Annotated in this window: 58 protein-coding genes and 1 riboswitch (1 of these 59 only partly in view); of the genes, 18 read left to right on the forward strand and 40 right to left on the reverse strand. The window is 72.6% G+C overall.

The features are described from left to right. Positions 1–217: 217 nt before the first annotated feature. Positions 218–2338: a HelD family protein gene (locus ACIRYZ_RS16530; RefSeq protein ID WP_402944493.1), complete on the forward strand. Its 2121-nt coding sequence runs from the start codon at positions 218–220 to the stop codon at positions 2336–2338. Between the two features lie 87 nt (positions 2339–2425). Here ACIRYZ_RS16530 and ACIRYZ_RS16535 read toward each other — a convergent pair whose 3' ends face one another. From ACIRYZ_RS16535 to ACIRYZ_RS16545, 3 genes are all read right to left on the reverse strand, one after another. Beyond that, on the reverse strand, positions 2426–3112 hold the full coding sequence (locus tag ACIRYZ_RS16535) for a copper homeostasis protein CutC (protein WP_402944496.1): 687 nt from the start codon (positions 3110–3112) through the stop codon (positions 2426–2428). A 64-nt stretch (positions 3113–3176) separates the two neighbouring features. Continuing rightward, positions 3177–4124, reverse strand: a complete 948-nt coding sequence (locus ACIRYZ_RS16540) for a hypothetical protein (protein ID WP_402944498.1) — start codon at positions 4122–4124, stop codon at positions 3177–3179. Then, positions 4121–4474 carry a PadR family transcriptional regulator gene (locus ACIRYZ_RS16545; protein ID WP_402944499.1) on the reverse strand — a complete coding sequence of 118 codons (354 nt, stop codon included), beginning with the start codon at positions 4472–4474 and terminating at the stop codon, positions 4121–4123. The genes ACIRYZ_RS16540 and ACIRYZ_RS16545 overlap by 4 nt, the downstream gene beginning before the upstream one ends. Positions 4475–4538: 64 nt before the next feature. Between ACIRYZ_RS16545 and ACIRYZ_RS16550 the strand changes: the two genes are divergently transcribed. Beyond that, positions 4539–5177, forward strand: coding sequence for a hypothetical protein (locus tag ACIRYZ_RS16550; protein WP_402944502.1), 639 nt, complete (start codon positions 4539–4541; stop codon positions 5175–5177). Here ACIRYZ_RS16550 and ACIRYZ_RS16555 read toward each other — a convergent pair. The 5 genes from ACIRYZ_RS16555 to thrC all read right to left on the reverse strand — a co-directional run bounded on the left by ACIRYZ_RS16555 (position 5174) and on the right by thrC (position 9967). Next, the gene (locus ACIRYZ_RS16555) at positions 5174–5524 is read right to left on the reverse strand and encodes a hypothetical protein (RefSeq protein ID WP_402944504.1); all 351 of its coding nucleotides are present in this window, start codon (positions 5522–5524) and stop codon (positions 5174–5176) included. The two genes, ACIRYZ_RS16550 and ACIRYZ_RS16555, sit on opposite strands and share 4 nt — an antisense overlap. Positions 5525–5628: 104 nt before the next feature. Next, entirely contained in the window at positions 5629–7251 is a 1623-nt protein-coding gene (groL, locus tag ACIRYZ_RS16560) for a chaperonin GroEL (RefSeq protein ID WP_045692318.1), read from the reverse strand. Positions 7252–7599: 348 nt separating this feature from the next. Then, positions 7600–7803, reverse strand: a complete 204-nt coding sequence (locus ACIRYZ_RS16565; RefSeq protein ID WP_030289665.1) for a cold-shock protein — start codon at positions 7801–7803, stop codon at positions 7600–7602. Between the two features lie 550 nt (positions 7804–8353). Next, entirely contained in the window at positions 8354–8632 is a 279-nt protein-coding gene (locus ACIRYZ_RS16570) for a MoaD/ThiS family protein (protein WP_387617690.1), read from the reverse strand. A 27-nt stretch (positions 8633–8659) separates the two neighbouring features. Then, entirely contained in the window at positions 8660–9967 is a 1308-nt protein-coding gene (gene thrC / locus ACIRYZ_RS16575) for a threonine synthase (protein WP_402944508.1), read from the reverse strand. A 17-nt stretch (positions 9968–9984) separates the two neighbouring features. Continuing rightward, a riboswitch (SAM riboswitch) is annotated at positions 9985–10117 on the reverse strand. Between the two features lie 144 nt (positions 10118–10261). On the opposite strand from thrC, the gene ACIRYZ_RS16580 reads away from it, so the two are divergent. Continuing rightward, positions 10262–11266 carry a glucosyl-3-phosphoglycerate synthase gene (locus tag ACIRYZ_RS16580; RefSeq protein WP_402944511.1) on the forward strand — a complete coding sequence of 335 codons (1005 nt, stop codon included), beginning with the start codon at positions 10262–10264 and terminating at the stop codon, positions 11264–11266. A gap of 38 nt (positions 11267–11304) precedes the next feature. Continuing rightward, on the forward strand, positions 11305–12771 hold the full coding sequence (locus tag ACIRYZ_RS16585) for a trehalose-6-phosphate synthase (RefSeq protein WP_402944513.1): 1467 nt from the start codon (positions 11305–11307) through the stop codon (positions 12769–12771). Here ACIRYZ_RS16585 and otsB read toward each other — a convergent pair. Then, complete coding sequence (otsB, locus tag ACIRYZ_RS16590) at positions 12758–13582, reverse strand: trehalose-phosphatase (protein WP_402944645.1); 825 nt, start codon at positions 13580–13582, stop codon at positions 12758–12760. The genes ACIRYZ_RS16585 and otsB overlap by 14 nt on opposite strands. Before the next feature lie 86 nt (positions 13583–13668). Then, positions 13669–13896 (reverse strand): DUF3263 domain-containing protein, encoded by a 228-nt coding sequence (locus ACIRYZ_RS16595; protein ID WP_387617682.1) that lies wholly within the window; start codon positions 13894–13896, stop codon positions 13669–13671. Between the two features lie 102 nt (positions 13897–13998). Here ACIRYZ_RS16595 and ACIRYZ_RS16600 point away from each other — a divergent pair, with 102 nt between their 5' ends. Then, positions 13999–14346, forward strand: a complete 348-nt coding sequence (locus ACIRYZ_RS16600) for a cupin domain-containing protein (protein ID WP_393031818.1) — start codon at positions 13999–14001, stop codon at positions 14344–14346. A gap of 19 nt (positions 14347–14365) precedes the next feature. Here ACIRYZ_RS16600 and ACIRYZ_RS16605 read toward each other — a convergent pair whose 3' ends face one another. After that, entirely contained in the window at positions 14366–15604 is a 1239-nt protein-coding gene (locus ACIRYZ_RS16605; RefSeq protein ID WP_402944516.1) for an extracellular solute-binding protein, read from the reverse strand. Between the two features lie 380 nt (positions 15605–15984). Here ACIRYZ_RS16605 and ACIRYZ_RS16610 point away from each other — a divergent pair, with 380 nt between their 5' ends. Both ACIRYZ_RS16610 and nagA read left to right on the forward strand, forming a co-directional pair. Next, entirely contained in the window at positions 15985–16932 is a 948-nt protein-coding gene (locus ACIRYZ_RS16610) for an ROK family protein (RefSeq protein WP_402944518.1), read from the forward strand. Beyond that, positions 16929–18110: an N-acetylglucosamine-6-phosphate deacetylase gene (nagA, locus tag ACIRYZ_RS16615; RefSeq protein WP_402944521.1), complete on the forward strand. Its 1182-nt coding sequence runs from the start codon at positions 16929–16931 to the stop codon at positions 18108–18110. Before ACIRYZ_RS16610 ends, nagA begins: the two co-directional genes overlap by 4 nt. Positions 18111–18173: 63 nt before the next feature. Here the strand turns inward: nagA and ACIRYZ_RS16620 are convergent, their stop codons facing one another. Both ACIRYZ_RS16620 and ACIRYZ_RS16625 read right to left on the reverse strand, forming a co-directional pair. Next, a complete protein-coding gene (locus ACIRYZ_RS16620) occupies positions 18174–19181 on the reverse strand; it encodes a carbohydrate-binding protein (protein WP_402944524.1) in 1008 nt (335 codons plus the stop codon). A 201-nt stretch (positions 19182–19382) separates the two neighbouring features. Next, positions 19383–21176 (reverse strand): diguanylate cyclase domain-containing protein, encoded by a 1794-nt coding sequence (locus tag ACIRYZ_RS16625; protein WP_402944527.1) that lies wholly within the window; start codon positions 21174–21176, stop codon positions 19383–19385. Positions 21177–21533: 357 nt separating this feature from the next. Between ACIRYZ_RS16625 and ACIRYZ_RS16630 the strand changes: the two genes are divergently transcribed. Next, complete coding sequence (locus ACIRYZ_RS16630; protein WP_402944529.1) at positions 21534–22070, forward strand: flavin reductase family protein; 537 nt, start codon at positions 21534–21536, stop codon at positions 22068–22070. A 16-nt stretch (positions 22071–22086) separates the two neighbouring features. Here ACIRYZ_RS16630 and arfB read toward each other — a convergent pair whose 3' ends face one another. Then, entirely contained in the window at positions 22087–22518 is a 432-nt protein-coding gene (gene arfB / locus ACIRYZ_RS16635) for an alternative ribosome rescue aminoacyl-tRNA hydrolase ArfB (RefSeq protein ID WP_393031798.1), read from the reverse strand. Between the two features lie 67 nt (positions 22519–22585). On the opposite strand from arfB, the gene ACIRYZ_RS16640 reads away from it, so the two are divergent. Then, positions 22586–23083, forward strand: a complete 498-nt coding sequence (locus ACIRYZ_RS16640) for a hypothetical protein (protein WP_380613215.1) — start codon at positions 22586–22588, stop codon at positions 23081–23083. 151 nt (positions 23084–23234) lie between these two features. Continuing rightward, complete coding sequence (locus tag ACIRYZ_RS16645; RefSeq protein ID WP_387632125.1) at positions 23235–23810, forward strand: TerD family protein; 576 nt, start codon at positions 23235–23237, stop codon at positions 23808–23810. A gap of 97 nt (positions 23811–23907) precedes the next feature. Here ACIRYZ_RS16645 and ACIRYZ_RS16650 read toward each other — a convergent pair whose 3' ends face one another. The 7 genes from ACIRYZ_RS16650 to ACIRYZ_RS16680 form a co-directional block, all read right to left on the reverse strand. Then, complete coding sequence (locus ACIRYZ_RS16650) at positions 23908–25131, reverse strand: hypothetical protein (protein WP_402944533.1); 1224 nt, start codon at positions 25129–25131, stop codon at positions 23908–23910. A gap of 200 nt (positions 25132–25331) precedes the next feature. Further along, on the reverse strand, positions 25332–25820 hold the full coding sequence (locus tag ACIRYZ_RS16655; RefSeq protein WP_387624792.1) for a DUF3180 domain-containing protein: 489 nt from the start codon (positions 25818–25820) through the stop codon (positions 25332–25334). A gap of 176 nt (positions 25821–25996) precedes the next feature. Further along, positions 25997–26596 (reverse strand): 2-amino-4-hydroxy-6-hydroxymethyldihydropteridine diphosphokinase, encoded by a 600-nt coding sequence (folK, locus tag ACIRYZ_RS16660; protein WP_380613211.1) that lies wholly within the window; start codon positions 26594–26596, stop codon positions 25997–25999. Between the two features lie 43 nt (positions 26597–26639). Further along, positions 26640–26999, reverse strand: a complete 360-nt coding sequence (gene folB / locus ACIRYZ_RS16665) for a dihydroneopterin aldolase (protein ID WP_030288941.1) — start codon at positions 26997–26999, stop codon at positions 26640–26642. A gap of 247 nt (positions 27000–27246) precedes the next feature. Beyond that, positions 27247–27744 (reverse strand): nuclear transport factor 2 family protein, encoded by a 498-nt coding sequence (locus ACIRYZ_RS16670; protein ID WP_387624798.1) that lies wholly within the window; start codon positions 27742–27744, stop codon positions 27247–27249. Positions 27745–27754: 10 nt separating this feature from the next. Next, positions 27755–28636, reverse strand: a complete 882-nt coding sequence (folP, locus tag ACIRYZ_RS16675) for a dihydropteroate synthase (RefSeq protein ID WP_393031788.1) — start codon at positions 28634–28636, stop codon at positions 27755–27757. A gap of 75 nt (positions 28637–28711) precedes the next feature. After that, complete coding sequence (locus ACIRYZ_RS16680; protein ID WP_402944536.1) at positions 28712–30556, reverse strand: phosphatidylglycerol lysyltransferase domain-containing protein; 1845 nt, start codon at positions 30554–30556, stop codon at positions 28712–28714. A 368-nt stretch (positions 30557–30924) separates the two neighbouring features. Here ACIRYZ_RS16680 and ACIRYZ_RS16685 point away from each other — a divergent pair, with 368 nt between their 5' ends. Further along, positions 30925–32079, forward strand: coding sequence for an alpha/beta hydrolase (locus ACIRYZ_RS16685; protein ID WP_402944539.1), 1155 nt, complete (start codon positions 30925–30927; stop codon positions 32077–32079). A gap of 126 nt (positions 32080–32205) precedes the next feature. Then, positions 32206–32370 (forward strand): hypothetical protein, encoded by a 165-nt coding sequence (locus ACIRYZ_RS16690; RefSeq protein WP_402944540.1) that lies wholly within the window; start codon positions 32206–32208, stop codon positions 32368–32370. Positions 32371–32405: 35 nt separating this feature from the next. On the opposite strand, the gene folE is transcribed toward ACIRYZ_RS16690, so the two are convergent. The 6 genes from folE to dacB form a co-directional block, all read right to left on the reverse strand. Continuing rightward, positions 32406–33011: a GTP cyclohydrolase I FolE gene (gene folE / locus ACIRYZ_RS16695; protein WP_329883966.1), complete on the reverse strand. Its 606-nt coding sequence runs from the start codon at positions 33009–33011 to the stop codon at positions 32406–32408. Between the two features lie 107 nt (positions 33012–33118). Beyond that, entirely contained in the window at positions 33119–35176 is a 2058-nt protein-coding gene (ftsH, locus tag ACIRYZ_RS16700; RefSeq protein ID WP_402944543.1) for an ATP-dependent zinc metalloprotease FtsH, read from the reverse strand. A gap of 226 nt (positions 35177–35402) precedes the next feature. Then, positions 35403–35957 carry a hypoxanthine phosphoribosyltransferase gene (hpt, locus tag ACIRYZ_RS16705; RefSeq protein WP_393031772.1) on the reverse strand — a complete coding sequence of 185 codons (555 nt, stop codon included), beginning with the start codon at positions 35955–35957 and terminating at the stop codon, positions 35403–35405. 70 nt (positions 35958–36027) lie between these two features. After that, positions 36028–37155, reverse strand: a complete 1128-nt coding sequence (gene tilS / locus ACIRYZ_RS16710) for a tRNA lysidine(34) synthetase TilS (protein ID WP_402944546.1) — start codon at positions 37153–37155, stop codon at positions 36028–36030. A gap of 336 nt (positions 37156–37491) precedes the next feature. Beyond that, positions 37492–38676 (reverse strand): zinc-dependent metalloprotease, encoded by a 1185-nt coding sequence (locus ACIRYZ_RS16715; RefSeq protein WP_393031766.1) that lies wholly within the window; start codon positions 38674–38676, stop codon positions 37492–37494. Between the two features lie 269 nt (positions 38677–38945). Then, the gene (gene dacB / locus ACIRYZ_RS16720; RefSeq protein WP_402944549.1) at positions 38946–40523 is read right to left on the reverse strand and encodes a D-alanyl-D-alanine carboxypeptidase/D-alanyl-D-alanine-endopeptidase; all 1578 of its coding nucleotides are present in this window, start codon (positions 40521–40523) and stop codon (positions 38946–38948) included. Positions 40524–40650: 127 nt separating this feature from the next. On the opposite strand from dacB, the gene ACIRYZ_RS16725 reads away from it, so the two are divergent. Continuing rightward, positions 40651–41142: an inorganic diphosphatase gene (locus ACIRYZ_RS16725; RefSeq protein ID WP_030244505.1), complete on the forward strand. Its 492-nt coding sequence runs from the start codon at positions 40651–40653 to the stop codon at positions 41140–41142. Between the two features lie 142 nt (positions 41143–41284). On the opposite strand, the gene ACIRYZ_RS16730 is transcribed toward ACIRYZ_RS16725, so the two are convergent. The 3 genes from ACIRYZ_RS16730 to ACIRYZ_RS16740 all read right to left on the reverse strand — a co-directional run bounded on the left by ACIRYZ_RS16730 (position 41285) and on the right by ACIRYZ_RS16740 (position 43280). Beyond that, positions 41285–41494 carry a dodecin gene (locus ACIRYZ_RS16730; RefSeq protein ID WP_030288965.1) on the reverse strand — a complete coding sequence of 70 codons (210 nt, stop codon included), beginning with the start codon at positions 41492–41494 and terminating at the stop codon, positions 41285–41287. A 109-nt stretch (positions 41495–41603) separates the two neighbouring features. Next, a complete protein-coding gene (locus ACIRYZ_RS16735) occupies positions 41604–42563 on the reverse strand; it encodes an asparaginase (RefSeq protein ID WP_402944551.1) in 960 nt (319 codons plus the stop codon). Between the two features lie 72 nt (positions 42564–42635). Then, on the reverse strand, positions 42636–43280 hold the full coding sequence (locus ACIRYZ_RS16740) for an ABC transporter substrate-binding protein (protein ID WP_402944553.1): 645 nt from the start codon (positions 43278–43280) through the stop codon (positions 42636–42638). A 474-nt stretch (positions 43281–43754) separates the two neighbouring features. On the opposite strand from ACIRYZ_RS16740, the gene ACIRYZ_RS16745 reads away from it, so the two are divergent. Continuing rightward, positions 43755–44321: a D-aminoacyl-tRNA deacylase gene (locus ACIRYZ_RS16745; protein ID WP_402944555.1), complete on the forward strand. Its 567-nt coding sequence runs from the start codon at positions 43755–43757 to the stop codon at positions 44319–44321. 12 nt (positions 44322–44333) lie between these two features. Here ACIRYZ_RS16745 and ACIRYZ_RS16750 read toward each other — a convergent pair whose 3' ends face one another. The 3 genes from ACIRYZ_RS16750 to ACIRYZ_RS16760 all read right to left on the reverse strand — a co-directional run bounded on the left by ACIRYZ_RS16750 (position 44334) and on the right by ACIRYZ_RS16760 (position 46495). Beyond that, on the reverse strand, positions 44334–45305 hold the full coding sequence (locus ACIRYZ_RS16750; RefSeq protein WP_393031751.1) for a YgfZ/GcvT domain-containing protein: 972 nt from the start codon (positions 45303–45305) through the stop codon (positions 44334–44336). A gap of 10 nt (positions 45306–45315) precedes the next feature. Then, positions 45316–45780: a Fur family transcriptional regulator gene (locus tag ACIRYZ_RS16755; protein WP_402944557.1), complete on the reverse strand. Its 465-nt coding sequence runs from the start codon at positions 45778–45780 to the stop codon at positions 45316–45318. Positions 45781–45892: 112 nt separating this feature from the next. After that, positions 45893–46495: an FABP family protein gene (locus tag ACIRYZ_RS16760; protein WP_355671367.1), complete on the reverse strand. Its 603-nt coding sequence runs from the start codon at positions 46493–46495 to the stop codon at positions 45893–45895. Positions 46496–46864: 369 nt separating this feature from the next. On the opposite strand from ACIRYZ_RS16760, the gene ACIRYZ_RS16765 reads away from it, so the two are divergent. Beyond that, positions 46865–47227: a DsrE family protein gene (locus ACIRYZ_RS16765; protein WP_380613195.1), complete on the forward strand. Its 363-nt coding sequence runs from the start codon at positions 46865–46867 to the stop codon at positions 47225–47227. Between the two features lie 37 nt (positions 47228–47264). Here ACIRYZ_RS16765 and ACIRYZ_RS16770 read toward each other — a convergent pair whose 3' ends face one another. The 7 genes from ACIRYZ_RS16770 to ACIRYZ_RS16800 form a co-directional block, all read right to left on the reverse strand. Then, complete coding sequence (locus ACIRYZ_RS16770; protein WP_402944648.1) at positions 47265–47519, reverse strand: hypothetical protein; 255 nt, start codon at positions 47517–47519, stop codon at positions 47265–47267. A gap of 99 nt (positions 47520–47618) precedes the next feature. Then, positions 47619–47909, reverse strand: a complete 291-nt coding sequence (locus ACIRYZ_RS16775) for a DUF1416 domain-containing protein (protein WP_030059605.1) — start codon at positions 47907–47909, stop codon at positions 47619–47621. A gap of 39 nt (positions 47910–47948) precedes the next feature. Then, positions 47949–48785 (reverse strand): sulfurtransferase, encoded by an 837-nt coding sequence (locus ACIRYZ_RS16780; protein ID WP_402944560.1) that lies wholly within the window; start codon positions 48783–48785, stop codon positions 47949–47951. A 235-nt stretch (positions 48786–49020) separates the two neighbouring features. Further along, positions 49021–49101: an Ms5788A family Cys-rich leader peptide gene (locus ACIRYZ_RS16785; RefSeq protein WP_350517234.1), complete on the reverse strand. Its 81-nt coding sequence runs from the start codon at positions 49099–49101 to the stop codon at positions 49021–49023. A 237-nt stretch (positions 49102–49338) separates the two neighbouring features. Beyond that, positions 49339–50061, reverse strand: a complete 723-nt coding sequence (locus ACIRYZ_RS16790) for a DUF2993 domain-containing protein (RefSeq protein ID WP_393031733.1) — start codon at positions 50059–50061, stop codon at positions 49339–49341. Positions 50062–50214: 153 nt separating this feature from the next. Continuing rightward, on the reverse strand, positions 50215–51534 hold the full coding sequence (locus ACIRYZ_RS16795) for a hypothetical protein (RefSeq protein WP_402944564.1): 1320 nt from the start codon (positions 51532–51534) through the stop codon (positions 50215–50217). 5 nt (positions 51535–51539) lie between these two features. After that, positions 51540–51833: a MoaD/ThiS family protein gene (locus ACIRYZ_RS16800; RefSeq protein WP_393031727.1), complete on the reverse strand. Its 294-nt coding sequence runs from the start codon at positions 51831–51833 to the stop codon at positions 51540–51542. Between the two features lie 736 nt (positions 51834–52569). On the opposite strand from ACIRYZ_RS16800, the gene ACIRYZ_RS16805 reads away from it, so the two are divergent. The 3 genes from ACIRYZ_RS16805 to ACIRYZ_RS16815 all read left to right on the forward strand — a co-directional run. Beyond that, a complete protein-coding gene (locus ACIRYZ_RS16805) occupies positions 52570–53301 on the forward strand; it encodes a response regulator transcription factor (protein ID WP_402944566.1) in 732 nt (243 codons plus the stop codon). Between the two features lie 115 nt (positions 53302–53416). Continuing rightward, complete coding sequence (locus ACIRYZ_RS16810) at positions 53417–54475, forward strand: LacI family DNA-binding transcriptional regulator (protein ID WP_402944569.1); 1059 nt, start codon at positions 53417–53419, stop codon at positions 54473–54475. A 115-nt stretch (positions 54476–54590) separates the two neighbouring features. Then, positions 54591–55275: the 5' portion of a S1C family serine protease gene (locus ACIRYZ_RS16815; protein WP_402944572.1), read on the forward strand. 476 nt of this gene lie beyond the right edge of the window; only the first 685 of its 1161 coding nucleotides appear in the window; the start codon lies at positions 54591–54593; its stop codon lies off the right edge, out of view.

A 55275-nucleotide genomic window follows, 5' to 3' on the forward strand; every position in this document is an offset into this window, starting at 1 on the left:
CTCCCGGTGTACGGCACCCCCTGAGACCTGCGGGGCTGGAACCCTGAGACGGACGGGTCTAAGATCGTCCGCCTGCCCCCTCCCGAACCGTGGTACCTGGCGGTGTCCCGCAGGCAGCCGGGGGAGGTGCCGACCGCACGGCAACCGGTCGGCTGTACTCACCGTGAGCTCCATCGATCCGCTGCGCCCGCGACCGGGGCAGCCGGGAAGGTTCGCTGTGCCCGCCACCCCCACCACCGACCCCCTCCAGCGCGAACGCGACCACCTCGCCGCGTCCCGGGCCGCGCTGCGAGCGATGCGCGAGGACGTCCAGTCGCTCGACCTGCGCAACGTGACCGGCACCTGGGTGTCCGCCGTCATCCTCCAGAACCAGATCGAGGCCAGGATCGCCGCCCTGGCCGACCTCGCCGACACCCCACTGTTCTTCGGCCGCCTCGACTACCTCCACGCGATCAGCGAGGAGCTGAGCGAGGGAGGCACAAGAGGTGCCGCGCGAAGCGCGTCGAGCAAGGGTGGTGGTGGGCGACGGGTGGGAGAGAACTTCTACATCGGCCGCCGCCACGTCCACGACGCCGACGGCGACCCGATGGTGATCGACTGGCGCGCGCCGGTCTCCCAGCCGTTCTACCGGGCCAGCCGCACCGAGCCGATGGACGTCGAACGCCGCCGCCGCTTCGGCTACACCGGCGGCGAGCTCACCGCCTACGAGGACGAGCACCTCACCGACCCGGCCACAGAGACATTTACCGGCTCCGCCGGGGGCTCCACCACCTCCGCGCTGCTCGCCGCCGAGATCGAGAAGCCCCGCGTCGGCCCGATGCGCGACATCGTCGCCACCATCCAGCCCGAGCAGGACGAGATCGTCCGCTCCGACGTCACGGGCACCATCTGCGTCCAGGGGGCGCCCGGCACCGGGAAGACCGCCGTCGGCCTGCACCGTGTCGCCTACCTGCTGTACGCGCACCGCGAACGGCTGGCCCGGACCGGCACCCTGGTGATCGGCCCGAACACCGCCTTCCTCTCCTACATCGAGCAGGTGCTCCCGGCCCTCGGCGAGCTGGACGTCGCCCAGGCCACCGTGCAGCAGCTGGTCGCGCACGTCGAGGTGAAGGGCGAGGACGACCCGGAGGCGGCCCGGCTGAAGGGCGACGCCCGGATGGCGGAGGTGCTGCGCCGGGCGGTGCGGGCGGGCATCACACTGCCCACCGAGCCCTGCGTGGTGGTCCGCGGCTCCCGCCGCTGGCGCGTCCCGGCGTACGAACTGGTCGAGATCATCGAGGAGTTGAAGGCCCGCGAGGTCCGTTACGGCGCTGCCCGGGACGCCCTGCCGCAGCGTATCGCGCACGCCGTGCTGCTGAAGATGGAGCAGGGCGGCGAGGCCCCGGACGACCGGGTGCAGGACGCGGTGGCCCGCAACAGCGCGGTCAAGGCCGTGGTCAAGGAGTGCTGGCCGGCCGTCGACCCGGCCAAGCTGGTGCTGCGGCTGCTCTCCGAGCCGGAGTTCCTGGCCGAGTGCGCCGAGGGCGTGCTGACCCCCGAGGAGCAGCAGGCGGTGCTGTGGCCCAAGCCCGGTCGCTCGGTGAAGACCGCCCGCTGGACGCAGGCCGACGCCGTCCTGGTGGACGAGGCGACGGACCTGGTGCAGCGCACGCCCTCGCTCGGGCACGTGGTGCTGGACGAGGCCCAGGACCTCTCCCCCATGCAGTACCGCGCAGTCGGCCGCCGCTGCACCACCGGTTCGGCGACCGTCCTCGGCGACCTCGCCCAGGGCACCACCCCGTGGGCGACGGCGAGTTGGCCGGACGCCCTGCACCACCTGGGCAAGCCGGAGGCGCACGTCGAGGAGCTGACCAAGGGCTTCCGGGTGCCGGAGGAGGTCATCGCGTACGCCTCCCGGCTGCTCCCGGCGATCGCCCCGGGCCTGGCCCCGGCGACCTCGGTCCGCGACACGCCCGGTTCCCTGACGATCCGCCGGATCACCGAGTGGGAGGAGGCGGTCCTGGAAGCCTGCCGGGAGGCACTGGAGCACGAGGGTTCGACCGGCCTGATCGCCGCCGACGCCCGGATCCCGCTGCTCGCCGAGGCGTTGACCGCGGCCGGGCTGCCGCACCTCACCCCCGGCACCGAGACCAGCGCCGACTCCCGGCTGACCCTGGTCCCGGCCTCGCTGGCCAAGGGCCTGGAGTACGACTACGTGGTGCTGGACGAGCCGGCCGCGGTGATCGCGGGCGAGCCGGACGAGCGGACCGGCCTGCGCCGCCTGTACGTGGCGCTCACCCGCGCGGTCTCCGGGCTGACGGTCCTGCACACCGAGCCGCTGCCGGAGCAACTGCGCTGACGACGCGGAAGGGGGCCGGGTCGCGAACGCCCCGGCCCCCTTCCCGCACGACGGGCACGGCTCGCCCGGCTGTCGGCGCTTCCACGCTCAGCCGTCGATCAGCGCCCGCCACTCGGCGACCTTGGCCGCGTCCACCGGCGTCAGCCAGCCGTCGGCCCGCACCGCGCCGCCGACGTGGAAGGCGTCGAAGCCCTCCGCCCGCAGCTCCTTGAGGTGATCGGCCCGCAGGCCGCCGCCGATCAGGATCCGCTGGCCGTACCCGGGCTCGCCCGCGCGGGCCAGCTCGGCCGCCAGCACCTCGCGCCCGGCGTCGACCCCGGCGGCCGTGCCGGAGGTGAGGAAGGTGTCCAGCCCGGGCAGGGCGCCGACGGCGGCGCGCAGGGCGGCCCGGTCGGCGCTGTGGTCGATCGCCCGGTGGAAGGTCCAGCGGCAGCCGGCGATCGCCTCGGCGACGGCCGTGGTGGCGGCCAGGTCGACGGCGCCGTCGGCGTCGAGGAAGCCGAGCACGAACTCCTCGGCCCCCTCGGCCCGCAGGGCGGCGGCCCGGGCGCACAGCTCGTCCAGGTCACCGGGGGCGAAGCCGTCCCGGATCCGCAGCATGACGCGCAGCGGGATGCCGACGGCGGCCCGGATCCGGGCGAAGTCCGCCACGGACGGGGTGAGTCCGTCGGCGGCCATGTCGGTGACCAGTTCGAGCCGGTCGGCGCCGCCCGACTCGGCGGCCTGGGCGTCCTGGGGCGTCAGCGCGATGACTTCGAAAATTGGTCTAGACATATTCGACAGCCTGCCACATCCGACCACCCCCGGCGAGACCGCACCCCCTTTCCGGGCGCGGGCCTCAGGCCAGCTGCCGCCCACCCGGCCCGGTCGGGCCCCTACGGCGGCCCACCAGCACCAGCGCGACCATCACCGCGACCGTCACCGCGGCCATCGGCAGCAGCCGCCACGTCCCACCGACCTGCTGCCAGATCGCGTGGAGGTTGACGCTCAGCGTCCACGGCAGCGCGGCGAGCCCCGGAACGGCCACCACGTGCCACCCGCGCAGCGCGGTCAGCGCCATCAGCAGCGGAACGCAGACCATCGCGGCCCGCCACGGCAGGTCCAGGTGGTACCAGCTACGGGAGAAGGAGGTCGAGAGCACCAGGAAGGGGCTCGACAGCGCCGCCGCCGCCACCATGCCCCGCTCCCGCCAGGTCGGCGACGGCAGCGCGTCGCGCGGCGCGGCCAGCAGCACCAGGGCCCAGAGCAGGAACGGCCCGTCCCACTGGAAGTCGTAGAGGAGTCCCCAGAGTCCACCGCCGATCGACGCCCTCAGCTGCAGCAGCAGGTCCGCCACCACCGCGAGGGCCGTCGCCCCGGCGAGCAGCCGGGCCGCCGTCCACCGACCGAGCAGCACCGCGCCGGCCGAGAGCACCGCCGGCGCGTTCAACACCCAGAAGGCCAGGAAACTCAGCAGCCACCCCGCGGAATGCGGAACCTGGTACGCGCTGTCGTCCGCGTACATCTCCACCGCCGCGATCCCCGCCGCCGCACCGGCCGCGAGCGGCGCGGTAAGCGCCGCCAGCCGCCCGCCCGGCGAGGTCGAGGTCAGCCCGGTCCGCATCCGCAGCCCGTACGCGCCCAGGTCGAAGAGCTCCCGGACCTTGGCGAACCTGCCCGCCTCCGCCGTGGTGTCGGCGAAGACGACGGCCAGCTCGTCGCCGCGCTCGCGGCGGTAGCGGCCCGGGTAGAGCGCCAGCGCCGTACGAACGCCGGCCGGACGAACACCAACAGTCGAATCACTCATGCAAAGGCCCCCCTGACCTTCGGACGGACAACGGCGACGGAGAGCCGGCGCTCCGCCTCGGTGGCCACGGCCCGCAGCCGCTCGGCCTCGGTGGCCAGCGCGCCCCGACCGGCGTCGGTCAGCGCGTAGGTGCGCCGGGCACGGCCGTCCACGACCTCCTCGGCGGCGACCTCGATCAGGCCCTGGCCCAGCAGCCGGTCGAGCGCGCCGTAGAGCGTGCCGGTACGCATCTTGACCCGGCCGTCCGAGATCGCGGCGATTTCCTGGATGAGCGCGTAGCCGTGCCTCGGGGCGTCGGCCAGCGCGGTGAGCAGAAGCAGCGTCGGCTCCTGCATGGAGCGTTCTGTCATGCGTCTATATATATCGTTGACCGGCATATACCGTCCACCCGAACCAGCCGACAGAATGGGCCGCATGCCCACCGCGACCGAGGATCTGCTCCCCGCCTGGACCGCCCTGCTGCACCACTGCGGCGCCACCGACGACCCCGAACCGTACGGACGGGAGCTGCTGCGCCGCTGGTCGGAGCCACAGCGCCGCTACCACACCCCCGAGCACCTGCGCGCGGTCCTACGGCACGTCGACGAGCTCGCCGGGCACGCCGCCGACCCGGACGCCGTCCGGCTCGCCGCCTGGTTCCACGACGCCGTCTACCGGCCCGACCGCACCGAGAACGAGGAGCGCAGCGCCGCCCTGGCCGTCCGCGCGCTGACCGCCGCCGGCCTGCCCGCCGGGCGGGTCGCCGAGGTCGAACGGCTCGTCCTGCTCACCGTCACCCACGACCCCGCCCCGGGCGACCGCGACGGCGAGGTGCTCTGCGACGCGGACCTCGCCGTCCTCGGCGGCTCCCCCGAGGCGTACGCGGCGTACGCGGCCGCCGTCCGGGCGGAGTACGACTTCGTCCCGGAGCCGGACTTCCGCGCGGGCCGGGCCGCCGTGCTGCGCCAACTCCTCGCGCTCCCGGCGCTCTACCGCACCCCCGCCGCCCGCGAGCGCTTCACCGCGGCCGCCCGCACCAACCTGACGGCCGAGCTCAAGCAGCTGGAGAACTAGACCAGCTCCCCCACCGGCGCCACCACCGAGCCGTGCTTGCCGCACACCCAGTGCGGCTCCGGCCCCAACTCCGGCTCCACGCTCAGCGCGTGCGGGTCCCCGTCGGCCGCGCAGTCGGTGCACAGCGGCCACCGCCCGTACGCCTCCAGCAGCGCGTCCTGGACGTCCTGGGCGACCAGCCCGAGCACGTACTCGGTGCCGTCCGACCACTGCTCCAGCCACCAGCGGCGGTGCGTGACGGCCTGCTCCACCAGCGAGACGACGGCGGCGTCCGCCACGTCCCGCGCGGTGAGGTCGGCCAGGATCAGTGCCCGCGCGTTGTGCAGGGCGGTCTCGATGTCAGCCATCCGTCCATTCTCCGTCGATACGCGAAAACGCCGCGTGGGCGACCCCCCGAAGGGAGCCGCCCACGCGGACGAGGAATCAACCGATCCGATCGAAGCGATCAGGATCAGAAGTCCATGTCACCGCCCGGCATGCCGCCGCCGGCGGCCGCGGCGGCCTTCTCCGGCTTGTCGGCGATGACGGCCTCGGTGGTGAGGAACAGCGCCGCGATGGAGGCGGCGTTCTGCAGCGCGGAGCGGGTGACCTTGGCCGGGTCGATGATGCCCGCGGCGACCAGGTCGACGTACTCGTTGGTGGCGGCGTTCAGGCCGTGACCGGCGGGGAGGTTGCGCACCTTCTCCACCACGACGCCACCCTCCAGGCCGGCGTTGGTCGCGATCTGCTTGATCGGGGCCTCCAGCGCGACCTTGACGATGTTGGCACCGGTGGCCTCGTCGCCGTCCAGCTCCAGCTTGTCGAAGGCGACACCGGCCTGCAGCAGGGCGACGCCACCACCGGCGACGATGCCCTCCTCGACGGCGGCCTTGGCGTTGCGGACGGCGTCCTCGATGCGGTGCTTGCGCTCCTTGAGCTCCACCTCGGTGGCCGCGCCGGCCTTGATGACGGCCACGCCGCCGGCCAGCTTGGCGAGGCGCTCCTGGAGCTTCTCGCGGTCGTAGTCCGAGTCGCTGTTCTCGATCTCGGCGCGGATCTGGTTCACGCGACCGGCGACCTGCTCGCTGTCGCCGCCACCGTCGACGATGGTGGTCTCGTCCTTGGTGATGACCACCTTGCGGGCGGTGCCCAGCAGGTCGATGCCGGCGTTCTCCAGCTTGAGGCCGACCTCCTCGGAGATCACGGTGCCACCGGTGAGGATGGCGATGTCGCCGAGCATGGCCTTGCGGCGGTCGCCGAAGCCCGGGGCCTTGACGGCGACGGACTTGAAGGTGCCGCGGATCTTGTTCACGACCAGGGTCGACAGGGCCTCGCCCTCGACGTCCTCGGCGATGATGACGAGCGGCTTGCCGCTCTGCATGACCTTCTCCAGCAGCGGGAGCAGGTCCTTGACCGAGCCGATCTTGGAGTTGGCGATGAGGATGTACGGGTCCTCGAAGGTCGCCTCCATGCGCTCCAGGTCGGTGGCGAAGTAGGCGGAGATGTAGCCCTTGTCGAAGCGCATGCCCTCGGTGAGCTCGAGCTCCAGACCGAAGGTGTTGCTCTCCTCGACGGTGATGACGCCTTCCTTGCCGACCTTGTCCATGGCCTCGGCGATGAGCTCGCCGATCTGGGTGTCAGCGGCGGAGATGGAGGCGGTGGAGGCGATCTGCTCCTTGGTCTCCACGTCCTTGGCCTGGGCCAGCAGCTGGTCCGAGACGGCGGCGACGGCCTTCTCGATGCCGCGCTTCAGGGCCATCGGGTTGGCGCCGGCGGCGACGTTGCGCAGACCCTCGCGAACCAGGGCCTGGGCCAGCACGGTGGCGGTGGTGGTGCCGTCACCCGCGACGTCGTCCGTCTTCTTGGCGACCTCCTTGACGAGCTCCGCACCGATCTTCTCGTACGGGTCCTCGAGCTCGATCTCCTTGGCGATGGAGACACCGTCGTTGGTGATCGTGGGGGCGCCCCACTTCTTCTCCAGCACGACGTTGCGACCCTTGGGGCCGAGCGTGACCTTCACTGCGTCGGCGAGCTGGTTCATGCCACGCTCAAGGCCGCGGCGAGCTTCCTCATCAAAGGCGATGATCTTGGCCATCAGAAGTGGTCCTCCGGGACACGGTCGACTGCTCGGACCAAGGGGTGCCCGCGACGGACGGCCCTGGTGCGCGGAGGTCCATTCCCCTACCGCTCCCGGGGGCCTCACCGACCCGGTCCGCTGTCACTCTCACACTGTGAGTGCTAACGCCAATGATTAGCACTCCGGGTGGTCGAGTGCAAGCCCAATCGGCCACCCGCGAGCCGCCGTCGAGCCCCGTCCGCGAGCGCGGACCGGGGCGCGGACGGAAAGGCGAACGGGCCCGCACGACGCGTGTCGTGCGGGCCCGTCGAGAAGCAGGAGGTCCACCAGCGGTGGGCCGCGCCGAGCTCCTGGAGTCGGAAGGGGTCAGACCGCCGCGCGAACCATGTCCGCCTGCGGGCCCTTCTGTCCCTGAGAGATCTCGAACTCGACCCGCTGGCCCTCCTCGAGGGTGCGGTAGCCGTCCATCTGGATCGCGCTGTAGTGGACGAAGACGTCCGCACCACCGTCGACCGCGATGAAGCCGTAGCCCTTCTCCGCGTTGAACCACTTGACGGTGCCCTGAGCCATTCCGAACTCCCCTAGTGCTGTGCTGGCCCTTCACGCGCCCGCAGGTCGCGGGCCCGGGTCTGGTTGAAGGCCGGCCCGGGGAACCCCCCCTGAGCGCAGCCGTGCACGCCGCAATCCTCCGCACAGAAAGCCGAACGGCTTCCGATGGGCGGTCGATTACGCCGACCGCCGCTGAATGTATCCGGACCGACGCCCTCTGCAACAGGGCCAGCCGCCAGGAATTCCATAGCCCCGTCAAGAGACAAGGGCGAACAAACCAGGGTGAAATCGGCATTTCATGCCGGACATAGCGGACGAATTACCCAAACCCTCGCAGGAATTCTGACATCCGCCTGACATGTTTCACGGCCGGGACGCGAGCCGGTCTCAGTGACCGGACGACCTCCGGCCAAGCAGCGCGCAAGCCGGAAGGGAAGCCCCGTTCCCAGCAGAGCCACACTCTACTCCGACTTGACCCGGAAATATTCCCGCCGAAATGCCAGCGGCCGCCCGCACATACGGAGAGTCGAATTCCGTACGTACGGGCGGCCGGGAAGCGGGATGCGACGGCTCAGCAGCCGCCGGCCACCGCCGGGATGATCGAGACGTTCGCGCCGTCCTTGATCTCGGTCGCCAGGCCCTCGGCGAACCGCACGTCGTCGTCGTTCACGTACACGTTGACGAAGCGGCGCAGCTTCCCGGTGTCGTCCAGGATCCGGGCGGAAATGCCCGCGTGGTTCTGCTCCAGGTCGGCGATGACCTCGGCCAGGCTGGCCCCCTCGGCGGTCACCTCGGCCGCGCCGCCGGTGTAGGTGCGCAGGATGGTGGGGATGCGGACTTTGGCGCTCATGGCTCTCCTAGCGGGGGTGGGGGTGGTTCAGGTGGACGCGAGACCGGCGGAGCGGAAGGACTCCAGCGTCGGGCGGATGACGGCGGTCATCCCGGCGTCGGAGACGGCGTCCAGCGTCTTCAGGCCGTCGCCGGTGTTGATCGCGACGGTCTCCTTGGCCGGGTCCAGCTGACCGGTCTCGACCAGCTTCTTCAGCACGCCGACGGTCACCCCGCCCGCGGTCTCCGCGAAGATCCCCTCGGTCCGGGCCAGCAGCCGGATCGCCGCCACGACCTCTTCGTCCGTGACGTCCTCGACCGCCCCGCCGGTCCGACGGGCGATGTCCAGCACGTACGGGCCGTCCGCCGGGTTGCCGATCGCCAGCGACTTGGCGATGGTGTCCGGCTTGACCGGCTTGATCACGTCCCGGCCCGCCTTGAACGCGGCCGACACCGGCGAGCAGCCCTCGGCCTGGGCGCCGAAGATCCGGTACGGCCGGTCCTCCACCAGGCCGAGCTTGATCAGCTCCTGCAGCCCCTTGTCGATCTTCGTCAGCTGCGAGCCCGAGGCGATCGGGATGACGATCTGCTCCGGCAGCCGCCAGCCGAGTTGCTCGCAGATCTCGTACGCCAGCGTCTTGGAGCCCTCGCCGTAGTACGGACGCAGGTTGACGTTCACGAAACCCCAGCCCTCGCCGGCCGGGTCCCCGATCAGCTCCGAGCAGAAGCGGTTCACGTCGTCGTAGTTGCCCTCGATGCCCACCAGCTCGCCGCCGTACACCCCGGCCATCACGACCTTGCCCTGCTCCAGGTCGTGCGGGATGAAGACGCAGGACCGGAACCCGGCCCGGGCCGCCGCCGCGCCCACCGCGCCGGCCAGGTTGCCGGTCGAGGAGCAGGACAGCGTGGTGTACCCGAACGCCCGCGCCGCCTCGATGGCGCAGGCCACCACCCGGTCCTTGAAGGAGTGCGTCGGGTTCCCGGAGTCGTCCTTCACGTGCAGCGGAGCGGTGAACCCGAGCTCCCGGCCCAGGTTGTCCGCCTTCACCAGCGGGGTCCACCCCGGGTTCAGGTTCGGCTTGGACGCCACGTCGGCCGGCACCGGCAGCAGCGGCGCGTAACGCCAGATGGACGCCGGACCGGCCTCGATCCGCTTGCGCAGCTCCTCGGCGCGCTCGCTCCCGAACTCGTACGCGATCTCCAGCGGCCCGAAGCACTCCAGGCAGGCGAAGCTGGGGCCGAGCGGGAAGCGGGTGCCGCACTCCCGACAGGACAGGGCGGCGGCGGGGCCGAGGTCAACCGATCGGGGTCCCCCCGGCCGAAGGCTGGGGGAGGGTGCGGCAGTGTCGACAGCCATGATGGCGGAGGCCTCTCTCCTCATCTTCCCCGTGGCGCGGTCGCGCCACAGGCCGGAATTGGCACCTGTCCCGCCGGGGCCTGTGAACAGCCGAGCGAGAAGGTTGCCGGGACGTCAACGGGCCGTTCCCTCAGTCCCTCTGGATGAGCTTGTGAAGTTGTGGTTCAGCGGCGACCCCGGCGTGCGAAGGTCCGACCGCTGTACGAAGACTGTATCCGAAGGCGTCCACCCTGAAAGGGACCGTCCGCCACGCGAGATGGCCCGTTCCACCCGACCTCGCCGAGGAGATTCACCGTGCCCGCCGAACCGACCCCCGCACTCCTCCCGCAGGCGGCGTCCTGGCTGCACCGCCGCTCGTGGAGCGCGGCCGACCGGCCGGTTCACACCCTGCTGGAGGCCAAGCGGCGCACCCGGCAGACCGTCAGCGTCGTCCTCCCCGCACTCGACGAGGAGGCCACCGTCGGCGACATCGTCCGCACCGTCCGGCGCGAACTGATGGACCGGCTTCCTCTGGTCGACGAACTGGTCGTACTCGACTCCGGCTCCACCGACGCCACCGCCACCGTCGCCGCCGAGGCCGGCGCCCGGGTGGAACAACGGGACGCCGTCCTGCCCCGGCTGCCCGCCGTCCCCGGCAAGGGCGAGGTGCTCTGGCGCTCGCTGCTGGTCACCCACGGCGACATCGTCTGCTTCGTCGACGCCGACCTGCGCGAGTTCGACCCCGCCTTCGTCTCCGGCATCCTCGGCCCCCTGCTCACCGAACCCGACATCCAGCTGGTCAAGGCCATGTACGACCGCCCCCTCGAAACGGAGTCCGGCGCGATCGTCCCCGCCGGCGGCGGCCGGGTCACCGAACTCGTCGCCCGCCCCCTGCTCAACCTCCACTGGCCGGAACTCGCCGGTTTCGTCCAGCCCCTCGGCGGCGAGTACGCGGCCCGCCGCTCACTGCTCGAACGACTGCCCTTCCCCACCGGCTACGGCGTCGAACTCGGCCTCCTGGTCGACGCGTTGGAGCTGGTCGGCCTGGACGCCCTGGCCCAGGTCGACGTCGGCGTCCGACACCACCGTCACCAGGACGGCCAGGCCCTCGGCCGGATGGCCGCCACCATCTACCGCACCGCCCTGGAACGCCTCGACCGCACCCACCGCCTCAAGGCCTCCGCCGACCTGGTCCACCCCCACCTCACCCAGTTCAGCCGCGACCCGGAAACCCGCGCCTTCACCGCCCACAGCCACCCGGTGACCGCCCTGGAACGCCCCCCGATGCACACCGTGCCCGAATACGCGACCCGCCATTGAAACGTTTGCCGACCCGAGCCCCCGGCAAGATGCCAACCATGGGCGATCTCACGACCGAACGTTCGAGCGCGACCGGCACCGCCCCCGTCCTGGTGGCCTCCAATCGGGGACCGGTGTCGTTCAGCGCCGCCGACGACGGCACGCTGACCCTGCGCCGCGGCGGCGGAGGCCTCGTCTCCGGCCTCTCCGCGATCGACGACCCGAACGCCGTCTGGGTGTGCGCCGCCCTCGGCGACGCCGACCGCCGAGCCGCGGCAGAAGCCCCCGACGGCCGCCTCGACCTGGCCGGCCACGACGTCGGCGGCCAGGCCGTACGGATGCTGGACATCGACCCGGAGACCTTCGCCCACGCCTACAACGGCGTCGCCAACTCCACCCTCTGGTTCGTCCACCACCTGCTCTACGCGACCCCCACCGCACCCTCCTTCGACGCGGGCTTCCGCACCGAATGGGCCGCCTACCAGGCCTACAACACGGCCTTCGCCGAGGCCCTGGCCGCCGAAGCCGCCCCGAACGCCGCGGTCCTCGTCCAGGACTACCACCTCTCCCTGACCCCGGCCCTGCTCCGCGCGGCCCGTCCCGACCTGCGGATCGGCCACTTCTCCCACACTCCCTGGGCCCCGCCCGAGTACTACCGGATGCTCCCCGACGACGTCGCCCGCGCCGTCCTCACCGGCATCCTCGGCGCCGACCGGGCCGGTTTCCTCACCGAACGCTGGGCCCGCGCCTTCGCCGCCTGCTGCGAGGACCAACTCGGCGCCACCGTCGACCACGAGGCGATGACCGTCACCCACATCGGCCGCACCACCCACCTCGGCGTCCACGCCCTGGGCGCCGACGCCGACTTCCTCCGCGAACGCGCCCACCGCCCCGACGTGGACGAACGCCTCGCCGCCCTCCGCACCTCCGTCGGCGACCGCCACACCATCGTCCGGGTCGACCGCACCGAGCTGAGCAAGAACATCGTCCGCGGCCTCCAGGCCTACCGGCATCTGCTCCGCTCCCACCCCGAGTGGCACGACCGGGTGGTGCACATCGCCTTCGCCTACCCCTCCCGCACCGACCTGGCCGAATACCGCGACTACACGGCGTCGGTGCGGCACCTCGCCGACGCCATCAACACCGAATTCGCCACCCCCACCTGGCAACCCCTGATCCTGCACGTCAACGACGACTTCCCGCGTTCCCTCGCCGCCTACCGCCTGGCCGACGTCGCCCTCGTCAATCCCATCCGGGACGGCATGAACCTGGTCGCCAAGGAAGTACCGGTCGTCTCCGACAGCGGCTGCGCCCTCGTCCTCTCCCGCGAGGCCGGCGCCCACACCGAACTCAAGGACGACGCCCTCACCGTCAACCCCTACGACGTCATCGCCACCGCCGAGGCCCTGCACGCCGGCCTCACCATGAGCCCGGAGGAGCGCGCCGACCGCACCAAGCGCCTCGCCGCCGCGGCCACCGCGCTCCCCCCGCAGCAGTGGTTCCTCGACCAGCTCAACGCCCTCTGACCGCCTCCCCCAAAGCACCCAACAGCTCCACCACACCCTCGGGCCCGTCGACCACCACATCCGCCCGGTCGGCGAGTTCGCGCACCGGCGCGTCCCCCACCGCGCCGGCGCACACCAGCAGCCCCGCCACCCCCTGCCCGCGCAGCTCCTCCACCGCCGCGAAGGCCGCCACGTCCCCCAGGTCGTCCCCCGCGAAGAGCACCGACCGCGCCCCCCGTTCCCGCAGGAACCCGGTCAGCGCCGCCCCCTTGTCCACCCCCGGCGGCCGCAGCTCCAACACCAGCCGCCCGGGCTCCACCACCAGCCCGTACTCGGCGGCCAACTCCCCCACCGGCGCCCGCAACAACTCCAACGTCTCCTCCGGCGCCCCCGTCCGCCGGGTGTGCACCGCCACCGAGCGCCCCTTGTCCTCCACCCACGTCCCCTCGGGCGCCCCCACCCGCTCCAACAACTCCGGCAACGCCGCCCGCACCCCCGCAACCCCCGGATGCACCTCGGGCGCCGTCACCACACCGCCCTCCCACCGCTCGGCCCCGTAGTGCCCCAGCACCACCAGCCCCGGCACCCCGTCGAACCCCCCGTACTCGGCCGCCAACCCGGCCGGCCGCCCCGTCACCACCACCACGGCCCCCACCGCGGCCCCCAACCCCCGCAACACCCCCACCACCCCCGGATGCGCCCGAGCCAGCGCCGGATCCGCCACGATCGGCGCCAAGGTGCCATCGAAGTCCAGGGCGATCACCGCGTCCCCCGGCGCCGCCAGAATCGCCCGCAACCCGTCCCGCCCGGCATCAGTGACCGGCACAACCATCTCTTCAAGGCCCATACATCAGCCCATACCCCCACCCCCAACACCCGTACCCCGGAGCGCCCCTCCCACAGCCCCCACTCGCCCCCTCAACGAGCCCCCCGCCGCGCCTCCCGAACCCGCCGCAGCCGATTCACCAGCACCGGCGCAGCCGCCAACGCCTCCTCCCGGTCCAACAGCCCGTTCAGCAGCTGGTAGTACCGCGTGGAGGAGAGCCCCAACTCCTCCCGGATCGCCCGCTCCTTGGCCCCCGCCGTCCGCCACTGCCGCCCCTCCAGCGCCAGCACCGCCCGGTCCCGCTCACTCAGCTCGCCCACCGAGGACACCTCCGCCCATCACTACGGAGTGTCATTCTCCCGCCGAACCCCGACACACTCTGCGGGACGACCACGCCCCCGCCGCACGGCTACCGTCGACCCATGATCAGCTTCGCCGTGCACATCCCCACCACCGAGCTCGTCCCCGAGCCTCTCGACCCGTCCCAGATCGTCTCCGGCACCCCCGAGGTCACCGGGAAGGTCCTGTCCGAGTCCCCCGACGGCCGCCAGCTGCGCGGCATCTGGCAGATCACCCCGGGCGTGGTCACCGACGTCGAGGCCGACGAGATGTTCGTGGTGCTCAGCGGCCGGGCCACCATCGAGATCGAGGGCGGCCCGACCCTGCGGGTCGGCCCCGGCGACTGCGCCGTCCTGCGCGAGGGCGACCGCACCACCTGGACCGTCCACGAGACCCTCCGCAAGGCCTACGCGATCACGCTCCCCAGCTGAGACCGGGAAGCCCCGGGTCCTACTGCTTGCGGACCCGGGCCGCCTCCTTCACCGCCGAGTCCTGCAGCCCGCCGAGCACCTGCTTCGGGTCCCCCGTGACCGCCTGCCCGATCCCGGCCTTGATCCGGTTGCTGACCTCACCCCAGGCCGGGTCCCCGAAGGGGTAGAAGCTCGCGTTGGTCAGCCCGACCGCGAACTGCTTGAGGTCCTCGTGCTTGGGATCGGACGACATCTGGCTGAACGCGTCCTGGGTCACCGGCAGCAGGTTGTACTGCTCGTCGAACTTCAGCTGGTAGTCGCGCGAGTAGACGAAGGACAGGAACTTCTTGATCTCGTTCTTGTGCCCGTTGGCCTTGAACGCCATCATCCAGTCCGCGACCCCGAGGCTCCCGGTCTTCCCCGCCCCGTCCTTCTTCGGAATCGGCGCCGTCCCGAAGTCGATCTTCCCGGCGGACGCCATCCGCAGCAGCGTCGGATGCCCGTTCAGCATCGCGACCTTGCCCGACGCGAAGTCCTGGAACACCGGCGTGCGGTTCATCTTGCCCGGGTCGGCGTAGGTCAGCCCGGTGTTCACCAGGTTGCTCTTCAGCCAGCTGAACGTGGCCTGGTTCTGGTCGCTGTCGATGGTGTAGTTGCCGACGTCGTCCGAGATGCTCCCGCCGCCGCTCAGCGTCCACAGCATCGACTCGGCCGGCGCCTCCTCCGGCCCCAGCGGAAGCCCGTACGGGGTCACCCCCGGCACCTTGGCCTTGATCTTCTCGGCCGCGGCCCGCAGCTCGTTCCAGGTGGTCGGCGGCTGCGTGACGCCGGCCTGCTTGAAGATCGCCTTGTTGTAGAAGAGCACCCGCGACGACGACACGAACGGGATCCCGTACTGGGTGCCCAGCACCTGCCCGGCGTGGGCGAAGTTGTCCATGAACTTCGCCTGGGTGTCCATCGAGAGCACGTCCGCCGCCGGGTACAGCCGGTCCGCCGCGACCTGGTCGGCGAACCCGCCGGTCTGCAGCAGGTCGGGCGACTTCCCGGCCGCGATCATGTCGTCGACCTTCTTGCCGATGTCGGTCCAGCTGTCGACCTCGACCTGGACCTTGATGCCCGGGTTGGCGGCCTCGAAGGCCTTGGAGACGTCGTCCCAGTAGTGCTTGGAGCTGGTCTCGACGTTCTCCCCGTAGTCCGCGGCGACCAGCTTGAGCGTGACCGGCCCGTCGCCCTGCCCGCTGCACGCGCTGACCGCGGTGAGCACCAGTGCTCCGGCCATCGCACTACCGAGCACACGGGTGGAAACGTGGGCGCGCCTGTTCAACGCGGGTACCGCCTTCAGGGGATGAACTGCGGCCGGATGAGGGAATCCGGCAGGGGGGACGCGCAAGACTGCCAAACCCGCTGTCCACTGGTCCACACCACTCGGCCCCACCCGCCGAGTAGTTACCGAAGTGCCCGGCTTCATTGCACGATGCGCAACAGCCGGCGGACACACCGCCCGCGCCGACAGCCGACACCGACAGCCGGGACCCGACGGCCGCCGGCCGGGACCCGGCGGACGCCCCCGCACCCGAGACAAAGCTCACCCAGCATGGACCAGACCAATCCAAGAACTGGACTAGACCTCTTCGACCCGACCAAGGGAAACTGTCCTCCGTGAAGCACGTCATCGCACTCGATGTAGGCGGCACCGGCATGAAGGCCGCGCTGCTCGCCCAGGACGGCTCCGTGCTGTTCGAGGCACGCCGACCGACCGGGCGGGAGCACGGCCCCGACGCCGTCGTCGCCGCCATCCTCGACTTCGCCGCCGATCTGGCGGACGAGGGCCGCAGTCGCTTCGGCGTCGCCCCGCTCGCGGCCGGCGTGGCCGTCCCCGGCACGATCGACGAGAAGAACGGGATCGCGGTCTTCTCCGCGAACCTCGGCTGGCGCGACCTCCCGCTGCGCACGCTGCTCGGCGAGCGCCTGGCCGCCCCCGGCGGCGCCGCGATGCCGGTGGCCCTCGGCCACGACGTGCGCTCGGGCGGCCTGGCCGAGGGCCGGCTCGGCGCCGGCCGGGGCGTGGACCGCTTCCTGTTCATCGCCCTGGGCACCGGCATCGCCGGCGCCATCGGCATCGGCGGCCGGATCGAGGCCGGCGCCCACGGCTACGGCGGCGAGATCGGCCACGTCGTGGTCCGCCCGGGCGGACCGCAGTGCGGCTGCGGCGCCCGCGGCTGTCTGGAGACGCTGGCCTCCGCCTCCGCCGTCTCCCGCGCCTGGGCCGGGGCCAGCGGCGACCCCGACGCCGACGCGGCATCCTGCGCCGCCGCGGTGGACGCCGGGGACGACCGCGCGCTCGCCGTCTGGCAGCGGGCCGTCGACGCCCTGGCCGACGGCATCGTGCTCGCCCAGAGCCTGCTCGACCCGTCGACGGTGATCGTCGGCGGCGGGCTGGCCGAGGCCGGCGGCACGCTCTTCACTCCCCTGCGCGCGGCGGTCACCGAGCGCCTGACCTTCCAGATGCCCCCGGAGGTCGTACCCGCCATGCTCAAAGACACCGCCGCGTCCCTGGGCGCGGGCCTGCTCGCCTGGGATCTGCTCTCGATGGAGGTGACCGCGTGACCACCGCGGACCGTGACCGTACTTCCCTGGCGAATGCCCGACTCGTCCTGCCCGGCGGCGGCGTCGAGGGCGACCGGATCGCCGTCCAGGGCGAGCGCATCGCCGGCTTCGGCGGTGCGACCGAGCCCGGCGACCTGGACCTGACCGGCCACACCGTCGTCCCCGGCTTCGTCGACCTGCACGTCCACGGCGGCGGCGGCGCCTCCTACGCCTCCGGCATCGCCGAGGAGGCCCTGCTCGCCGCCCGCACCCACCTCGACCACGGCACCACCACCACCGTCGCCTCCACCGTCACCGGCGAGATCGACGACCTCGCCCGCCAGGCCCACGTCCTCTCCGAACTCGTCGAGGACGGCGTCCTGGCCGGCATCCACTTCGAGGGCCCCTTCATCTCCCACAACCGCTGCGGCGCCCACCGCCCCGACCTGCTGCGCGACCCCGACCCGGCCCTCGTCCGCAAACTCGTCGACGCCGCCCGCGGGCACGCCAAGATGGTCACCCTCGCCCCCGAACTCCCCGGCGGCCTCGACTCGGTGCGCATGCTCGCCGACCTCGGCGTCATCGCCGCCGTCGGCCACACCGACTCCGACTACGCCACCACCCTGGAGGCGATCGACGCCGGCGCCACCGTCGCCACCCACCTCTTCAACGCCATGCCCGGCATCGCCCACCGCGCCCCCGGCCCCATCGTCGCCCTGCTGGAGGACGAGCGGGTCACCGTCGAGCTGATCAACGACGGCGTGCACCTGCACCCCTCCGTCCTCGACCTCGCCTACGGCACCGCCGGCCCGAGCCGGGTCGCCCTGATCACCGACGCCATGGGCGCCGCCGGCATGGGCGACGGCCTCTACCCCCTCGGCCCCCTCCAGGTCCAGGTCACCGACGGCGTCGCCCGGCTGGTCGAGGGCGGTGCGATCGCCGGCTCCACCCTCACCCTGGACGTGGCGTTCAAGCGCTCGGTCACCGTCAACGGCCTGACCATCGACCAGACCGTCGAGTCGCTCTCCGCCACCCCTGCCCGGCTGCTCGGCCTCGCCGACTCCATCGGCTCCCTGGAGACCGGCAAGCTCGCCGACCTGGTCGTGCTCGACTCCGACAGCTACGACCTGGTCGCCGTGATGCGCCGCGGCCGCTGGGTCCGCGGCGGAGAGACCTTCTCCACCGTCAAGTCCGCCTGAGCAACGGCAACGGCCGCCCTCCCCCGGCAGGGGACGGGCGGCCGCGTCGTGTCCGAGGCGGTCTCAGCTGCTCGGCTCGATCACGATCTGGTCGATCAGCACCGCCGCGCCGGACGGCGGCATGAAGGTGACGCTGTTCTGGCCCGCCTGGAACTGCGGGAGGATGAACGTCGTGAACCACGAGGCCGACGGGTCCTTGCCGGCGTTGTAGTTCTTGTACGTGACGCCGCTCGGCCAGTCCTTCCCGTTGACCGACGCCGCGCCCTTCACGTCCCCGCCGGGGTTGTTGTAGTGAATGCTCAGCTTGTACGTCCCGGCCGTGGCGATCTGGCCGTTCCAGGTCACCGAGCCGCCCTGCTGGAGCGTCAGGTAGCTGCCGTCGGCGGACTTGGCGCCCTTGACGCTGTTGCCGGACGGCGCGTTCTGGCCCTGCAGCTGGCCGGCGTCCACGGTCGACGGCCCGTTGGTGGCGCCGGCGCTCGCCGAAGGGGAGGCCGTCCCGCTGGTGGCGCTGCTCGCCGGGGTGCTGGGGGCCGGCGGGGCGGTGGTCGTGGTGCCGCCGCCCTTGGCGTTCTTGTCGCGGTCCGGGTCGCCGGTGGAGAGCGCGATCCCGGCCCCGATCGCTATCGCCGCGACCACGGCGACCGCGCCGATCACCGCGCCCCTGCTCCGGCCGCTGCTCTGCCGCTCCTCCCCCGGCTGCGGCCGGGAGTGCTCGGCGTAGCGGGTCTGCTGGGTGGGCACGCCGTACTCGGCCTGCTGCTGCATGCCGGGCTGGCCGTACGGGGCCTGCTGCTGCGGCACCGGCTGCTGGCCGTACGGGCCGGGCTGGCCGTACGGGGCCTGCTGCTGCGCACGCGGCGGCCCCCCTTGCGGGTAAGGCTGTCCGTACTGCGCACGCCCGACCTCCATCGGCCGGTTGTACGACGTCCGGGGCACGCCCTGCTGCGGCTCGGCCGGCTGCCCGGTGGAGCCGTCGGCCGGGCGGTAGAGGTAGCCGAACGGGTCGTCGTCCTGCGGGGCACCGCCCCCCTGGCCCTCGGGCACTCCGTTGTCGCCGGCGGTCGTCACGGTGGTCTGTTCCCCCATCCGGTGCGCGCCGCCGGGCTGCGGGCGGCGCAGATCATGGACGCTGTCGTACGGGGAACCCTACCTGCCGCAGCGGACAGCGGGAAAAGAGCCCTTGACAACTCGCGGGTAACCTGCGCGGCGCCGGATGCTCGGCACCCGACCGACCTCGGCAAACAGCCGATCGAAGCGCGGAGAGCCCCGTCAGCCCGCCCGTCGGTGCGAGCGCTCCCCGCGCGCCCCCCGCACCGCACCACCACGGGCCCGCTTCTCGTCGTACATCCGCTCGTCCGCGGTGTGCAGCACCTCCTCGATGCTCATCCCGCAGCCGGCCCAGCCGACCCCCAGGCTCACCCCCACCCGCATCGCCCGCCCGTCGATGCGCATCGGCGGGATGATCGCGTTGCGCAGCCGGTGGGCGAGGTCCTTGGCCTCCTCGCGGCCGATCCCGTCGGCCAGCACCACGAACTCGTCGCCGCCGAGGCGGGCCACCGTGTCGCCGTCCCGGACCGCCCCGCTCAGTCGCCGGGCCACCTCGACCAGCACCGCGTCGCCCGCGTTGTGCCCGAACCGGTCGTTGATCGACTTGAAGCCGTCCAGGTCGCAGAAGAGCACTGCGAGCCCCTTGTCCGCCGGGGCCGGCGGGCCGGAGCGGAACGGCGCGGACCACGCGTCGCCGGTCGGCCCGTACTCGGCCGGGACCACGGCGTGCACGTGCTCCCCGTAGCCGGGGGCGAGGCCGGGCAGCAGGCCGCCGTCCTCGGCCGGCCCGTATCCGTGCACCGGCCCGGCGTACGGATCCGCCCCCTCCAGGCCGTCGTACGCCGCGTGCGCGCTGTACGAGTCGGCCGGGTAGCCGTACGGCGACGGGTAGGCGTCCCCGCCGGACGTGGCGGCGGCGCCGACCGGCTGCGGCTCGGAGCAGAGCCGGCGGCCCAGCCGGGCCTTGAGCTCCGCGCCGTTGGGCAGGCCGGTGAGCGCGTCGTGGCTGGCCCGGTGGGCGAGCTGGAATTCGTGGCGCTTGCGGTCCTCGATGTCCTCGACGTGGGTGAGCAGGAAGCTCGGGCCCTCGGCCGCGTCCGCCACGATCGAGTTGCGCAGGCAGACCCACTGGTAGCCGCCGTCCCGCCGGGACAGCCGCAGTTCCGCCCGGCCGCTCTCGGCGCTGGTGCGTTCCAGCAGCGCCCGGTCCTCGGGGTGGACCAGATCCGCGAAGCTCTGCTGGCGCAGCACCGCCCGGGGGCGGCCGAGCAGTCGACAGAGCGCGTCGTTGACCCTGGTCAGCTGGCCGCGCCCGGCGCCGTGCAGTTCGGTGATGGCCATCCCGCTCGGCGCGTACTCGAAGGCCTGGCGGAAGCTCTCCTCGCTGGCCCGCAGGGCCTGCTGCTCCTTCTCCAGCCGGGCCAGCGCGCGCTGCATCTCGGCCCGCAGCCGGGCGTTGCCGATCGCGATGGAGGCCTGCAGCGAGAACATCTCCAGCGCCTCGCGGGTCCAGGCCCCGGGCCGCTTGCCGCTGCGCGGGCGGTCCACCGAGAGGACGCCGAGCAGGTCGCCGCCGGCGCTGTACATCGGGGCGAGCAGCCCGTCGGCGGGGTGCCAGTCGTTGGCGTAGACGGGCAGCGGGCCGTCCCCGATCCAGCGCGGGATGTCGCTGGCGACGGCCCAGCCGCGGTCATACGGCAGGAAGCGCAGGGTGCCCCAGTGGTCGCTGACGCCGAGCAGCCGGTCCCAGGACTCCCGCGAGCCGACCTGCCCGAGCAGCACCGAGGGCCCGCCCATCGGGCTCTCCTCCAGCTCCCAGACCGCCGCCACCACGAGGTCGCCGTCCGGCCGGACCAGGCTGACCGCGGCGGAGTCGAAGCCGAGTCCGTGCACCGCGCCCTCGACGACGGCCTGCAGCGTGCCCGCCAGGCTGCGGGCAGCGTTGAGGTCCGCCACGACCCGGTGCAAGGTGCGGAGGGTCGCGAGACGGACGTACGGCTCCGACTCGGCTTCCATGCGGGGGCTCCCCGGCTGCTTCGGATAGTTCTTGATTGGTTATCGTCCGATTGCCAGAAGAACTGAATCACAGGGAGCACAGCGTTCGGCACGCTCGGTCAGCAATAGGCCATCACTTGTGACTTAAATCACACGACACTAATGCGTCCTTAATCAGTTCATCCGCCCCATAGCGGGACATAAAGCGCTATCGGAACATTTCTCGTGGTCGGCCGCATCGGCCGCACGCTGAAGCCCCCTGCACCCGCCGATCCCCCGGCTTCACTCCTGGGGGTGAGTCCGCTCCGGGCCCGGCCCGACCGCACCGCTGGTCCTACGACCACGGCCCGATGCCGTTCCCCGCGGCCGCCAGCTACCGTGCGGTACGTGTACCCGTCCCCGCAGCCCGAAGCTGCCTCCCACGCCACGCCCGACGAGTTCCGGGCAGCACTCTCCCAGCTCGCCGCCGGCGTGAGCCTGGTGACCGTCCACGACCCGGAGGACGGGGAGGACATCGGCATGACCGCCACGTCCTTCCTCTCGGTGTCGCTGGAGCCGCCGCTGGTGCTGATCTCGGTCCGCGAGGACTCCCGGATGGACGAGGTGCTCTCCCGGGTCGACACCTGGGCGGTCTCGGTGCTGGCGGAGGGGCAGAAGACGCTCGGCTCCCGCTTCGCCATGAAGGGCCGGCTCAGCGACCGGCTGCTGTTCGCGGACACCCCGCACCGGCGCGGCCCGCGGACCGGCGCCCCACTGGTCGAGGGCGCGCTGGCCGCCGTCGAGTGCCGCACCGAACAGCGGATACCCGCGGGAGACCACACCCTGCTGGTCGGCCGCGTCCTGGAGGCCACGGTCCCCACCCCCGGCGGCCACCCGCTGCTCTACTTCCGCGGCGGCTACCGCGCCCTCGGCTAGAGCCCCCGGAACCCGGCTAGTCCTGGCGCGGCGCCCGCCGACCCTGCTTCAGCTCGGAGCGCTGCCGCTTGTTGGACAGCCGCCGCTCGACCATCCCGCGACTCGGCCTGGTCGCCCTCCGGGCCTTCGGCGGCGGCGCGCACGCCTCGGTCAGCAGCGCCGCCAGGCGGGCCGCGGCCGCCTCCCGGTTGCGCCACTGCGAGCGGTACTCGGAGGCCTGGACCACCAGCACCCGGCCGTCCACCAGCCGGTGCGCCAGCCGCTCCACGGCACGCTCGCGCCACACCTCGGGCAGCGCCCTGGAGGCCGCCAGGTCGAAGCGCAGCTCGACCTTGGAGTCGGAGGTGTTGACGTGCTGGCCACCGGGGCCGGAAGAACGCGAGAAGCGCCAGACGAGCTCGGCGTCGGGGACGACCACCGACCCCCGTACGCGGATGGGCTCGGGCATGCGCCCATCATCCCGCGTCGGGTGCGCCGGGTCACCCGGTTATCCGCCCGCGCCCCGAACCCCGACAATGGCGTACGTGATCGAGCTCGGCTACTCCCTCTCCAACCGCTTCCCCGACCCCCCGCAGACCGACTACCGCACCGCCCCCGTGCGCTCGCTGCGGTACGACCTGTTCTGCGGCGACGTCTACCTGGACGCCGAGGGCGCCGAACTCTCCACCCGCTGGGGCTGGGTGCCGGTGCTGGACTTCGCCTGGGCGCTGTGCGACATCGTCGAGCAGCTCGACCGCGACCCGGACGGCTCCCGGGCCGCCCGGGTGCAGACCGCCGACCTCGACTTCACCCAGAACACCGAGCTGCTGCGCTTCGCCCGCCGCTTCAACTGGGTGGAGATCACCGCCACCTGGCTGCGGGACGAACCGCCCGCCGTGGTGCGCCACAGCGACCTGCGGCGCGAGGCCCGGGACTTCCTCCAGGACACCCTCGCCGACCTCTTCGACATGCACCCCGACCTGGCCGACAATCCGAACATCTGGTCGCTCCAGGGCCGCTTCCCCCGGGTCTGAGCCCCGGCGCCCGAGCCCGTCGCCCGGCCGTCGCATTGCCCACCCTTTGCTCTTGCTTGACACCCCGCGAAGAATTCACGGACGCCGTGGAACCATGCCACCGGAGTATCTCGTTCTCCCGGGAAAAGCGAACGAAGGGACTGCAATCGCCATGCCAGTGAGCCTCTCCAAGGGTGGCAACGTCTCGCTGACAAAGGAGGCCCCCGGCCTGTCCGCGGTCAGCGTCGGCCTGGGCTGGGACGTCCGCACCACGACCGGCGCCGAATTCGACCTCGACGCCAGCGCGATCGTCCTGAACGCGGACGGCAAGGTGCTGTCCAACGCCCACTTCGTCTTCTTCAACAACACCAGCACGCCGGACGCCACCGTCGTGCACACCGGTGACAACCGCACCGGCGAGGGCATGGGCGACGACGAGTCGATCAACGTCAACCTGGCCGGCCTGCCGGCCGAGGCCGTCAAGATCACCTTCCCGGTCACCATCTACGACGGCGTCGCCCGCGGCCAGAACTTCGGCCAGGTGCGCAACGCCTACATCCGCGTGGTGAACGCCGGCGGCGGCGCCGAGATCGCCCGCTACGACCTCTCCGAGGACGCCGCCACCGAGACCGCGATGATCTTCGGCGAGCTCTACCGCAACAACGGCGAGTGGAAGTTCCGCGCCGTCGGCCAGGGCTACGCCTCCGGCCTGGCCGGCATCGCCCAGGACTTCGGCGTCCAGATCTGACGCACCCCCCAGCAGATCCGGCCTGCCCCGAAAAAGCCCGCGGCGCGGGAAGTCGATCCGTCCGACTTCCCGCGCCGCGGGCTTTCGCGCAGGCTCCTCAGCGCGAGGCGCGCAGCTGCGGCAGCTCGATCAGCTCGGTCTCGTCCTCCGGCGTCAGGTCCACCACGGTCGGCTCACCCTGCTCCGGCTCCTCGGCCGCGTCCGACGACGGCGTGGGCCGCGAGGGCTGTCCGGACCGCGCGGGCCGCGCGCCGTCCGGCACGGCCGACTCCGCCGCCTGCGCCTCGGCCTTCGCCTTCGCGGCGACCGCCTCGTCGCCCACCACGTCCGCCAGGTCCGCACGGTCCCCCAGCTCGGCGATGCTGCCCACCGCCGGCGCCGGAGCGGCCGCCCGTACCGCCGCACCCGAGGTGCGGCCGAAGAAGCTGAAGCCCTGCCCGCGCGCCTGCCCGGACTGCGCCGGGCGCGTCCGCTGCCGCTCGGCCGGGGCCGGCGCCACGGCCGGAACGCTCTGCGTCCCGCCGAGCTGACCGACCGTCGCGGTCAGCGCCGGGCGCAGCGCGGCGGGCTGCACCGGCTTCGGCTGCGCCGGGGCCTGGCCCGCCGGCGCCTGCGCGGGAGTGGGCACCGAGGGCGCGACCGGGGCCGGCACGGACACCGGCTTGGGCGCCGGCGCGGCCGGGGCGGCCGTGCCGCTCAGCGCCTGCGTCGCGGGCGCCCGCAGCGCGACCTCCGCGCCCGCCGGCACCTCGCCCAGCGTCCGGGGGGCCCGCTGCGCCTCCTGCTCCGCCGCCCGCCGCGCCAGCAGCCGCAGCACGGCCGCCGCGCGGACGAACGCGGCCGGGCTGGCCGGGTACTTCGGACGGCTCGCGGCGAGCGCCCGCTGGGCCGCCTCCGCCTCCTTGAGGGCCTGCTCGGCCACCGTCACGGCCCGCTCCCGCAGCAGCCGGGCGATCTCGGTCTCGGCCTTCGCCAGCCGCGACTTCTCCGCCGTCAGCCGCCGCCCGAACCGGGTGGCCCGCTCCTCGGCGACCTCGGCCGCGTACTCGGCCTCGGCCAACTGCTCCTCGAAGCGCTCCTCGGCGCGCATCCGCTGCGCGGCGGACACCTCGGCGGCCGCCCGGGCCGCCTTGTCCCGCTGGCGCAGCAGCAGCGCGAAGCCGAGCACCGCGATCAGCGCCGCGACGCCCACCGAGCGCACCAGGATGGTGTCCTGACTGAAAAGCAGAGCGGCCAGTGCGGCGACCAGCAGTACGCCGGCGGCGGTGGGGGGAAAGATCCGGCCGAGGACGGAGGAATGACGGTGGCGTCCGCGAGACATGCCAAGAAACTAGCGTGCGAATTGGGGGCGTGTCAGCCCAGGGTCCCGTTCCGCCCTTGACATGGTGTCATTTTTACCGCACGTGCCCGGCTTTTCACTCAAGATCACTAAAAAGGGCCTGCTCAGCGACGTCCCGGCGTCGGCAGGTCGATGCCCCGCCGACGACCCGCCGATGACCGGCTTCCGATCCCGCGGACGTCTCAGCGGTGCGAGGCCGCCGGCCCGCTCGGGTCGTCGTGGTTCTCCGGCAGCTTGCACACGTGCTGGAGCCAGAGCGCCGCCGCGATCACCGCGGCCCCCGCCAGTACCGCGAGCCCGGCGGTGACGGCCTGGTCCTTGCGGGCCGACACGTCCAGCTCGCCGAGCAGGTAGATCCCGGCCCCGGCGTAGATCCCGGTGACCACCGAGGAGACCAGCGCGCTGGCCTGCCCCAGCACCACCGCGCGGGCCGCCAGCAGCGGGTCGACCCGCTTCGCACCGGGCAGCCGCTCGCGCACCGCCTTCAGCCGGGACCGCAGCGAGATCGTGGTCGCCAGCAGGATCACCGCCACCGCCGCCAGTACCGCCGGCGCCGCGGCCGGCACGGCCGGCAGCGTGTCCAGGGAAGCCCACAGCTTGGAACCGGCCCAGGACAGCGCCGTCGTCGCGGCGGTGATGCCGATCAGCAGGCGGAGGCGAAGCAGCTTCACGCGGAGGAGGTCCTTCCCGGGGTACCAGAGCCCGCCGGCCGGCCGGTGGCCCGGCACGGCGACGCCAGGCCACCGTACCGGGCCGGGCCGGGCGGACATCTACTCGTACGGCCGGGCCCCCCGGCCGAGTTCCCCGGCCCGCCGGCCGACCGGTGGCGGGCGCGTCTCTCGTGGGGCTACTCCGGCAGGGTCAGCCGGATGTCGTCGCGGCGCTTCACGCCCTGCGCGTCCGGACCGCCGAGCGCCGCCAGCAGCGCGGCGACCTGCCCGTGCCCGGGCACCTCGGCCTCCGGCTGGGCGTCTAGCCACGGGGCGAGCACGAAGGCCCGCTCGTGCGAGCGCGGGTGCGGCAGCACCAGCTGCGGGTCGTCGCTGACGACGCCCTCGTAGGCCAGGATGTCGACGTCCAGGGTGCGCGGACCCCAGCGGACCTCGCGGACCCGCCCGAAGGCATCCTCGATCGCGTTGCCGCGCTCCAGCAGGTCCCGCGGGGGCAGTGAGGTACGCAGCACGACGACCGCGTTGTAGTAGTTGGGCTGCTCGTCCGGGCCGCCGACGGCCTCGGTCTCGTAGACCGCCGAGACGGCCTTGATCCTCAGCCCGGGGGTGTCGGCGAGCGCGTCGACGGCACCCTGCAGGGTGTCCAGCCGGTTGCCCAGGTTGCTGCCGAGCGCGATCACCGCGCAGCGCTGGCTGTGCAGCGTGGTGTCGGCGGAGTCCACCCGGCTCTCCAGGTCGAACGCGTTCGGCTCGGCGATCGGGTCACTGCTGTTCATCGAAGAAATCCCTCTGCATCGGAAACCAGGCGCGCGGTGGGGGTCATGCGCGGCCCCGGTGGATGGTCACGGTCACGTCGTCGAACGGCACGGTGATCGGGGCGTCCGGCTTGTGCACGGTGACCTCGACCTCCTCGACCGCGTCGTGCTTCAGGCACTGGTCGGCGATGCGCTGGGCCAGGGTCTCGATCAGGTCGACCGGTTCCCCGGCGATGATCGCGGTGACCTCCTCGGCCACGATGCCGTAGTGCGCCGTGCGGGTGAGGTCGTCTCCGGACGCGGCGGGGCGGGTGTCCAGGTACAGCACGAGATCGACCACGAAGGTCTGGCCCTCGACGCGCTCGCGCTCGAAGACGCCGTGGTGGCCCCGGGCTCGCAGCCCCCGCAGGGTGACGCGGTCCAGCAAACGAATCACTGCTCCCAGTCGGACGGGCCCCGCCCGGAGAAAGGCATGGACGGGCAGGGCGACGGCGGGCAGCACACCCGCCACTCCGTTTCGAATCTACCCGCGAGCGCGGACAACGTCTGACCGTCCTACCCGGCACGAACCGTCGCCACGCGCACCGATCCGGCGATTGACGTGAACGTTCGGTGACCACTCGGAAATTCCCCGGCGACGGTCCGGCGCCGATTTTCCGCGACCGTGGAAATCAGTCCTCGTCGTCCTCGTCACCGCTGGTCAGAACAGGTGAACCATGATGCGACCAGAGCTTCCACCCGGCCGGGGTGCGACGGAACAGATTGCTGGAGACGACCTTTCCGCCGACCAGCGGCCCGAGTTCCCCCTCCTCCTCCGCCTCGCCGCCGGAGAGGATGTTCTCGGTGCACGTGACAAGGGCCACATCTCCGTGGACCTCGGCCTCGACATCGGTCAGGAAGAACTGGATGTACTCCGTGTTCATCATGATCAGCATGTACGAGCGGGTCACCTGCGCCCGCCCGCGCAGCACCGGCCAGCCGGGGTGCACGCACACCACGCCACCCTTGTCGTCGGCGTACTCCGGGCCCAGCCAGGCCTCCTCGACCGCCTCGACGTCCCCCCGCTCCAGCGCCTCGTAGAACCCCCGGTTCGCCGCGAGCACCGCTTCCAGGTCCACCTCGTGGGCCTTTCCGGCCGCCGCGCCGCTCAACCTGCCGTCACCTGTCACAGACCCTCCCTCACCCCAGCCGCGCCGCGCGCTGCCAGGCCGCGACCACGCGGACGGCGTCCGCCGTACCGGACACGTCGTGCACCCGTACCGCCCAGGCACCGGCCTGGGCCGACAGCACCGAGACCGCCGCGGTCGCGTCGTCCCGCTCGCGGGCCGGGCGCAGCTCCCCGGTTTCCGGGTCGGCGAGCAGCGTACCCAGGAACCGCTTGCGCGAAGCGGCGACGAGCACGGGACGGCCGAGCGCGGTGAGCGCGTCCAGTCGGCCGAGCAGCGCCCAGTTGTGCCCGGGGGTCTTGGCGAAGCCGAGCCCCGGGTCGAGGATCAGCTGGTCCTCCTTGACCCCGGCGGCCAGCAGGGCGTCCATCCGGTCGGTCAGCTCGGCGACCACGTCGGTGACCACGTCGTCGTAGACGGCCAGCTGGTCCATGTCGGCGGACTGCCCGCGCCAGTGCATCACCACGAAGGGCGCGCCGGTCTCGGCGACCACCCGGGCCATCGCCGGGTCGGCGAGCCCGCCGGAGACGTCGTTGACGATCGCGGCGCCGGCCTCCACGGCCCGCTCGGCGACCGAGGCCCGCATGGTGTCGACGGACACCACCATCCCGGCGGCGGCGAGTTCGCGCACCACCGGCAGCACCCGGCGCAGCTCCTCCTCCTCGGGCACCCGCTGCGAGCCGGGCCGGGTGGACTCGCCGCCGACGTCCACCAGGTCCGCGCCGCGGGCGCGCAGGGCCAGCCCGTGCGCGATCGCCTTGGCGGGGTCGAACCAGAGCCCGCCGTCCGAGAAGGAGTCGGGCGTGACGTTGACCACGCCCATCACCGCGCAGCGGTCGAGCCGCGGCAGTCCAGCCGGCAGGGAGAAGGACGGCGAATCGTTCATGCTGCCCATTATCGACCGGAGCACTATCGAACGGGGCCCCCGCCGAGCGTTCTCGGCAGGGGCCCCGGACGGTGTCGAGGAGCCTCAGGCGGCCTCGGTGGCCTCACGGGTCGACGGGACGGGCATCAGGCCCTCCCGCTGGCGCTTGCGGCCGAAGCGCGGCATGCCCAGGGTGATGAAGGCCTCCGCCTGCATCGCGGCGAAGCCGATCCGCGGCAGATCCCGGGTGCTCGGGAAGACCAGGAAGCGCGGCTCCCACTCGGGCTGGAACTTGGCGTTGAACTTGTACAGCGACTCGATCTGGAACCAGCGGGACAGGAAGACCAGCAGTCCGCGCCAGGCGCGCAGCACCGGGCCGGCGCCGATCCGCTCGCCGCGGGCCAGCGCCGAGCGGAACATCGCGAAGTTGAGCGACACCCGGCGGATGCCCATGGCGCCCACGGCCTGCAGGGCGGCGACGATCAGCAGCTCGTTCAGGCCCGGGTCGGCGGCGCGGTCGCGGCGCATCAGCTCCAGCGAGATGCCGTCCGGCCCCCAGGGCACGAAGTGCAGCACGGCCTTCAGGTCGTCGCCGCTCTCGCCCTCCTCCGGGGCCTTGTGGGCGGTGACCACGACGCAGTCGTCGTCCAGCGGGTCGCCGAAGCGGCCCAGGGCCATCGAGAAGCCGCGCTCGGTGTCGGTCCCGCGCCAGCGGGCGGCGGCATCGGCGATCCGGTACTTCTCGTCCGCGGCGAGCTCGGAGACCCGGCGCACCTTGCAGGAGTAGCCGTTGCGCTCGATCCGCTTGACCATCTGGCGCACGTTGCGCATGGCGCGGCCGGCCAGCGAGAAGGTCGAGGTGTCGACGATCGCCTCGTCGCCCAGCTCCAGCGCGTCCAGACCCGCCTCACGGGTCCAGACCTCGCCGCCGACCTCGCTGCAGCCCATCACGGCCGGCACCCAGGCGTGCTCGCGGGCCTCGGCCATGAACACCTTGATCGCGCCCGGCCAGGCCTCGACGTCGCCGACCGGGTCGCCGGAGGCCAGCATCACGCCGGAGACCACCCGGTAGGAGATCGCGGCCTTGCCGGTGGGCGAGAACAGCACGCTCTTGTCGCGGCGCAGCGCGAAGTAGCCGAGCGAGTCGCGCTCACCGTGCCGCTTGAGCAGCTCGCGGACCTTGTCCTCGTCCTCGGCGGTGAGCTCCGGCTTCGGCTTGCCGGGGCGCAGCGCCAGGTAGGCGGTGGTGAAGGCGGTCAGCAGGCCGAGCCCGCCGAGCAGGTAGGCCACCAGGTCGGACATCCGCTCGTTGGTGTAGCGGACCGGGCCCTCGAAGCCGAACAGTCCGTACCCGACGTGCTGCAGCCGCTCCATGATCGCCGGGTGCCCGACCTCGTACCGGGTGCGGGTGCTCACGATCAGCAGGCCGAGCAGCACGCTGAGGGCGCCCATCACGACCAGGTTGACCACCGCGCCCCAGCGGGTGCGCGGGTCGGCCTTGGCGTAGAACTCGCGCTGGTGCACCAGCATCACGGCGAGGACCACCAGCGAGACGACCGCCGGGCCGATCTGGTGCCAGCGGACGATGTGCAGCGCGGCGCTGACCGGCAGCAGCACGCAGACCGCGCGCCAGGCCCGCCGCTTGCGACGGCGCAGCGCGTGCGCCAGCGGCACCAGCAGGATGCCGACCATCAGCGTGCCGACCGCGGCCAGGCTGGTGGTGCCGCCCGGCAGCTGCCCGGCGAAGGTGTGCATCTTGGTGTGCCGGAGCTTGGGGAACACCGCGCTGGCGATGTCCATCAGCCCGATCAGCAGACAGGCGTAGCCGACCGCTCCCGGGAGCCAGGCCCTCGGGACGGCGGCCGCCTGGTTGCGCAGCGTCTGCAGACCGCGCCGACGGGGCGGCGACGGCTGCTCGGGGCTCGGCTCAACGGACACGGGAACACTCATGGAAGCTCAGCGTAGAGGCTGCGGGGCGGTGTCCGGTCACTCCGGGGGAGCACGTGTGATGGACCTTCATGCCTATTCCTTCATCAGGCCATGCGCATACCAAGGATCCGGAAACGGTAGGTAAACCGGTGCCGTGGGTGCGCTGCGGTTGAGCCGGGGGTGGGAGCCTAGGGCCCGCCGCCGTGAGGCGGGCCCGGGCCCTCCGGCACGCGTTACGTACCGGTGGACGCCGCATTCTAGGGCGCCGGTTGCCCCCAGTCTCCCCCGCCCTCCCGGGCATCCGGTCGGCCTAGCAGCGGTGGCCCGGTCTGACGGGCCGCCAGACGATGAAGCCTGCACCGACAGCGCCCCACCGGAAGGCCGACGGCATGGAACTGACCAGCGACGCACTGGTGAACTCGCTGCTCGCCCTCGGCGTCGCGACCCTCCTCACCACGCTGTGGATCTGGCCCCGGCTGGCCCGGCAGCGCCCGTTGCCGGTGCTCGGCCGGATCGGCCTGCTGACCGTCGTTCAGATGTCGATCGTGGCAGTGCTGGCGCTGTCGGTGAACAACTCCTTCGGCTTCTACACCTCCTGGAACGACCTGCTCGACCCCGGCAGCGCCAAGCACGCGCTGACCAGCAACGAGAACCACAAGGGCGGCACCCCGGTCTCCGAGCAACTGATCCAGCCGACCGGCGAGGGCGGCCTGGAGACCATCGGCAACCTGCCCAAGGGCACGCCCGAGGAGGTCGGCAAGATCGAGTCGGTCCGGGTCAGCGGCAAGGAGACCGGCTTCGCCGACCAGATGTTCGTCTACCTGCCGCCCGCGTACTTCGACCCGAAGTTCGCCCTGGTCCGCTTCCCGGCCGTGGTGGCCATCGCCGGCTACCCGGGCACCACCCTGAACCTGATGAAGGAGCTGCCGCTGCTGCAGACCGCGATCGAGCTGCAGCACTCCGGCAAGATGCCGCCGGCCGTCCTGGTGCTGGCCCGCCCGGCGGTCGTCCCGTCCCGGGACACCGAGTGCGTGGACGTCCCCGGCGGGCCCCGCACCGAGACCTGGTTCGTCAAGGACCTGCCCGAGGCGCTGCACAGCACCTACCGGCTCGGGCGCTCGGCCGGGTCCTGGGGCCTGATCGGCTACTCCACCGGCGGCAGCTGCGCGATGCGCCTGTCGATGCGCTTCCCGAACGTCTACGGCAACGCGGCCGGCCTGCACGGCGACGTCTCGGTGCGCCAGGACCAGTACACCGGCGGCGACCTCTTCAACGGCGACAAGGCGCTGACGCAGCAGCACGACCTCGGCTGGCGGCTGCAGAACCTCCCGGCCCCGCCGCTCAACCTGCTGGTGGTCTCCACCCGCAAGGAGTCGGACTACCCGCTGACCGCCCAGTTCGTCGACCAGGCCACCCGGGTCGCCGCGGCCAATCCCCAGTTCAAGGTCGAGTCGCTCTTCCTGGAGGACGGCGGCCACAACTTCGACAGCTGGACCAGGGAGCTGCCCGCCTCGCTCGAATGGCTGGGCTCGCACCTGGGGTGACCGGCGCCGGCGCGTGTGAGTGACTACCCGCCGGTCGGCCCGGCCGGCCGGCGGCCCGGGGGAACGCATCGCGGCCGCCCGTCCGACTTCCCACGGGCACCGCCCCGGATCCGCGCAGGAGGCGCCGTGCTGAGCACCCGCTCGCTCTTCAACGAGATCTACCGGAACGACCAGGCCTACCTGTACGACCGCGCCTTCGGCTGGCGCCGGATGGTCACCCTGCGGATGTCCGAGCGCCGCAACGCGCTGGGCACCCCGGCTCCGCCGCACGCGGAGCACGAGGTGCCCTGAGTCGTCCGTCTGCCGGCCGCTGCCGGCCGCTGCCGCTACCGGCCGATGATGAGGCTCATCGCCTCGGCCCGGGTGGCCGGGTCGCGCAGCTGGCCGCGCACGCAGGAGGTGATGGTCTTGGCGCCGGGCTTGCGGATGCCGCGCATCGACATGCACATGTGCTCGCACTCGACCACGACGATCGCCCCGCGCGGCTCCAGGATCCGCATCAGCGCGTCGGCCACCTGGCTGGTCAGCCGCTCCTGCACCTGCGGGCGGCGGGCGTAGACGTCGACCAGCCGGGCCAGCTTGGACAGGCCGGTGATCTTGCCGCTGGTGGACGGGATGTACCCGACATGCGCGACCCCGCGGAACGGCACCAGGTGGTGCTCGCAGACCGAGGTCAGCTCGATGTCCTTGACCAGCACCATCTCGTCGTGGCCGAGGTCGAAGGTGGTGGTCAGGACCTCCTCCGGCTCCTGCCACAGACCCGCGAATATCTCCTTGTAGGCCCGCGCCACCCGGGCCGGGGTCTCCAGCAGGCCCTCTCGGTCCGGGTCCTCTCCCACGGCGAGCAGCAGCTCGCGGATGGCGTTCTCGGCCCGCTTCTGGTCGAAGGTCCCGACGGCGGGCGGACCGTCGAGCGTCACCGGGTCGATCATGCGGGCCTCGCTTACTTGTGGGAAGACTCTGGCTGAACAGCACGGATGCCGCGCCTCCAGGGTACAAACCCCGGTGACGCGGCATCCATTCCGTACGGGCGCCCTGCTCAGCTCTCGGTCGGCGGCTCGGCGGCCGGCATCGGCGGGAGCTTCACGATGTCCACCGGAGCGGTGTCGACGACGGCGGCGGCGCCGTTGGTGAGCGCCAGCTCCTTCGGCGACTGCACCGGCGGCCGGGTGGACGGCGTACGACGGGTGGAGCCCGTCCAGGCCGGCCGGGCCGGGCGCTTGACCACGGGGGCGAAGATCTCGGCGATCTGCTCCTTGTTCAGGGTCTCCTTCTCCAGGAGCTCCAGAACCAGGTTGTCGAGCACGTCGCGGTTCTCGACCAGGATCTCCCAGGCCTCGTTGTGCGCGCTCTCGATGAGCTTCTTGACCTCCTCGTCGACCAGCGCGGCGACCTCTTCCGAGTAGTCGCGCTGGTGGCCCATCTCACGGCCCAGGAACGGCTCCGAGTTGTCGCTGCCGAACTTGATCGCACCCAGGCGCTCGGTCATGCCGTACTGGGTGACCATGGCCCGCGCGGTGGCGGTGGCCTTCTCGATGTCGTTCGAGGCGCCGGTGGTCGGGTCGTGGAAGACCAGCTCCTCCGCCGCGCGCCCACCCAGCATGTAGGCCAGCTGGTCGAGCATCTCGTTGCGGGTGGTGGAGTACTTGTCCTCGTCCGGCAGCACCATGGTGTAGCCGAGGGCCCGGCCGCGGGACAGGATGGTGATCTTGTGCACCGGGTCGCTGTACTGGCAGGCCGCCGCGACCAGGGCGTGACCGCCCTCGTGGTACGCGGTGATCTTCTTCTCCTTGTCGGACATGATCCGCGTGCGCTTCTGCGGACCGGCCACGACGCGGTCGATCGCCTCGTCCAGGATGCCGTTGTCGATCAGCTTCTTGTCCGAGCGGGCGGTCAGCAGCGCGGCCTCGTTGAGCACGTTCGAGAGGTCGGCGCCGGTGAAGCCGGGGGTGCGCTTGGCGACGGCCGACAGGTCGACGTCGGGCGCGATCGGCTTGCCCTTCTGGTGCACCTTGAGGATGTCCAGGCGGCCCTGGAGGTCGGGGCGCTCCACCGCGATCTGGCGGTCGAAGCGGCCCGGGCGCAGCAGCGCCGGGTCCAGGATGTCGGGGCGGTTGGTCGCGGCGATCAGGATCACGCCGCCCTTGACGTCGAAGCCGTCCATCTCGACCAGCAACTGGTTGAGGGTCTGCTCGCGCTCGTCGTGGCCGCCGCCGAGGCCCGCGCCGCGGTGCCGGCCGACGGCGTCGATCTCGTCGACGAAGACGATCGCCGGGGCGTTCGCCTTGGCCTGCTCGAACAGGTCGCGGACCCGGCTGGCACCGACACCGACGAACATCTCGACGAAGTCCGAGCCGGAGATGGAGTAGAACGGCACCCCGGCCTCGCCCGCGACGGCACGCGCCAGCAGGGTCTTACCGGTACCGGGCGGGCCGTAGAGCAGCACGCCCTTGGGGATCTTGGCGCCGACGGCCTGGAACTTGGCCGGCTCCTGCAGGAACTCCTTGATCTCGTGGAGCTCCTCGACCGCCTCGTCGGTACCGGCGACGTCGGCGAAGGTGGTCTTCGGGGTGTCCTTGGTGAGCAGCTTGGCCTTGGACTTGCCGAACTGCATGACGCGGGAGCCGCCGCCCTGCATCTGGTTCATCAGGAACAGGAAGACCAGGACGATGATCACGATCGGCAGCATCGACAGCAGCAGGCTGACGAAGGTGCTCTGCTTCTCCGGGCTGACGGTGTAGCCCTCGGCGAGTGTGTTCGGGTCCTTGTCGTTGATCTGGGCCTGCAGCTTGTCGGCGATCGCGACACCCTGGTCGCCGATGTACGAGGCCTGGAACTTGCTGCCGGACGGGGCCTTGCCCGTGCCGGCGGGGGACAGCGTGGCGCCGTCCTTCAGCTGGATCTTGATCGTGTTCGAGTCACCGGTGGTGATCTGCGCGGACTTGACATTGTGCGCGTCGATCGCCGCGACGACCTGACCGGTGTCCACCGTCTTGTAGCCGTTCGAGTCCGAAACGACCTGCATCAGTACGATGACGGCGAGGACGGCCAGCACGATCCACATGATCGGCGCACGGAAGTATCGCTTAACGTCCATCCATGCGGGGCGTTGCCGCCCCGTCCCTCCTGCCACTCAACGGCGCCGGGAGGCTGTGAGCCGCGGCGCATCCGGTCTGTGCTCATGTGAAGAGCGGTTTATTGGACCGTACCGCAGTCGGACCCGCCCGTGGCGGGAGCGCAGCGACACGGCTGTCGTTCCTTGTCCCCCCGGTCCTAACGGGCGGGAACAACCTACTGTTCCCGCCCGTCGCCCGAACGGGGCCTCAGCCGCCGTAGACGTGCGGGGCGAGGGTCCCGATGAAGGGGAGGTTACGCAGCTTCTCCGCGTAGTCCAGGCCGTAGCCGACCACGAACTCGTTCGGGATGTCGAAACCGACGTACTTCACGTCGATCTCGACCTTGGCGGCGTCCGGCTTGCGCAGCAGGGTGCAGACCTCCAGCGAGGCCGGGCCGCGCGAGCCCAGGTTGCCCAGCAGCCAGGACAGCGTCAGACCGGAGTCGATGATGTCCTCGACGATCAGGACGTCACGGCCGGCGATGTCGGTGTCCAGGTCCTTCAGGATGCGCACCACGCCCGAGGACTTGGTGCCCATGCCGTACGAGGAGACCGCCATCCAGTCCATGGTCACCTGCGAGTGCAGAACCCGGGCCAGGTCGGCCATGACCATCACGGCCCCCTTGAGGACGCCGACGATCAGCAGGTCCTTGCCTGCGTAGTCCCGGTCGATCCGCTCGGCCAGCTCCAGGAGCTTGGCGTCGATCTCGTCCTTGCTGATGAGCACCTTCGCGAGGTCAGCGCCCATGTCGTTCTGGTCCACCGGGGATACGTCCTCAAACGTTCGGGGTCTGTGTGGCCGGCGGCCGGCTCCCCCGGGACATGCCTCGCCCTCAGTCGCCCTGCCGCCGAAAGACCAGCGTGCCACACCTGCGGGTGGCCTCGACGCCCCCGGGTAGGTGCAGCGGCCCCTGACCCCGCCATCCGGTGACCAGCTGGTCCACCGCCTCCAGGTGCCGCGCGAACAGGTCCCCGGCCGGACAGCCCGCGCGGAGCGCGGCCCGGCGCAGCACCCGACGCCGTACGGCGGGCGGCAGTTCGGCCAGTTTCACGGCGTCCAGGGCGCCTTCGCCCGTACGGAGGTCGCGTTCGGCCAGAGCGGCCCACTGGTCGAGGGCGTCGGCGTCGTCGCGGAACAGCCGGGCGGTGCGGGCCAGCGCCTCCACCACTCCGCCGCCCAGGTGCTTCTCCAGCACCGGCAGCACCTCGTGGCGGACCCGGGAGCGGGTGTAGGCGGGATCACAGTTGTGCGGGTCGTCCCAGACCGGGATCGCCTGGGCGGAGCAGGCCTGTCGGGTGGCCGCGCGGTCCAGCTCCAGCAGCGGACGGCGGTAGCGGCCCTTCTGGGCCGGCATCCCGGCCAGCGAGCGGGCGCCCGAACCGCGGGCCAGGCCCAGCAGGACGGTCTCGGCCTGGTCGTCCCGGGTGTGACCGAGCAGCACGGCGATCGCGCCGAGCCGCTCGGCGGCCTCGTCCAGGGCGGCGTAGCGGGCGTCCCGGGCGGCGGCCTCGGGGCCGCCGGAGCGGCCGACCCGCACCGGGACCGCCTCGACCGGGTCCAGGCCCAGCGAGCTCAGCCGCTCGGCGACCTGGGCGGCACGGTCGCCGGAGCCCGGCTGCAGGCCGTGGTCGACGGTGACGGCGCCGACCCGCAGACCGATCTTGGGGGCCTCGAAGGCGGCGGCGATGGCCAGCGCCATCGAGTCCGCGCCGCCGCTGACCGCGACCAGGACCAGCGGCGAACCGGGGGCGGCCGGGGTGCGGGGCAGCCCGGAGGGGTGGCGCGCGGCGTTGCCGATCAGGGTGGTGCCGACGGCGGCACCGACCAGCGGCACCCCGGCCGGGCGCTCGCGGGGCTCGCGCACGGGCGCGGTGAAGGTGGTACCGGCCTCGGCGGCGAGGTCGGTGAGCGTACGGCGAACGGCCAGGCGTATCGCGGCTACGGCGGGGTGAGGGCCCACGGCGGACGACTCCTCGGCGGAGGGGACAGGACTGCGGCGGGAGCGGCGGGGACCGCGCACCGACATGAGCGCCGCGTTACCGGGCGCTCACAGATGGTGGCAGAAAGGAGCGACCCGCTACGCCACCCGCGCCACCGGTACGACCACCGTCCCACGTACGGGTGAATGGAGAAACGTATCTTCACCCGCGATCTGCCCGATTGGACCACTCGTACGAGCGGGTTTGACCGCCACCGACCGGCGGCGGTCCCAGCTTGTCGGACTTCTCAGCCCCCCAGGTCCTCTCGGCCCTCCAGGTCCGCTCGGCCCTCAGCGCTCCCAGCGCTCCCAGCGCCCTCAGCGCGCGACCCGGGCGACCCAGGCGGCCGGGTCGTGGATCTCGTCCTTGGTCGGCAGGGTGTTCGGGGAGGTCCACACCCGGTTGAACCCCTCCATGCCGACCTGCTCCACCACCGCGCGGACGAACACCGCACCGTCCTGGTACTGGCGCAGCTTGGCGTCCATGCCGAGCAGCCGACGCAGCATCAGGTCGAGCCGGTTCGCCCCGCGGTCACGGCGCTGCTGGAACTTCTCCCGGATCTCCGCGACGGTCGGCACCACGGCCGGGCCGACGCCGTCCATCACCACGTCGGCGTGGCCCTCCAGCAGCGACATCACCGCCGTCAGCCGGCCCAGGATCTCCCGCTGCGCGGGCGACTGGACGATCTCCAGCAGGTTCGCCGAGGAGGAGCTCTCCCGACCCTCCCGGCCGCCCGCCCCCGGCAGGCCGCCGCCCAGCGAACCCGCCGCGTCCCGCAGCCGGTCCAGCAGCGCGCCCGGGTCGACGTCCGTCTCGGCCAGGAAGGACTGCACCTCGGACTGGATGTGGTCGCGCAGCCACGGCACCGCGGTGAACTGCGTCCGGTGCGTCTCCTCGTGCAGGCAGACCCAGAGCCGGAAGTCGGACGGGTCGACGTCCAGCTCGCGCTCGACGTGCACGATGTTCGGCGCCACCAGCAGCAGCCGGCCCGGACCGGGGCCCTCCGGGCCCAGCCGCGGCTTGTCGAACAGCGCCGCCGGACTGTCCGGCGTCTCCAGCGAGGGCTCCGCCGGGGCGAAGGTCTCGTACTGGCCCAGCACCTTGGTGGCCAGGAACGCCAGCAGCGCCCCGACCTCGATCCCGGTGGCCTTCTCCCCCACCGCACCGAACACGCCCGCCGCCGCGCTGTTCGCCCGGCGCGCCTGCAGCTTCTCCACCAGCGGCTGGACGACCGTCCGGAAACCCGCCACGTTCGCCCGCACCCACCCCGGGCGGTCCACCACCAGCACCGGGGTCGCGGCGGCCGCGGTCAGACTGCTCGACCGCATCCCGGTGAACGCCCGCACGTGCTCCTCGGCCTCCAGGGCGTGCCGGCGCAGCTCGGCGACCACCGCCGCCGCCTCCGCCCGGCTCACCTCCGGCCCCGGCCGCACCAGCCTGGTCGCGGTTGCGACCGCGAGATTCCAGTCGACCATGTCAGCCCCGCCACTCGCGCTCGTCATGCCCTCACCGTACGTGCTCCCCACCACCAACGGCAGCCACCCGCCCCGAACATCCGCCCGGCCCGACCGGGAGCCGCGACGGCCGGACGGAGGCACCGGTTCACGGGCTCGGCCGGCGGGCGAATCCGCCCGCCCCGCAGCCACCCTGCCCGCCCCCACACCCGCCCGAACCCGGCCACCGGCCACCGGAGCCACCCGCGTCGGAGGTCGCCGCCGTCGAACCCGCAGCGGCGGCGGTGGCAGCCCCGCCCTCCCCCACCGCGGAGCGATCAGTGGCAGCCGCAGGCGGCGAGGTGGGCGGCGATGCGGTCCATGGCGGCGCGCGCGGTGTCGGCGGGGGCGGAGGTGCGGGTCATCACGGCGAAGACGAGGAGGCGGCCGTCGGCGTCGACGACGGTGCCGGCCAGAGTGTTGACGTTGCGGAGGGTGCCGGTCTTGGCGCGGATCAGACCGGCCGCGTCGGCGGCGCCGGAGCCGGAGCCGTAGCGCTTGTCGAGGGTGCCGGTGAAGCCGGCGACCGGGAGGCCGGTGAGGACCGGGCGCAGGGCGGGGTGCTGCTCGGAGGCGGCCAGGGCCAGGAGCCGGACCAGCACCGCCGGCGGTATCCCGTTGCCCGTGTCCAGGCCGCTGCCGTCGTTGAGGACCACGCCGGTCATCGGCACCCCGAGCTTGGCGAGCTCCTGGGTGACGGCGGTCGCCGCACCCTCGAAGCTGGCCGGCTGGTGGGCGGCCAGGGCGACCTGACGGGCGATCGCCTCGGCGAGCTGGTTGTCCGAGGTGGTCAGCAGGCGCTCGACCAGCCGGGCCACGGTCGGCGAGTCGACCTTGCCGAGGACGGCGGCGTCGGCGGCGGCCGGGGCGGCGGCCGGCTTGGCCTTGCCCTCGACGGTGACGCCCTGGGCGGCGAGCAGCTTGGCGAAGGCCTCGGCGGCCGCGCCGGCCGGATCGGCGACCCGGTCCGGGGCCTCCTCCCTGCTCTTGGGGTCGACCTTGGCCTCGTCCACCATCAGCGGGACGACCAGCGCGAGGTTCTGGTTGTCGGGCTTCTTGTCCTGCGGGTTGACCGCGTACATGGACAGGTCGTAGTCCAGCTTGACCGTGGTGGTGCCGGCCGCCTTGAGCGCGGCGGCGGTCTGCCGGGCGAGCGCCTCCAGCGAGGCGGGGGCGGTGTCGGCGTTGGCGGGCTGGCCGCCGATCTGCACCTGGTCGACGGGCAGCGCGGTGAGCGTCGGGTCCCCGCCGCCGACCAGGGTGACGGTGCCCGGGTCCGCGCCGCGGACCACCCGGGTGGTGAGCCGGGTGTCACCGGGAATCAGCGACAGGGCCGCGACCGTGGTGGCCAGCTTGGTGGTGGAGGCTGGGGTGGCCGCGGTGTTCTCTCCGGAGCCGTACAGGAGTTGACCACCGGCGGCGTCCGCGACGGCGATCGTCACGGTGCCCAGGTTCTTGTCCGCGAGGGCGGGGGCGAGCGCCTGCTGCAGGCCCTGGGCGGTGGGGACGGCGGCCTCCGGGCCGTTCTCCGCGGTGGCCAGGACGGCGCCCGTCGCGGGCACCGGGTGGGCGAGCGGCGAACCGCTGCCACCGGGCGTGGCGGCGGGCGGTTCAGCCCGACGGCTGGGGCCGGCGCTCGGACTCTCTCCCGTACGGGGCTTGCCCTTCCCGTGGTCGCCCTGCTTGCCGCCCTGGTCGCCCTGGCTGCCCTGGTCGCCCTGGTCGCCCTGGTCGCCCTGGGTGTTGTCGTCCTCGCCCTGCCCGGCGCTGTGCCTGCCGGGGGTCGGGGACGGTTGCGCATACGCACCGCCCGCGGTCAGGACGGTTCCGGCGACCAGCAGGGCCGCTCCGAACAATCCCGCGGCCGTCCCCCTGCGGCGGCGCGCCGCCCCTCCCCCAGCTCCCACCGACCGGCCCCTTTCCTGAGCACTCACTCCCGTAGGAGACACTTGGATTCTGTCAGTCCCTACCTTGGAGGAACCGTTGGAGTTCGACGTCCTTATCGAAATCCCGAAGGGCTCTCGTAACAAGTACGAGGTCGACCACGAGACCGGCCGTCTGCGGCTCGACCGGATGCTCTTCACCTCGACCCGCTACCCGGCCGACTACGGCTACGTCGAGGGCACGCTCGGCGAGGACGGCGACCCGCTGGACGCCCTGGTCATCCTGGACGAGCCGACCTTCCCGGGCTGCCTGATCAAGTGCCGCGCCATCGGCATGTTCCAGATGACCGACGAGGCCGGCGGCGACGACAAGCTGCTCTGCGTCCCGGCGACGGACCCCCGCTGGGAGCACCTGCGCGACATCCACCACGTGTCGGAGTTCGACCGCCTGGAGATCCAGCACTTCTTCGAGGTCTACAAGGACCTGGAGCCGGGCAAGTCCGTCGAGGGCGCCAACTGGGTCGGCCGCGCCGAGGCCGAGGCCGAGGTCACCGCTTCGATCAAGCGTCTCGCGGAGCAGGGCGGTCACTGAACCGTCGTTCCGATCCCGCTCGACCAGGACGGTTCGAGGCAGGTCGGGACAGCTGGGGCCGGGGCCCGCGGATTCGTCCGCGGACCCCGGCCTCTGTCGTGTCCGGGCCCGGTGCGCCGTCCCGGTCCGCCGCTTCCGGGGCTCAGTCCTCCAGCCGGAAGCCGACCTTGATGCACACCTGGTAGTGCTTGATCCGGCCGTCCTCCAGATGGCCCCGGACCTGCGAGACCTCGAACCAGTCGAGGTTGCGCAGCGTCCGGGAGGCCCGTTCCACCCCGTTGCGGATCGCGGCGTCGACGCTCTCGGTCGAGGACCCGACGATCTCGGTCACCCGGTACACATGGTCGGTCATGGCGGACTCCCTCAGCTGTGCGACGGCCCCGGGTCCACCGTGCACCGCCCCCGCCCGGCCCGCACCCCGACGGCCGTCGGCGGGTGTCCGGGAGGTGCCAGGGCGCGCCCTAGAACGCCGCCCGGACCTGCCCGACCGGGACACCGCCGCCGAGCAGCGGGGCCGCGCCGATCCGCTCGACGGTGTCCTCCACGCCGGTCACCCCGAGCCGGCGCAGCGCGGCCGCCAGCACCGGCCCGCGGGCTCGCTCGGCGCCGTCGTCGATCTTGAAGGCGAGCGCCCGCCCGTCCGGCAGCGCGACCACCTGGACGGCCTCGGCGCCCATCTTGGACAGTGCGCCCGGGACGGCCCGCATCAGCCAGGTGTCGGCCCGACGGGTGCCGGCCACGTACTCGGGGTGGGCGCGCATCGCGTCGGCCACGCGGCGCGGCGCGGTGCCCTCGGCGGCCAGCACCAGGCCGCGGTAGCTGCGGGCCAGGCCGGTCAGCGTCACGGCCAGCAGCGGGGCACCGCAGCCGTCCACACCGGCGTGCGCGGGGGCCTCGCCGGTGCCCTCCTCCAGGGCCTCGCGGGCCAGGCGCTGGATCGGGTGGGCCGGGTCGAGGTAGCCCTCGGTGTCCCAGCCGTTGGCGACGCAGGCGGCCAGCCAGCCGGCGTGCTTGCCGGAGCAGTCCATCAGGATCGGGGCGCGGCGGCCGCCGGTGCCGAGCAGCAGCTCCGCCTCGGTCTCGTCCAGCGGAAGGTCGGCCGGGGTCCGCAGGGCGGTCTCGTCGAGCCCGGCGGAGCCGAGGATGGCCCGGACCCCGTCCAGGTGAAACGATTCCGCGGAGTGGCTGGAGGCCGCCAGCGCCAGCAGCTCGCCCTCGATCGCCAGCCCGGCCCGCAGGGTGGCCACCGCCTGGAACGGCTTGGCCGTCGAGCGGGGGAAGACCGGCGCGTCGGGGTCGCCCAGCGCGAACTCCACCGAGCCGTCGGCGGCGAGCAGGACCAGCGAGCCGTGGTGGCGGCCCTCGGTGAAGCCCGAGCGTATGACCTCGGCGAGCACGGGCGGGGTGGCGGACTGGGACATCGGGGGAGCCTTCCGGGGCGAGGGTGGACCGGGAGGAAGCCGGACCGCACCCGCCCTCGACGACTCACCCGGTCAGAGCGGCCTCTCCGAGAGCAGGTCGTCGACCCGTGCTTCCCCATCACGGTACCTGCGGGTGATCTCGGCATTGCAACCGTCGGCCGTCCGCAGCAGCCGCTGGCGCCGCCCGGAGACCTCGCGCTCGTGCGCGCGCAGCCGCTCCAGGGCGGCCGACAGCTCCTCGGCGGGGTGCGCGGCGAGGTCGGCGAGCTGGACGTCGCCCATCAGCGCGTCCGCCTCCAGCTGGGACTCCTGGGTGCGCGGCGGGCCGAGGGTGACGTGCCGGGCGGAGCGCCGCACGGTGGAGGGCGCGTCGGTCAGGATGGCCGGCAGCCGGTCCAGCAGGTCGCCGCCGCGACCCTCGCCGGTCGGCGGGGCGCCGCTCCCCTCGCCGCCCGTTCGGGCGGGGTGGTCGGGGCCGCAGCCGGGGCGCCGGTCGAGCTCGGCGCGCAGGATGTCCATCCGTCCGTGCAGCAGCCGCCGCAGGTAGGACAGGTCGGCCTCCTGCTCCAGGGTCTCCCGGCGCAGCACCCGCAGCTGGTCCAGGCCCAGCCGTTCCAGTTCGGGTTCGCCGTCCGGGACGGCCGCCCAGGAAGGGTCCCCGGGGGCCTGCGCCACCTGTCCGGAGCGGTTCCGCGCCGCGCTGCTCGCGTCCATCATCCAGCCCACCTGCCGTCGTCCGATCCCGCCCGCTCGCGGCACCCCGTCCCTGCCGCCGGTCCGGCCCGTCCCCCGACGGGCCCGCGCGTCCCGTCCGTTGGCACGCCCGGGGGCCCCGAAGGGTTCCGTCCCCCGGCTGGAACCACCCACCGGGGCGACCCGGCCAGAACGCCTGACCTACCGGCTCGACCGCCCGGCCGAACCCGGGCCCGGTGCGGCGGACCTCCAGGCGCGCCGGGCCCTTCGTACGGTTCCCCAGCGTGCCACCCCACCCGGCGCGCGCGCACCGCCCGTGCACCCGAACGGCCCCCTGGCGAACGGGGGTGGCTGATATGACCGGCCCTTTCCGCAGGAAGAAGCGCGCCCGAACCTGCGCAGGCGCGCGCCGCACGGCGTGTGCCATCCCTGTGCGCGCCCCAGACTTGCGCCCCGAGGGGCTACGGGGGCGGTGCGGTGCTCCGGCACAATGGCGGCATGCGAGCAGTGGTGCAGCGAGTGACCGAGGCCCGGGTGACCGTGGCCGGAGAGACCGTCGGCGCGATCGAGGGGCCCGGGCTGTGCGTCCTGGTCGGCGTCACCCACGAGGACACCCCGGCGAAGGCGGCCCAGCTGGCCCGCAAGCTCTGGACCTTGCGGATCCTGCCGCCTTCCCCCCGAGCCGAAGGCCGCGCCGACGCCGAAAGCGAGGAGCGACAAGCGACCGACGAAGGAGGGAGCGCCGGAGCGACGACCGTCGGCGTCGGATCCGGAGCGGCCGGAGGCGAGCGGGGGAACCACCGCGAGGGCGTGGAGCAGAGTTGCTCGGACATCGGCGGCCCGCTGCTGGTGATCAGCCAGTTCACCCTCTACGGGGACGCCCGCAAGGGCCGCCGCCCCACCTGGACCGCCGCCGCCCCCGGGCCGGTCGCCGAGCCATTGGTGGACGAGGTGGTCGCCCAGCTGCGCGCGCTGGGCGCCAAGGTGGAGACGGGCCGGTTCGGCTCCGACATGCAGGTGGCGCTGGTGAACGACGGCCCGTTCACCGTCCTCGTCGAGGTCTGAGCCCCGGATCCGCTACTGCGGGACGATCACGTCCTGGGTGCCCGGCACCGTCCCGGCCAGCAGCACCGCGTCCACCGGGACGTTCCGCTTGACGATCGCCAGCGCGATCGGCCCCAGCTCGTGGTGCCGGGCCGAGGAGGTCACGAAGCCCAGCGCCCGCCCGTCCGGGTCGGCGGCCAGCCGCACCTCGGTGCCGTGCGGGGGCAGGGTCTCCTCGGTGCCGTCCAGGTGCAGGAAGACCAGCCGGCGCGGCGGGCGGCCCAGGTTGTGCACCCGGGCGACGGTCTCCTGGCCGCGGTAGCAGCCCTTCTGCAGGTGGACGGCGGTGCGCAGCCAGTCCACCTCGTGCGGGATGGTCCGGTGGTCGGTCTCGAAGCCCAGCCGGGGCCGGTGGCCCTCGATCCGCAGCGCCTCGTACGCCCAGACCCCGGCCGCCGGGCCGTACCCGGCGGTGAGCTCCTCCAGCTCCGCGCGCGGCAGGAACAGGTCCCGACCGTAGGGGAGTTCGCGCACGGCGGCGGCGCCCTCGACGGAGGCGGTGGAGCCGGCCGGCAGGTGGACCAGGGCGTAGTCGGCGGTCGCGTCGGCGACCTCCACCCGGTAGAAGAACTTCATGCTCTCCAGGTAGGCGACCAGCGCGCCCTGGGTGCCCGGCTCGACGTGCGCCCAGGTGGTGGTGCCGTCGTCGACCAGGTAGAGCGCGTGCTCCACGTGCCCGTGCGGGGAGAGCACCAGCGCTTCGGTGGCGTGCTGCGGCCGCAGCTCGCTGACGTGCTGGGTGAGCAGCAGGTGCAGCCAGGAGAGCCGGTCGTCGCCGGTGACGGTGACCACGCCGCGGTGCGAGAGGTCCACGAAGCCGGCGCCCTGTGACAGGTTCCGTTGCTCGCGGAAGATGTCGCCGTAGTGGGCGGCGACACCCTCGTCGGCCCCCTCGGCGGGGACGGCTCCGGGCAGGGCAAGCAGCGGGCTCTTCTCACCGGTCATACCGGCCAGCTTACGACCGGCCGTCCACGCGCCCGGCGGTGCAGTCGGCGCAGCGGCCGAAGATGGCGAAATGCTTGAGGTCGGTGTCGAAGCCGTGCTCCTCGCGCAGCCGGTCGATCAGCGGCTGGGCGATCTCGGTGCCGGTCTCGGTGACCTTCTCGCAGTCCCGGCAGACCAGGTGCAGGTGGTGGTGGCGGCCGGCCAGGTGGTAGGTCGGGGCGCCGTGGCCGAGGTGGGCGTGCGAGACCAGGCCCAGCTCCTCCAGCAGCTCCAGGGTCCGGTAGACGGTGGAGATGTTGACGCCGCTGGCGGTCTTGCGGACGTGGCAGAGGATGTCGTCGGGGGTGGCGTGGTCGAGGACGTCGACGGCCTCCAGCACGAGCTGCCGCTGCGGGGTCAGCCGGTAGCCGCGCTCGCGCAGGTCGGCCTTCCAGTCGCCGGAGAGCTGCCAGTCGGTGGTGCCGGTGTCCGCCACGGTGCTGTCCCTGTCAAGGTCGGGGGTCCTGATGCAAGTGTAGGGACCGGCCGCGGGCCGGTCCCTACCTCGTGCGCGGGCCTGACGTGAGCTGTGCCTACTTGAGCTGTGTCTACTTGAAGAAGGCGATGCCGTCGTCCGGCAGGTCGTTGATGTCCTTGATCAGCTGGGCCGGGCTGAGCACCTTCTTCAGCTGCGCGGACATGTACGGGCGCAGCGGCACGTTCGGGGCGGCCTTCTCGCCGACCCAGAGCAGCTCGCCGTTGACGAAGCCGTACAGCCGCTTGCCGCCGGAGTACTCCGGGGAGCCCTCGATCCGGGCCACCGCGTCGGTGGAGACGTCGACCTGAGGCTTGCCGTCGGCCAGCTCGCCGTACCAGATCTCGACCGTGCCGTCGTCGCGGACGGAGGAGATCTCGATCCCGCGGGCGCCGGTGGTGCCGTCGGTGTTGCTGGTGATGCGCCAGAAGGCGTGCTCGTTCTCCAGCGGACGGACCTTCTCGCCCTCCTCGTTCAGCACCCAGGTGCGGGAGCGGAACTCCAGGAAGGGCCGGCCGTCGTGACGGATCACGATCTCCTGGCCGAAGTTGCACTTCTCCGTGCCCGGGCCCCCCTCATTGGGCAGAGGGGCGTAGACGCCCGCGCCCTCCCAGGTGCCGAGGAGGAAGGCGAGCGGGACGACGTCCTTGTGGAGGTCAGAGGGGATCTCGATCATGTTCCTGGTCGCTGTCGTGGTCGGTGCGGTCTGCCTCAACCGTACGGCAGGCTCAGCGCTGGCCCTGGTACAGCTTCATCACCGAGAAGATGGCGAACCAGGTGATCAGCACGGCCATGAAGGCCAGCAGACCGTCGAAGAACATTTCCAGACCGGACACGGGGGGCTCCCAGGCGGCGACAGTGTGGTGGATTTTGCTGGCGCTCACTCTATCCGCCGGGCTTCGGCCGGTCGCGGTGAGCCCCGCCACGTCGTGGTTCGCGCCCCGCGCTCCGGCGCCGCTCAAGGTTTCCCCAAAGGGCCCAAGGTTTACCCAAGGGATTCCGGGATGACGGCGGGCCGGGACGGCGGGACCTCTAAGGTGGCGCCATGTCGAAGAAGCTCGTCATCAAGGTCACCGCCGGGGCGGACGCGCCGGAGCGGTGCTCGCAGGCGTTCACGGTGGCGGCCGTGGCCGTCGCCAGCGGGATCGAGGTCTCGCTCTGGCTGACCGGGGAGTCCTCCTGGTTCGCCCTGCCGGGGAAGGCGGCGGAGTTCGAGCTGCCGCACGCGGCGCCACTGCCGGACCTGCTGGAGTCGATCCTGGCGGCCGGCTCCGTGACGCTGTGCACCCAGTGCGCGGCCCGACGCGGGATCGAGCAGAAGGACACGGTCGAGGGCGTCCGGATCGCGGGCGCGCAGGTCTTCGTCAGCGAGATCATGTCGGACGGCGTCCAGGCGCTCGTGTACTAGGCCTCCGGACCTCTCCGGCCCCTGAGGCCTGTCTGGCCTAGGGCCGTCCTCCCGAGGAGTCGCGCGGCTCGTGGTCGGGGCGGTCCCGGTCGTGACCGGGGTCGTCCCACTTCGGGTCGTCCCAGCGCGGGTCGTTCCACCAATCGTCGTCCGGGTCCCGCTTGTTGGCGAACACCGCGGCGGCCGGCGGGATGACCATCGCGACCACGCACAGGGCGACCGCGGCACCCACCGAGAAGAACCGCACCACGCCCCAGGCCATGACGAACAGGCCCAGGCACACGCCCATCATGGCGAAGTAGAAACGCCGCCGACGCCTTCCCTGCACCTCTCCACGGTACGGCCGAGGGCCCTGCCGCGGCAGGGCCCTCGGGGTGATCGTCCGATCCGGTCAGACCGCGATCGCGACCTCGACGGCGGTGCCCTGGGAGGCCACCACCTGACGGTCCACGGTCTGGCCCGGGACCAGCGCCCGCAGGGTCCACTTGCCCGGGCGGGCGAAGAACCGGAACTGGCCGGTCGCCGAGGTGGGCACCTCGGCGGTGAACTCGCCGCCCTCGTCCAGCAGCCGGACGTAGCCGTTGACCGGCTCACCGTCGCGGGTCACCGAACCCTGGATGATCGTCTCGTTCGCCACGTCAACTCCTGCCAGGTCCGGGCCGCCGGCCTTCGCACCGCACATGTCTGTCTTCCCTTCTGACTTACAGGTCGAGCCGGAGGCTCAGTTGCTGCCGAGCTCGATCGGCACGCCGACCAGGCTGCCGTACTCGGTCCACGAACCGTCGTAGTTCTTCACGTTCTGCTGGTCGAGCAGCTCGTGCAGCACGAACCAGGTGAGCGCGGAGCGCTCGCCGATCCGGCAGTAGGCGATGGTGTCCTTCGCCAGGTCGATGCCCTCGGCCTCGTACAGGGCCTTGAGCTCCTCGTCGCTCTTGAAGGTGCCGTCGTCGTTGGCGTTCTTGGCCCACGGGATGTTGCGGGCGCTCGGCACGTGGCCGGGGCGCTGCGACTGCTCCTGCGGGAGGTGGGCCGGGGCGAGCAGCTTGCCGGAGAACTCGTCGGGCGAGCGGACGTCGACCAGGTTGAGGGTGCCGATGGCGGCGATCACGTCGTCGCGGAAGGCGCGGATCGAGGCGTCGGCGGGCTGCGCCGCGTACTCGGTGGCCGGGCGGGCCGGGACCTCGGAGACCAGGTCGCGGGAGTCCAGCTCCCACTTCTTGCGGCCGCCGTCCAGCAGGCGGACGTCGCCGTGGCCGTACAGCTTGAAGTACCAGTAGGCGTACGAGGCGAACCAGTTGTTGTTGCCGCCGTAGAGCACGACGGTGTCGTCGTTGGCGATGCCCTTGGCGCTGAGCAGCGCCTCGAAGCCGGCCTGGTCGATGAAGTCGCGACGGACCGGGTCCTGGAGGTCCTTCTTCCAGTCGATCCGGACGGCGTTGCGGATGTGGTTCTTGTCGTACGCGGAGGTGTCCTCGTCGACCTCGACGATGACGACCTTCGGGTCGTCCAGGTGGGCCTGGATCCAGTCGGCGTCGACCAGGACGTCGCTGCGGCTCATGGTGATGTTCTCCATCCGAGGGCGGTTGGCGGAAGGTGCTGCTCAGCAGGGGTACTGCAGGGGTGCCCGGACGGATGCGGTCCGAAATCCTGTCCGAATGATGGGACGGATGGGGTGAACCGGGACGGCCGGGCGGGGAGTTGCGGAGTACGGCGGCAACCGCTGGCCCGAACAGCCGGGCGAGGTCGCCGTAGAGATCGGCGGCGGGCGTCAACTGCCCTGCCAGGACGCCGACTTAGCGCATTCGACACAGACAGGCGGCCACGCGGCACAGGTCGACCGCCCGCCGCTTCGTGAGATCCGTCTGTCGCTTCATGCCGACGATGCTAGGGACACCCGAGGCCCGCTGTCATTAGCGTATCGAATATCGAGATCGAAACGACCGAATACCGGGATTTGGCTGGGATGCGACCGAGCGGGCACCGGCCGGGCTCCCGGCCGCGGCACACAACGGGCGGAAACGGAACCGCTCCGCGGTCCGCGCTGGACAGCGCGTCTCGCAGAGCGGAACGAAGGCGGGACGGAGGCGAAACAGAGACGGAGCGGGGCCGCGTCAGCCCAGCAGCTTGACGCCCTTGCCCTCGAAGGACAGCTGGAGGCCCTCCGGCAACGGCGTCGCGCCGTCCTTCTCGGCCAGCTTCAGCCCGGCCGGCATCGAGTCGAGGGTGAAACTGGCCGGCTGGATCTTCCGGTTGGTGAACCCGGCGAGCATCTCGGCCAGCGAGCTCAGCTTGAGGCCGTCCACGGTGATGGTGTTGCCCTCGTTGTGCACGGTCGCCTCGCCGACCGAGACCGGCCCCAGCGAGGCCTTGATCTTGCCCGGCCCGCCGTACGACAGGCTCAGCCGGGAGTTGCCGCCGCCCGGCAGCGGGGCGCCGCCCAGCAGCTCGGAGGCCGGCGGCAGCAGCTGGGCGAGGTCCTGGTAGGAGATCACGCCGCTGCCGGTGCCGTCGTCCACGGTGGCGCTGTTCAGGTTGTCGCTCACCTCGACCCCGGAGAGCTTGGCCTTGAAGGAGTGCAGCGCCACCTGGTGGCCGTTGTTCTGGACCGTCAGGCCGTCCGAGGAGATCCGGACGTCGTCCAGCTTCTTCGAGATCACCTGGGTCAGGAACGGGAAGCCCTCGATCGTCACGTCCGGCCGCTGACTCATCTGGCCGCTCTTCACCATCCGGTCGGCGGCCTCGTCCTCGGCCACCCCGACCGCGATCCGGTCGGCGCCCACCAGCAGCCCGGAGAGCACCACCAGGGCGATCGTCGCCTTCAGCCATCCGCGCATCGTGTCCCCCGTCGTCGCCGGTCGCTGTCGTCGTCTGCTGTGGTCTGTCGCTGTTCCCTGGCGGCCGCCTGCCGCGGCCGCTCCCGCACGACCGTACGACGTCCCGCCCCGGAACGTGGTTCCGGGGCGGGAGATCGAAGTGACGTACCCGGCTCAGCCGGCCAGCAGGTCGGTGGCGATCCAGATCAGCGGCGCGGACACCGCCAGCGGCAGCGCCACGCCCGCCGTCATGTGCACGAAGCGGGACGGGAAGTCGTACGCCGCGACCCGGCGGCCGACCAGCGCGCCCAGCCCGGCGAGCGCCCCCAGGGCCAGCGGCGCGCCCACCAGGAAGCCCAGCAGCACCGCCGCGACCAGGCCCAGCACCGGGCCCAGCTGCTTCGGACCGGGCAGCGGCGCCGCCGCCAGCAGGGTGGCAAGCGCGACCGCGCCCACCCCGGCCGGCACCCACTCGGCCAGCAGCAGCGTGGTGCACAGCGCCGTCACCACGGTGGCCGAGCCCAGCACGGTCAGCGCGTAGAAGCGCTCCTTCGGGTCCGACGGGCGGAACGTCTGCAGCACCAGGACCAGCAGGAAGAACCCGCCCAGGGTGCCCACCACGGCCGCCACGCCGCCGTTGGAGTCCGCCAGCAGCACCGCCACGTCGGCGGTGAGCCCGGCCAGCGCGGCGAGCAGGATGCCCTGGCGGGCCGGCCACATGCCGTTCAGCCGGAACCAGCCGGCCGCCGTCAGCAGCTGCAGCAGCGCGACCACCAGGGCCAGCGCCACCTGGCCCAGCGCGGCGCCGCCGGCCAGCAGCGCGGCCACGCCGGCCGTGATCAGGGCGGGCTGCAGGCCCGGGTCGATGATCGGCGAACCGGTCCGGCCGCGCGGGGCGGCGGCGGGCGGCGGGGCGACCGGCAGCGGCTGCGCCGGGGCGGCCGCGTACGGCTGGGCACCGGGAGCGCCGGGCATGCCGGGCACCTGGCCGGGCAGCGGGGCGGTCGGGCACTTGAGCGTCATGGTCGGCGGGTCGAAGCCAGGCCCGGCAGGGGCCGCGGGAGCCACGGGCGGCATGGGCGCCGCGGGCGCGGCGGCCTGCTGCGGGGCGGGCTGCGGCGCCGGGGCCCGGTGCCGCGCCCGGGCCGGCGGCGGCTGCTGCTGCGGGTACGACTGCGGCTGCGCCGGCGGCCGTCCGAGGTGCTGCGGCGGGGCGACCGGCATCGCGCCGGAGACCGTGACCGGCGGGAGCAGCGTGGTCGCGGCCGCGTCGTCCATCGGGGGCACCGGCGGGAGCAGCGTGGTCGCGGCCGCGTCGTCCATCGGGGGCACCGGCGGCAGCAGCGTGGTCGCCGCCTCGTCGTCCACCGGATAGCCGAACGGGTGCGGCTGCGGGTGGTGCTGCCCGTACTGCGGGTGCGAATAGGGCTGCTGGGGCTGCTGCGGCCAGTTGCCGTAGCCGCCGCCGTGGTTCGGGTTGTTCATGTCCGTCACGCCGCTCAGCCTCCCGCGAACGGCGGGAGGACCTCGACCGTCCCGCCCTCGGTCAGGGCGACGGTCACGTGGTCCCGGCCGCCCACCTGGGCGCCGTCGACCAGGTACGAGCAGTGCCCGAGCAGCTGGACGAGCTTCGGCCGGTCCGCGTGCCGCTCCTTGGCCGCCGCCAGCGCCTCCGCCAGGGTCACCGCCTCGTACGGCTCCTCGGCCAGCCCGGCCTCGGACTTCGCCGCCGCCCAGTAGCGGATCGTCCCGCGCACCCGGGCGCCGCTCGCGGGCTCGGTGGTCGCGCCCATCGGGCCACCCCTTCCGTTCGTCCTCGCCCGGCCCCGGTGACCCGGTCCGGCTCGCCACCGGCGCGGCCGCCCGACCACCCGAACGATGGACCCGCGCAGCGCCGCCGATGTGCGTCCCATGATGGCGTGTCCGCCGTCGCGACCGGCAATCGCCCTGGCCGGACGGGTGCGCGACGGCGCTCGAAGCTGTGTCCAGGCTCACCCGGCGCGCGCCCGGATTGGGCGAACCGCCGGATTCGCGCACTCCCGGCACGGGAGCGGGTCGGCTATCCTCAACCACCAAGAGGGATCCGGGCAGAGTCGCCCCCGGGTCCTTTTGTGCTTTCAGGACGCCAGTACGGACGTTCTTTCGATTCGTCGGCCCACCCCCGGCGCGTCGCAGGAACCGCCCCGCCTCTCGCGGCACAAGGACGTGCCGGGCCGGCGGGGTGTCGTCACCCGGCGCCGGGCCGCCACCCGGTACCGGACCTGACCGGAGGGTTCGCGGGATGAACAGGACAGAAGCGGTGCGCCAGGGGTTGCGGGACCCCCGGTGCGCTGTCCGCACCCCCGGCGCCCACCCGGAACGCGTCCTCCCCCTCACCCTCGCGTCGCCCGCTGCCGCCCCTCCGGGGACGATCCCCCAGCCTCCGGCCGGGGGGACCCCCATCGCGCGACGCCCCGTCGATCGTGCGCCATTCGGCTGTGGCGGCAGCCGCAACGCGACCACGACGACCCGGAAAGGGGACCACCGGGTATGAGTTCTCTCCTCCTCCTCACCAATGCGCTGCAACCGTCAGCGGAAGTACTGCCGGCCCTCGGCCTGCTGCTGCACAACGTCCGGGTGGCCCCCGCCGAGGGGTCCGCCCTGGTGGACACCCCCAGTGCGGACGTCATCCTGGTCGACGGGCGGCGCGACCTCCCGCAGATCCGCAGCCTGTGCCAGCTGCTGCGCTCCACCGGCATCGGCTGCCCGCTGATCCTGGTGGTCACCGAGGGCGGCCTGGCCGCCGTGACCGCCGAGTGGGGCATCGACGACGTCCTGCTGGACACCGCCGGCCCGGCCGAGGTCGAGGCCCGGCTGCGGCTCGCGCTCGGCCGGCTCCAGGTCGCCGTCGACGACAGCCCGATGGAGATCCGCAACGGCGACCTCTCGGTCGACGAGGCCACCTACTCCGCCAAGCTCAAGGGCCGGGCGCTCGACCTCACCTTCAAGGAGTTCGAGCTGATCAAGTACCTCGCCCAGCACCCCGGCCGGGTCTTCACCCGGGCGCAGCTGCTGCAGGAGGTCTGGGGCTACGACTACTTCGGCGGCACCCGGACCGTGGACGTCCACGTCCGGCGCCTGCGCGCCAAGCTCGGCGTCGAGCACGAGCAGCTGATCGGCACCGTGCGCAACGTCGGCTACCGCTTCGTCGTCCCGGAGAAGCCCGAGAAGGGCGAGCGTCCCGAGCTCGCCCAGCGCCCCTCCGCGCCACTGGAGGCCTGACCCCGGCGCCGGGCGGGCCGTCCCCCGCCCGGCTCGTCCGGATTGCGCCCGGTGTGCCCCGGGGCGGCCCCAGGTCCCACTGCCGCCCCGGGGGCCACACGCGTAGACTCCCCCCGTGGCCAAGGTGACGCGCGACGATGTAGCCCGACTGGCTGGGACCTCGACCGCGGTCGTCAGCTACGTGATCAACAACGGGCCGCGCCCGGTCGCGCCCGCGACCCGGGAGAAGGTCCTCGCGGCGATCGAGCAGCTCGGCTACCGGCCGAACAGCGTCGCCCAGGCGATGGCCTCCCGTCGGACCAACCTGATCGGCATGGTCGTCCCGGACGCCCGCCAGCCCTTCTTCGCCGAGATGGCGCACGCCGTGGAACGGGCCGCCTCCGAGCGCGGCAAGCTCGTACTGATCGGCAACTCCGACTACGTGGACGACCGCGAGGTCCACTACGTCCGCGCCTTCCTCGGCATGCGGGTCTCCGGCCTGATCCTGGTCAGCCAGGGCCCCTCGCAGCGCGCCGCCGAGGAGTTCGCCGCGATGGAGGGGGCGAAGGTGGTGCTGCTGCACCGCCGGCCCGAGGCGATCGACGACGTCGCGGTGGTCACCGACGACGTGGGCGGCGCCGAGGCCGTCGTCCGCCACCTGCTGGAGGTGCACGGGCACCCGTACGTCGCCTGCTTCGGCGGCCCGGTCGAGTCCCCGGCCCCCGGCGACCCGGTCATCGACCACGTCGAGGGCTGGCAGCGCGCCATGGACGCGCACGGCGTCCCCACCGAGCCGCACCTGATCGACGCGCCCTTCCACCGCTACGGCGCCTACGACGTCGCGCTCGGCCTGCTGAGCTCGCCGGACCGGCCCCGGGCGATCTTCTGCTCCACCGACGACCAGGCCATCGGCGTGCTGCGGGCCGCCCGCGAGGTCGGCCTGCGCGTCCCGGAGGACCTCGCGGTGGCCGGCTTCGACGACGTGCCCGAGGCCGCGCTCGCCGACCCGCCGCTGACCACCGTCGCCTCCGACCGCGACGCGATGGCCCGGGCCGCCGTGGACCTGGTGCTGGACGACTCGCTGATGGTCCCCGGCTCGGACACCGAGCGGGTCCGCAAGTTCCCGTCCCGCCTGGTCATCCGCCGTTCCTGCGGCTGCGACGGAGCGGCCCCCGGCCGGGCCTCGACGGAATAGTCGATTCCGCTCCGAAGGTGGCCTGACCAGGCTTTATGAGAACCGAACGGGCTTCTCGGACCCTTCTGAGCCGCTTCTCATCCGGTCCTCATCCGCCAGGCGGACCTTGGTCGGCATGAGCGAACAGCAGCAGCACCACCCCGGCGAGCACCACGACCCGTACCCGCGCCGCGTCATCGAGGGCACCGTGCTCGGCGGCGGCACCGGAAGCACCGGGAGCACCGACCCCCGCGCCGGGTACGCCTACCACGAGGACCACTCCGGCGGCAGCTTCGACGGACCGCCCCCTCCCCCGCCGATCCCGCCCGAGCCGCCCACCGTCCTCGGCCACCCCTCGGGCCCCTCGGACCCCGGCCACGGCAGCCGGGCCAGGCGCGGCCTGCTGCGCGGACGGCTCGCCCTGGTGACCGCCGTCGCCGCGATCGCCGCCGTCATCGGCGGGGTCGCCGGCGGGGTCGTCACCGCCGACCGGCAGTCCTCCGGCAACCGCGTCGGCACCATCGCCAGCCCGGTCGCCGCCCGCTCCGACGGCAGCGCCGACGTGCCGGCCATCGCCGCCGCCGTGTCGCCCAGCGTCGTCCAGATCACCGTCAAGAGCGGCAACGGCACCGCCACCGGCACCGGCGTCGTCCTGAACACCGGCGGCCAGATCCTCACCAACTTCCACGTGATCGACACCGCGGCCGGCGGCGGCCGGATCACCGTCACCTTCAAGGACGGCTCCACCGCGCCCGCCACCGTCACCGGCACCGACAAGAACCTCGACGCCGCCGTGATCACCGCGACCGGCGGCAAGAAGC

Origin of the sequence: Kitasatospora sp. NPDC101155 (assembly GCF_044768305.1) — a bacterium.
Classification (GTDB): domain Bacteria; phylum Actinomycetota; class Actinomycetes; order Streptomycetales; family Streptomycetaceae; genus Kitasatospora.

Excerpts from the sequence above, each read along its gene's own strand:
- ACIRYZ_RS16640 (WP_380613215.1), top strand. The coding sequence starts at position 22,586 with ATGGCGTACGTGATCGAGCTCGGCTACTCCCTCTCCAACCGCTTCCCC.
- thrC (WP_402944508.1), bottom strand. The coding sequence starts at position 9,967 with ATGGCTGTCGACACTGCCGCACCCTCCCCCAGCCTTCGGCCGGGGGGA.
- ACIRYZ_RS16785 (WP_350517234.1), bottom strand. The coding sequence starts at position 49,101 with ATGAAGCGACAGACGGATCTCACGAAGCGGCGGGCGGTCGACCTGTGC.
- ACIRYZ_RS16540 (WP_402944498.1), bottom strand. The coding sequence starts at position 4,124 with ATGAGTGATTCGACTGTTGGTGTTCGTCCGGCCGGCGTTCGTACGGCG.
- ACIRYZ_RS16715 (WP_393031766.1), bottom strand. The coding sequence starts at position 38,676 with ATGACGAGCGCGAGTGGCGGGGCTGACATGGTCGACTGGAATCTCGCG.
- ACIRYZ_RS16550 (WP_402944502.1), top strand. The coding sequence starts at position 4,539 with ATGCCCACCGCGACCGAGGATCTGCTCCCCGCCTGGACCGCCCTGCTG.
- ACIRYZ_RS16565 (WP_030289665.1), bottom strand. The coding sequence starts at position 7,803 with ATGGCTCAGGGCACCGTCAAGTGGTTCAACGCGGAGAAGGGCTACGGC.
- groL (WP_045692318.1), bottom strand. The coding sequence starts at position 7,251 with ATGGCCAAGATCATCGCCTTTGATGAGGAAGCTCGCCGCGGCCTTGAG.
- otsB (WP_402944645.1), bottom strand. The coding sequence starts at position 13,582 with ATGGTTGTGCCGGTCACTGATGCCGGGCGGGACGGGTTGCGGGCGATT.
- folE (WP_329883966.1), bottom strand. The coding sequence starts at position 33,011 with ATGATCGACCCGGTGACGCTCGACGGTCCGCCCGCCGTCGGGACCTTC.
- ACIRYZ_RS16745 (WP_402944555.1), top strand. The coding sequence starts at position 43,755 with ATGCGAGCAGTGGTGCAGCGAGTGACCGAGGCCCGGGTGACCGTGGCC.
- ACIRYZ_RS16735 (WP_402944551.1), bottom strand. The coding sequence starts at position 42,563 with ATGTCCCAGTCCGCCACCCCGCCCGTGCTCGCCGAGGTCATACGCTCG.
- ACIRYZ_RS16775 (WP_030059605.1), bottom strand. The coding sequence starts at position 47,909 with ATGTGCGGTGCGAAGGCCGGCGGCCCGGACCTGGCAGGAGTTGACGTG.
- ACIRYZ_RS16645 (WP_387632125.1), top strand. The coding sequence starts at position 23,235 with ATGCCAGTGAGCCTCTCCAAGGGTGGCAACGTCTCGCTGACAAAGGAG.
- ACIRYZ_RS16800 (WP_393031727.1), bottom strand. The coding sequence starts at position 51,833 with ATGGGCGCGACCACCGAGCCCGCGAGCGGCGCCCGGGTGCGCGGGACG.
- ACIRYZ_RS16545 (WP_402944499.1), bottom strand. The coding sequence starts at position 4,474 with ATGACAGAACGCTCCATGCAGGAGCCGACGCTGCTTCTGCTCACCGCG.
- ACIRYZ_RS16570 (WP_387617690.1), bottom strand. The coding sequence starts at position 8,632 with ATGAGCGCCAAAGTCCGCATCCCCACCATCCTGCGCACCTACACCGGC.
- ACIRYZ_RS16605 (WP_402944516.1), bottom strand. The coding sequence starts at position 15,604 with ATGGCCGGAGCACTGGTGCTCACCGCGGTCAGCGCGTGCAGCGGGCAG.
- ACIRYZ_RS16600 (WP_393031818.1), top strand. The coding sequence starts at position 13,999 with ATGATCAGCTTCGCCGTGCACATCCCCACCACCGAGCTCGTCCCCGAG.
- ACIRYZ_RS16685 (WP_402944539.1), top strand. The coding sequence starts at position 30,925 with ATGGAACTGACCAGCGACGCACTGGTGAACTCGCTGCTCGCCCTCGGC.
- ACIRYZ_RS16680 (WP_402944536.1), bottom strand. The coding sequence starts at position 30,556 with ATGAGTGTTCCCGTGTCCGTTGAGCCGAGCCCCGAGCAGCCGTCGCCG.
- ftsH (WP_402944543.1), bottom strand. The coding sequence starts at position 35,176 with ATGGACGTTAAGCGATACTTCCGTGCGCCGATCATGTGGATCGTGCTG.
- ACIRYZ_RS16740 (WP_402944553.1), bottom strand. The coding sequence starts at position 43,280 with ATGATGGACGCGAGCAGCGCGGCGCGGAACCGCTCCGGACAGGTGGCG.
- ACIRYZ_RS16650 (WP_402944533.1), bottom strand. The coding sequence starts at position 25,131 with ATGTCTCGCGGACGCCACCGTCATTCCTCCGTCCTCGGCCGGATCTTT.
- ACIRYZ_RS16585 (WP_402944513.1), top strand. The coding sequence starts at position 11,305 with ATGGGCGATCTCACGACCGAACGTTCGAGCGCGACCGGCACCGCCCCC.
- ACIRYZ_RS16770 (WP_402944648.1), bottom strand. The coding sequence starts at position 47,519 with ATGATGGGCGTGTGCCTGGGCCTGTTCGTCATGGCCTGGGGCGTGGTG.
- arfB (WP_393031798.1), bottom strand. The coding sequence starts at position 22,518 with ATGCCCGAGCCCATCCGCGTACGGGGGTCGGTGGTCGTCCCCGACGCC.
- ACIRYZ_RS16765 (WP_380613195.1), top strand. The coding sequence starts at position 46,865 with ATGTCGAAGAAGCTCGTCATCAAGGTCACCGCCGGGGCGGACGCGCCG.
- ACIRYZ_RS16625 (WP_402944527.1), bottom strand. The coding sequence starts at position 21,176 with ATGGAAGCCGAGTCGGAGCCGTACGTCCGTCTCGCGACCCTCCGCACC.
- ACIRYZ_RS16760 (WP_355671367.1), bottom strand. The coding sequence starts at position 46,495 with ATGATCGAGATCCCCTCTGACCTCCACAAGGACGTCGTCCCGCTCGCC.
- ACIRYZ_RS16790 (WP_393031733.1), bottom strand. The coding sequence starts at position 50,061 with ATGCGCGGATGGCTGAAGGCGACGATCGCCCTGGTGGTGCTCTCCGGG.
- ACIRYZ_RS16805 (WP_402944566.1), top strand. The coding sequence starts at position 52,570 with ATGAGTTCTCTCCTCCTCCTCACCAATGCGCTGCAACCGTCAGCGGAA.
- ACIRYZ_RS16780 (WP_402944560.1), bottom strand. The coding sequence starts at position 48,785 with ATGAGCCGCAGCGACGTCCTGGTCGACGCCGACTGGATCCAGGCCCAC.
- ACIRYZ_RS16555 (WP_402944504.1), bottom strand. The coding sequence starts at position 5,524 with ATGGCTGACATCGAGACCGCCCTGCACAACGCGCGGGCACTGATCCTG.
- folP (WP_393031788.1), bottom strand. The coding sequence starts at position 28,636 with ATGGGCAGCATGAACGATTCGCCGTCCTTCTCCCTGCCGGCTGGACTG.
- ACIRYZ_RS16730 (WP_030288965.1), bottom strand. The coding sequence starts at position 41,494 with ATGACCGACCATGTGTACCGGGTGACCGAGATCGTCGGGTCCTCGACC.
- ACIRYZ_RS16750 (WP_393031751.1), bottom strand. The coding sequence starts at position 45,305 with ATGACCGGTGAGAAGAGCCCGCTGCTTGCCCTGCCCGGAGCCGTCCCC.
- folK (WP_380613211.1), bottom strand. The coding sequence starts at position 26,596 with ATGAACAGCAGTGACCCGATCGCCGAGCCGAACGCGTTCGACCTGGAG.
- ACIRYZ_RS16535 (WP_402944496.1), bottom strand. The coding sequence starts at position 3,112 with ATGTCTAGACCAATTTTCGAAGTCATCGCGCTGACGCCCCAGGACGCC.